A 57,671-nucleotide genomic window follows, 5' to 3' on the forward strand; every position below is an offset into this window, starting at 1 on the left:
CTGAATAATATTCATATTCCGTAATCCTTCCTCAAACCCCGGTTTAGCCTGCCTGGCCGGACATTCCGGCAGCAGTCTCATTTTTTTCTCTGCGAGCCAGCCAGGCAGACCACAGGTCCGGCCTTCTTTCCCGCGTTGTCTCTTCAGCCTTTTTCTGCCGCCAGGCAGCAATGGCAGCATGATTACCAGAAAGCAGAACATCCGGCACTTTACGCCCCTGCCACTCAGCAGGACGTGTATAATGCGGATACTCCAGCAGACCGTCGGAAAAACTTTCCTCAACCCCGCTCTGGTCGCTGCCCATCACACCAGGCAGCAAACGCACACATGCATCCAGAAAGACCTGAGCCGCTGCTTCCCCACCCGACAGAACATAATCCCCGACAGAGACCTGTTCCACATTGTGGGCTTCAAGCACCCGCTCATCCACACCTTCAAAGCGGCCACACATCAGAACAACACCCGGAGCACCGGCATAACGGACAACATCTTTCTGACGCAGAGGTGTTCCTCTGGGTGTCAGAAAAACCCGGGGAACATCCGCCGGGGCATCAACAGCCGAAAAAGCTGCATCAGCAACATCTGCCCGTATAACCATACCTGCACCACCACCAAACGGCGTATCATCCACCGCACGGTGCCGGCCAAGCCCACACTGACGCAAATCATATGTGCTGCATGACCAGGTTTTGTTCTCAAGCGCACGACCTGCAAGAGAGATACCCAGCACACCCGGAAACGCTTCAGGAAAAAGCGTCATAACCGTAGCCTGCCAGGTCATACCTGCTGCTCCGCTGACCGTCCCGAAACACCCTGCCCTTCTTCGCCTGAAACCTCAGCAGGACGAACAATACGAACTGTCCGCGCGGCAAGGTCAACCTCAGGCACACAGGCACGGGTGAAAGGGATAATCAGACCACCTTCAATCTCCAGGCTGGCACCACCACCGTAATCATGAACCATCAGGATACGCCCGAGAGAAGCTGTACCTTCCCAGGCCTCCATTCCGATCAGATCTGAATGATAGAACTCTTCCTCTTCAGTCTCGGGCAAAAGATCCCGGGAGACATACAGGCGCGTATTAACCAGAGCCTGCGCTGCTGTGCGATCAGATATCAGGTTGCCGCGTGCATCACGCAGCTCCGCAACACCATCAGCACCACGCCAGCGCAGAGACCATGACCGCCCCTGCTCGTCCTGAAGAGCCTCATACTCCTCCAGTGTTGCAGGGTCATCTGCATAGCTATGCACACGCACAAGGCCGCGCACACCATGAGCTTTCCCTATAACACCAATTAATATGAGGTCTGAACGCATAATCTGCTTTTCTCGTTTTCAGACTCAGGCTGCTGCTGCAGCTTTAGCAGCAGCTTCAGCGCGTGCCTGAGCTTTTTTCTTTGGCGCAGACTGTTTTGGCTGCTCAGCGTAAGCTGGTTTTGGTGCCAGACCAGCATGACCCAGGAAACGGGCAACACGGTCAGTTGGCTGGGCACCCTGTGACAGCCAGTGCGTGATGCGCTCGTTAATCAGACGTACGCGGTCAGCGTGCTCTGATGGCAGCATTGGGTTGTAAGCGCCAACTTTCTCGATAAAGCGACCATCGCGGGGTGAACGGCTGTCAGCTACTACAATGTGGTAGTAAGGACGTTTTTTTGCACCAGCGCGAGCAAGGCGAATTTTAAGACTCATTCAGACTTCTCCAGATCTATACAAATTCAGACAAAAACAAACTGATCAGCGAAAGGGGCGACCGCCACCACCAGGTGGACCATTCCCCATTCCTTTCGGCATGAGCGCAGATAAGCCCTGGCGCATAAGACCTTTCACGCCCAGCTTGCTAAAACGCTTCATCATATCGGACATCATTCCAAACTGCTTGAGCAGCTTATTGACATCCTGAACTGTCGTCCCTGACCCGGCAGCAATACGTTTTTTACGTGACGCCTTGATAATAGCAGGCGTTTTGCGCTCTTTTCTGGTCATGGAAGAAATAATTGCAAGGTGTTTATTAAGAATGCTCGTATCGAGCTCCTTATCACCCATTGCTTCTTTAACTTTGTTCATACCTGGCAGCATGCCCATGATGCCGGAAATGGAACCCATTTTGCTGATCTGACGAATTTGCGAGGCATAATCGTCAAGATCGAACTTACCGGCCATCATTTTTTTGGCCAGGCGTTCGCCCTCTTCATGATCGAGGGTATCAGCCGCTTTTTCTACCAGGCCGGCAATATCGCCAAGGCCAAGAATACGACCAGCAACACGCTCAGGATGGAACTCTTCCAGAGCATCAAGCTTCTCACCAGAGCCCGTCAGTTTAATCGGTGCGCCGGTAATTGCCTTCATCGACAGTGCTGCACCACCGCGTGCGTCACCATCCATTCGGGTCATGACCACACCGGTAACACCGACTGCCTCGTTAAAGGCTTTGGCTGTATTCACCGCATCCTGACCGGTCATGGCGTCAACAACCAGCAATGTTTCAGCCGGGTTTGTCACCGCGCGCACCTGACGCACTTCATCCATCAGCACTTCATCGATGGAGAGGCGACCAGCCGTATCAAGAATAACGACGTCAAACCCTTCGAGGCGTGCTGTTTCCATTGCGCGACGCGCAATATCAACAGGGCTCTGACCAGGGACAATTGACAATGACGGTACTGCCGCCTGCTTTGCCAGCTGTTCAAGCTGAAGCTGCGCGGCTGGCCGCTGGGTATCAAGCGAGGCCAGAAGAACTTTTTTACGCTCGCGGTTTTTAAGCCAGAGAGCAATTTTACCTGATGTCGTAGTTTTACCGGACCCCTGCAAACCTACCATCAGCACCGGAACCGGCGGGACAGCATTCAGGTTGAGGGGAACTGCACCGGCACCACCAAGTGCATCAATCAGGGCATCGTTAACGATTTTCGCAACAGCCTGACCGGGAGAAATGCTCTCAAGCACCTCGGCGCCGACTGCCCGCTCTTTTACTTTATTAACAAAGTCACGAACAACAGGAAGCGCCACGTCTGCATCCAGCATAGCCAGACGCACTTCGCGCATTGCCTCTATAACGTCCGCCTCAGACAGCGCACCACGTTTGGCGAGTCCGTCAAAAACTCCGGATAGCCTGCCTGAAAGAGCCTCGAACAATGGCCTGTTACTCCATGCAAAAATCCACCACTGCGCGAACACTCGCGGAGTGGTGGTCCTGTGATTTAACAGAGGGGTTAAGCCACCCCCCCGAACAAGTCAAGAAAAACTATATATTATTTTGTTACGTCAGGGTGACGCAGCTGGTGAAGCTGATCCATCAGAGCGCGCTCTTTCGTTTCGCGGTCTTTGATTTGTGTCAGCTGCTCAGGGGTCAGCACATCATGGATCTGCTCCATCACATCGAGATGCTGCATATCACGCTGCGCACGAATTGTTGCCAGCTGCTGCTGCAATGACGCAATTTTATCACGATCAAGCTTACCTGGCTGGCTCAGCAGGTCCTGGATCTGTGTATGAAGATCACGCTCAGCCTCACGGCTCTGGTCACCTTCCTCCTGGTTGTGTGCTTTTTTGAAAATAGCATCAATCTGCTTATGCTGTTTTTTCGTCAGATCAGCACCCATGAAAAAATCAGGACCCGGGCCAGGGCCCATGCCATGATGCATCATGGGAGGCGGGCATGCCTGAGCAGAGGCAGACTGCGCAGCCAGAGCAAAACCGGAAACAGCAAGAACTGCCAGAAAACCTTTTTTGAATGTCATGAAACCCAAAGCCTTTTCTTTAATATTCTGTCTGATTACAAAAACATACTTACATATCTATCAGAGCAGAACAAATATAAACATGAAGCCTGAACAGGTTATCCCATAGCATATACAATAGCGGCAACAGGAATAAGAGGCAGCGCAAGCCATGCGCCCATGGCGCATTTCGCAGAAAAACGAACGAAACGCTCATTTTTATTAAAAACCACCGTTAAAAACCTCCCTTTGCCAGTCACCTGATAAGAAGGGCAATTTTCTGCCCTGATTTCTTATGTAAGAAGCCGGAAAGGCAAATTCATGGCAGGTTTTTAAAAGTTTGCTTCATTTTTGACACAACAGACTTCTGAACCTCAGCACATCAGCAACATCACGAACTTTTGCTGCCATGCGGTCAGTAATTGCGATATCTGCTCCCCAGCGTTCCATCTGACTTTGCTCATCAAGCATCGCACACTTCACCAGAGCTTCTGCATCCTCGTCACTTTTTAATGCAGCCAGACCCAGAACAAGACTCCCCAGCACCGGCACAGCAACAGCAAGCACTGTAAGTTCAGCAGGCGTCATGCTCTCCAGAGCATCCCTTAAAGCTTTCACGGCTTCAGGGGGCTGCGTAATCGGCATAATCCCTTCCGTTACCTGAAGGCTGGCACCAAAAGTACGGGCACACCAGCTCAGCCACCTCCCCCACTGCTCCTCCTGGAGACGGGAAAGCTCCGACCAGTTATCTGCACGGTAGCACAGCAGGTCACTATGCGCGTAAGCCAGAAGAGCCTCTGTCATCCCCTCACGCTCAGCAGGCACACGCTCAGTCATAGTGCCACACAGGCCGGTCAGGGGCAGTTCATCAACGTGAAACAGCTCACCCGGCCCTTTCCCGGCCTGACGCCACTCCGCAGCCAGAGCCTCAGCCAGAGGCTGAGCGGACACATGCAGCAATGTCCGGCCCGGCAGCCTGAGAGGGCGACCGTCAAGATGGATCACCCAGCCGTTATCCTGAGGCACAACATCAACATCTTTCCAGAAACGTTTTTTCATTCCGGACTGTGTATTTTGCTGATTGTTACTCAATGGAACAGCCCCAGACCACGCAGCATGTTCATTACTTTTCCGCCTTTTTCTTTCGCTGGCGGAGCTGGTTCCGGCCCAGCTTCACCTTCCCGTGCGGAAGACAGCAAGGCAGGACAGCTATCATCCTCTCCGTCATTTTTACCAATCGTCAGCCCATAACGGCCGCTGCTGTTTGGCTCCATTTTAATAACAGGATTGTATGATGAGCCGCTGACAAGCACATCAGATTCAGCCGAATTCCCGGCCAGCATCAGTGTGGGCGCAAGATGCAGGTCGAGATCTGTCGTGTTCAGGTTAACGGTGCCATGACCATGCAGTGACAGAAAACGACTTTGCAACCCAAGCAGGTCAATTGTCGCCACACCGTCAGCAAGCTGCATATGCGTACCAAAGCAACGTACAGAGACCTCCTGCTTCATCGGGATTTTATTCATCGTCAGAGAAGACAGGATCTTGCTCCCCACCTTGCCATCGACAACTGAAATTCCGACATGCCCGGCTGCTGTCTGACGCAAAGCAGACATATCACGCCCCCGCGCACTGACTGTGCCAACAACAAAAGCTTCACCCTTTAACCAGGACTGAACCCCCATCCATGCATCCACAACCTGCAAAGGCAGTACAACAGGGTGAGCACTCAGCTCAGCAGCCGGGATCTCCTGCGTGACATCATAAACAAAACGGGCTGACTGCTGCACGCCACTGCCTCTGGCCTGAATGGGGTCAGCAACAAGGCGGCCATTACTATTAACGACATGCGCAGAAAGCGCCTCCCAGCTTTGCCCCGCCCACGCAACGCGGGCAGCACTCACGTCAAGCTGTGCTGTCAGGTTGCGCACAATATTTGCAAAACTATGAACCTTCGTCAGCTCAAGTGTCTCATCCGTTTCAACATGACCTTTGACACTCAGCCCGTCAAAAACAGGCTGAGACGGCCCCGTTGCCAGATGCTTCAGCTGCCCCTGAATATCAAAGGCTGAATGCTGCCCGCCCAGTTCGCCTGTAAAATGAACACCTGCATCAGAATCAGTAAGTGTCAGACTGACAGGCATACTGCTCTCAGCAGGGGCATGAAGCCAGGTCATAATCTGCTCAGCCGTACCAACTGTTCCCTTCAGCCCCAGAGAAGTGCCCTCCGCTGTACCGGCAAGATCAAGGGCAACAGGAGAATCGCTCTGGGCCGCATCAAGAGTGAGGTGCTCCAGCACCACATCTTTTTTGTAAGGACGAAGGTCAAATGTACCGGTATGAATATGGAAATTCTGCAACTGAGGAATACCAGCCTTCCCGCCGATCATACCGTTAACAGAAATATTCTCTGCATGCGGCAAACCTGCACGCGGGAAGAAAGCCTGCACTGCCTGCAGCTGCCCCAGCGACCCGCCAAAACGCAGCGCATATTCACGTTGCTCAGGCTCCCCCGTCGTCAGGGTACCGTCAATATGCGCCAGACCTGCTGGCTGACCATCAACTGAAAAAGCGGCTTTTATCTGCACCGGCATCTGTGTGGCAGGATGCGGGAAAAGACGGCCGGTCTGGCCATCAACTGAGAGTTTCCCTTTGTTCTTCAGCGCATCTAAGTGAAAAGATGGCGCATCAGTATCGAGAGCACCAGCCTCAAATTTTTCAACAGGCAATTCACCTGACCGGTGTTTAAGCTCATCCTGCCATTGCAGGTCCCCCTGGGTCAGCTCCAGGTTTGCAATAACGATATCCCAGTTCACTCTGCCGCCGGATGCAGCCGGTGTCGCTTCTTCCGGTGTGTTCTGCTGAGGATTAAAATGCCAGTTAGACTGACCATCCTCGTCACGGTGCAGCATAATCTGCGGCTGCGAGATGCTGACATTGCTGAACACCACACGATGCTGAAACAACGGTAAAACGGAGAGCCGAACACGTACAGAAGCTGCGCTGAACATATCATGCGCATCACTTCCAGGATCTGAAAGATGCACCCCCTGCGCCTCAACCCAGGGAAATGGCAGCAGCCAGACATGCAGCTGATCAATAGTCAGGTGGCGGCCTGTTTTTTTCTCAACAGCACTGACAATGCGCGTACGCAGCCAGCCCGCATCCTGCGTTGCTGAGATAACACATCCGCCTCCGGCAAGGACAATCGCTGCACCAGCCAGCAGACCCAGTTTTGTTTTCAGCCGCATATTTTTCTCTCCTGTCTGTTCTTCTGCTCTCCCGTAGCGCGTGAGTTACCGGCTCCGGCGGGAGGGGCCGGGCGTTGAACCAGCAACAAAACCAAGGCTGCGAAATGTCTCCTGCATATGAGGAGGCAGAGCCGCACTCACCACGAGACGCCCACCGGCAGGATGCGGAATATCCAGCTCACGCGCATGCAAATGCAGCTGGTCAGCAAAACCATCAACGTGTGCTGCTTCACCCCCATATTTAGGATCACCCATAATAGGCGTGGTCAGCGATTCACAATGCACGCGCAGCTGATGCGTGCGCCCTGTCAGCGGTGACATCTCAAGCCATGAGAACTTACGGGCTGCGGCATCCACTACTTTATAAACTGTGCGGGCAAACTGCGCTTCTTTATCCTTACGGTCAGCAGCAACCATAATCGCATTAGGCCCCATACCCAGCCTGACCAGAGGCTGGTCGATCTCACCCTCCTGCGGGTCTGGCCGCCCGACAACAACAGCCCAGTATGTTTTTTTAATATCACGCCCGCGAAAGGCCGCAGCAAGTTTTGCGGCAATACCGGGCGAGCGGGCCAGCAGCAGGATTCCTGATGTATCACGGTCAATACGGTGCACCAGGCGCGGGCGCGGGTCATCCCCCTCACGCAGACCATCAAGCATCATATCAACATGCTTTGTAATACCTGGCCCGCCCTGGACTGCGAGGCCCGCAGGCTTATTGAGCACAATAACCTGCTGATCCTGATACAGCACCATGCCTTTAATTTCGCGCACCAGACGCTCATCAAGCGGCGGGCGCTCATCACGTACGGGCCGTGCAGCCGACGAGACCGGAATGGGAGGCACGCGCACAGCCTGCCCGGGCTGCAAACGCGTTGATGCCTCGGCACGTTTACCGTCAACCCTGATCTGCCCGGTACGGCACAGCTTTTGCAGCGCCCCCTGTGTCAGATGCGGGTAATGACGACGAAAATAGCGATCAAGGCGAATATCGGCCTCATCTTCGCTGACAGTAAGAATAACAACACTCATGAGACGATATTTACGACTGACGTCGTTCCCGCAAAGAGGCCCACGTTTCAAGCCGGTGCCGAACCTCGCGTTCGTACCCCTTACCTGTAGGCCGGTAGAAAATCTCGCGCTTCATACCATCCGGAAAATAATTCTGCCCGGAAAAACCTTCTTCGGTGTCATGATCATACTCATAACCCTTTCCGTAGCCGATATCTTTCATCAGACGGGTTGGCGCATTCAGAATATGCGCAGGCGGCATAAGACTGCCTGTTGCCCGGGCAGCACGACGCACCGCCTTATACGCTTTATAAACAGCATTAGACTTCGCTGCTGTTGCCAGGTGCACCACCAGCTGAGCCAGAGCAAGCTCCCCTTCGGGTGAACCAAGCCGTTCAAACGTCTCCCACGCCGCAATTGCCAGAGGCAGAGCATGAGGGTCTGCCATACCCACATCCTCAGCAGCAAAACGCGTAAGACGCCGGGCTATATAGCGCGGGTCTTCTCCCCCCTCAAGCATACGCGCAAACCAGTATAACGCAGCATCGGGGTCAGAGCCACGCATCGACTTATGCAGAGCAGAAATGAGATTATAATGCTCCTCTCTGTCACGGTCATAGAGCACAGCACGGCGCGCCAGCAGCTTTGACAGCCCCTGCGCATCAAAGGGCACATCTGGTTTTTTCAGACTAAAAAGCTGTTCTGCCATATTGAGCAGATAGCGACCGTCTCCATCAGCCATCGCCCGCAATGTCGCCCTGGCCTCTTTCGTGGCAGGCAGATCGCTCTGCATTTCTGCCTCAGCACGACACAGCAGAGCCTCCATAGCTGCATCATCAAGGCGATTCAGAACTACGACCTGACAGCGCGACAACAGGGCTGAATTCAGCGCAAATGAAGGGTTTTCAGTGGTTGCCCCAACCAGCACAACAGTACCATCTTCAACCACGGGCAGAAAACCGTCCTGCTGAGCACGGTTAAAACGATGTATTTCATCGACAAAGAGCAGCGTGCTCCGCCCGCCCTCAGCTATATGCCGGGCCTGCTCAAATGTTTTTTTAAGGTCAGCGACACCTGAAAAAACAGCAGAAAGCTGCATAAACCTGAAACCACCTGCCTGCGCCAGCAAACGCGCGATGGTTGTTTTACCAACACCTGGACCACCCCACAGAATAAGACTGGAGAGAGAGCCGCGCTCAAGCATACCCCGAAGAGAGCCATCAGCTCCCAGCAGATGATCCTGCCCGACCACATCTTCCAGCTTTTTTGGGCGCAGGCGATCGGCCAGCGGCTGCGCAGGAGCAGACCGGCCGGACGACCGCTCTACCCCGGCTGACACCGAAGGCCCGGCCTCAGGAGCTGCCTGACCAAATAAATCCTGCGGCATGGATGATGCGCTCTGCTCTGCCATATCCTCTTATCCTGCACCTGCCTGCCTGTACACGAGATGTGTATCAGACAAGAGCTGTGCCTTAACTATCATAAAAATTACTCTTCCGGCTGAGCCGGAAGTGTGAAGAGATCAGACGATACAGGCAGGTTTTTCTGCATATCTGATAATGTGACATGGGTTTCGTGCCCCTGTGCATCGAGCACACTCCATGAACTTAAAGAAACCGGCTTTTCATTAAATACCAGAGTGAGGCTGCCATCCTGCGGAGAAGAGGTGCGCACGACTGACACCTGGATCTGCCCTCCCTCTGCGTGGAAACCTGTCACCGTCACACCATCAGAGAAACTGATATGCCTGCCCAGCAATAACCCAAGGGGAGTACGCTCAACCGGGATCACTGTGGTCTGATCGAGCTGATTATCCCGAAAAACGATTTTATTGTCATTTGCCACCATCAGAATCGGAGAGGGCGGATCATACGCCAGGCGCATCTGTCCCGGACGCTTAACCCATATTGTGCCTGAAGATATTTTTCCCTCACCATCAACCTGCTGCATATGCGCCTTAAATGTTGAGGTGCTGTTCATCACGCTTTCTATACGCGCGAGCCAGGCCCGGTCTGCCGCTGTCAGCGGAGCAGCCTGCACCTCATCACCTGCGCTGCTACTTCTTACGGAAGAAGCCACCGGCGACTGCGCATATGCCACATCACCAGCTGCTCCGCAGCCGGCCAGCATCAGGAGGGACAATAAAAAGCGATAATGAACCTGTTTCATATGTATATGCTTCATCCCGGTTATGGTGCTGATCTTAGCCTGAGACATCAGTCTGTTATTTTACGCTGAAAGCGCCCCTGCAAGCAGTGCCAGCGCTACAGTAATACCAATTTCACGATTAAACCGAAACTGTGCAAGACACAGAACCGGATTATGCGGGCTTACGCTCCAGCCCTGACGTACCATAAGCGCCACAGGCAGCACAGCAAGCGGCCAGAATGCCGGGCCGGTGTGAGACAACACTCCAGCAACTGCAAGCAATACTGCGCTGATACCATAACATGTTACGATAAACCCGCGGGCTTTATTGACCCACAGGCGCGAGGTCGATTTTACACCAATACGCGCATCATCTTCCATATCCTGGAAGCCATAAATTGTATCAAAGCCAAGCTGCCAGAAGATTGTCGCCGCATAAAGAGCCGCCTGCGCCCAGGACAATTGCCCGGCGGCGGCGGCGTATCCCATTGGCGCACCAAATCCAAAGGTAAAGCCCATAACGAGCTGAGGCCACCAGGTAAAACGTTTAGCCAGCGGATAGAGTGCGACCAGTATAAGAGAGGAAGCACCAAGAAGCCATGAAAGGCGATTCAGCTGAAGTAAAACACCAAGACCTGCCAGCAGTAACAGTACAAGAAACACTGCTGCCTGCTTCATGCTCAGCGCACCTGAAGCCAGCGGCCGCCCTGCTGTGCGCGTAACCTTACGGTCGATATCGCGGTCCCACATATCATTTACGACACAGCCTGCAGCCCGCATAACCAGACTGCCAATGCCAAACAATATGATGAGACGCACACGCTCACCCAACCCGACATGCTGCGGCAGAAGAATACCCCACACACCGGGCAAAAACAAAAGCCAGGTTCCAACAGGGCGGTCAAGCCGTGCCAGCAAAGCATAAGGGCGCAGTGACGGCGGCAGATACGCTATCCACCCTGTCGTTTTAATATCGGTATGGGAAGACCCTGCTGAAACAGACACGAAACGCTTTAATCCTCAGGCTGGTTTTTAAAGGATGAAAGAGGTATGCCACAAATATCACCAGAGCACGAAGCCCTTATACTCAACAAAGCCTCCTTCAGTGTCCACTTTGCATCCGTTCAGGAAGCCATGAACAGCTATATTCACCTCCCCCGCCTCTATCTGACACCCTCACCCCAGCAGCCCGCCGGAGCAGGCGCACAGTTTTTGCTCGACCCGGCACAAGCCCGCTACCTTGGTACGGTTTTACGTAAGAAAAGCGGAGATTCCCTGCGGGTTTTTAATGCAGAAGCCGGCGAGTGGCGCGCCGTTATCAGCACACTGAACAAAGACAAAGGGGGCTTTGTGCTCGAAGAGCAAATGCACCCCCCGCACACTCAACCAGAACGCACTCTTGTTTTTGCCTTGCTTAAACGTGATGCAACCGATCTGGTCATCCGTATGGGAACCGAGCTGGGGGTAACGCATTTTCAGCCAGTTATTACCGAACGCACCAACACCCACCGTGCCAATACAGACCGGCTGAATTCTATTGCCCGCGAGGCTGCAGAACAATGCGAGCGCCTTGACCTGCCTCTGGTTGCTGAACCCTGCCCGCTGACCTCTCTCCTTGCCTCGTGGCCTTCTGATAAAAATCTGTTCGCAGCCATTGAGCGCACCGAAGATCGTGCACCTGGCGCCTCTTTACAGCTTACAGCTGCCCGCGCAGGTGATGGCCTTCTCATCGGGCCGGAAGGCGGACTAAGCGATGCAGAATGTCAGATGCTGCTTGGTCGCACTTTTGTTACGCCTGTCTCTCTTGGTAAGCTTGTGTTAAGAGCTGATACAGCTGTGGTATCTGGCCTGACACTTATGAGCACCCTCTTGCGCTCAGCGCAGGATCAGTCACTATAGTCTTTTTACCCGTTTGCGCACTTTCATAAGTTTACCTAACAAACAGTGAGCCCTTATGCCTGTTGACCAAGATAATACTGTGCCCGCCCGCTCTGTTTCACAGCTGGCTGAAGTTCTGGCCAAAGGCTGCAAGCCGCGCGACCTCTGGCGCATTGGTACAGAGCATGAGAAATTTGGCTTTGTTCGCCCTGAAGCTGTAAGCGGTGATGCTGCCCCGCAGGCAGGCAGAGTAGCTTACAGCAGCCCGCCTTATACCCCCGCAGGCATTGAAGATATGCTTACCGGCGTGCAGGCCAGTGAACCTGACAACTGGAAGCCTGTTCTCGATGCCGGAAAAATTATTGGCCTGACAGGGCAGAATGCCGCCAGAGGCTCTGCCATATCGCTTGAGCCGGCCGGCCAGTTCGAACTGTCTGGTGCACCGCTGGAAACACTGCATCAGACAGCGCAGGAACTCAGTGAACATTATGAAACTGTACGCCCGCTGGCGCGCAGGCTGGGTCTTGGCTTCTCCCCTCTGGGCTTTCACCCGACAGCGTCACGGGCTGACCTGCCGTGGATGCCCAAATCACGCTACAACATCATGAAAAACTACATGCCCAAAGTCGGAACAATGGGCCTGGATATGATGCAGCGCACCTGCACTGTGCAGGTTAACCTTGATTTTGGCTCTGAGCAGGACATGGTGCGCAAAATGCAGGTTGCCATGGCGTTACAGCCGGTTGCAACCGCTCTGTTTGCGAACTCACCGTTTGTCGAGGGCAAAGCTACAAAATTCCTCTCCAACCGTGCGAGAGCATGGACTGACACTGATAATGCCCGTGCCGGCATGCCAGCCTGTGTCTTTTCAGACAATTTCAGCTTTGAAAGCTACGTTGAGTGGGCGCTTGACGTGCCAATGTATTTCATTATGCGTGATGGCAAAATGCGTGATGTGTCAGGCCGCTCTTTCCGTGCATGGATGAACGGAGACCGCCAGGATGGTCTGGAGGATGTCACCCCGACCCTCAGTGACTTTGAAGACCACCTGACAACAGCTTTCCCTGATGTCCGTCTTAAACAGTTCCTGGAAATGCGTGGTGCAGATGCCGGTTCACAGGAAATGATGCTCGCTCAGTCTGCCCTGTGGGTTGGCCTGCTCTATGATGACGCAGCCCTTGAATCAGCCTATGAGCTGGTCAAAATGCGCCCATGGGAGGATTACGTGAAGATGAGAGCTCTTGTGCCTGCACAGGCTCTCGACACGCCGTGGGGTGAAGGAACTGTACGTGACCTGGCTGCACAGATGATTGCCATTGCAATGGATGGCCTCCAGGCCAGAGGCAACGTGGATGAAGAAAGCGGCGTCGATGAATGGGTTTATCTCTCACCACTGACCTCTCTGGTCGCCGGGGCACCCACACAGGCTGAACGCTGGCTTGAGCGTTACTACGGAGCCTGGATGGGTGATGTCAGCCGCATCTTCCTCGAAAGTGAAATCTGACTACCTTTTTTTTGTTAAAAGACGACTTGCACTTAACGCTGCGGCCAGAAGCGCGACACAGGCCGCAGCAAGCAGACAGGCATGAGTGCCATTGCTTAAAAACTGTGCAAAAAATGCGGCAACACCCATAGCACCAAATGTCTGCCCGGCCTGCCGCGCAACCTGCACCATACCACTTGCACCACCAGCCCGGCCACCGGGGGCTGCAACCATCATGGCACGGTTATTGGGCGGCTGAAAAAAACCAAACCCGTAACCAGCTATAAATATACGCCACACAATATCCCACACAGCAGGGTGTTCAGGCAGCATCCACAGGCAGAAAAAACCAAATGAGGTCATGCTCAGCCCGATGGATGACAACAACCCTGCAGACACCGTATCTGTCACCCGCCGGATAAAGGGGGCAGCACAAATAATGCCAATCGGCCAGGGGGTAATTAAAAGCCCTGTTGCGGATGGAGAAAAGCCAAGCCTGTCATGCAGCATAAAAGGCATTGAAACGATAAAAAAGTTAGAGGCCACAAAACCACAAAAACCTGTAAGAAACGCTACGGTAAACTCAGGCTTCTTTAACAGATCAACCGGAAAAATCGGATGAAGCACATCAGCTTCATGGATCACCAGCAGCACCCCGGCAAGAATACCAGCAGCAAGCAAACCGCAGGAGAGAAGAATGTTCTCCTGATGCGCCAGACCGTCGCCCCCCATCACAATGGCGCCAAAAAAGACAACACATAAAAAGCTGCCCGTAAGGTCAGGGTTTTTACCACTGCGTGGCACATCAGGCAGAGCAATAAACGCCATTATAAGTGCTGCAATGCCAAGCGGGAGATTAATCCAGAACAGCCATGGCCATGACGCTACGCTCAGAATAGCCGCAGCAGCCGTTGGCCCCAGGGCAACCCCTACCGCTACAACCACACCATTCAGCGCAATGCCCCGCCCTATTTCAGCGTGGGGGTAAATAAAGCGAATGAGAGCAATATTTACGCTCATGATACAGGCACCGCCAATGCCCTGCACAGCACGGGACACAGCCAGCACAGGCAATGATGTTGCCGTAGCACACAACACGGACGAGGCCATAAATATGACAATACCGACCTGACACAGACGGGCAAACCCCACCCTGCTTCCCAGTGCTGCCAGAGGCAGAAGAGAAACCAGGCTGGAGAGCTGATAAGCATTAACCACCCAGATAGCTGATGAAGCTGAGGATTTCAGATCTGTTGCAATATTGGGCAAAGCCACATTGGCAATTGCATAATCAAGAAGGGATAAAAGAACCGAGAGTGACACAGCAAGCACGGCGAGCGTACGCGCCGACCCATAAAGTCCCTGCCTCTCTTCACCTGATGACACCAGCTGAGGTCTTTGCACAGTTTCAACCATAGTGTGAACAAACCTCTTTATGTTTTAACACTCTCTATACGCTGTTATGCTATGTGCCACTCTTCACGACCTGGCGAAAGACCAGACTAGAATACTCCTGTTTAACCGGGCACACCTTCTGCTTCCCAAAAAGAGGAAACTATTTTAACTGCTCTTTCTTCTCTCTGATGATCTCCACTCTTGACAGAGCGGCTATATACCCATCCAACATGCCTGCTATGACACCTTTACTCGCTACCGGCCTCACCTCATCCGCCATTGTTGCTCTGATCGTGCTCATCGGCTGGGTGCGCCTTAACCCATTTATTACACTCTTTGTCGTTTCCATCGGTCTGGCAATGATAACAGGCATGCCTGCTCCTGCCGCTATCTCGTCATTCGAGGCGGGCATGGGCCATGTCCTCGGGCATGTCGCCGGCGTCATTGCAATGGGAACTATGCTTGGTAAAATTCTGGCTGAAACCGGTGGTGCTGATCAGATCGCTCTGACTATCTCGCGCATTGCCGGTAAAAAACGCCTGAGCTGGGCCATGATGGTTATAGGCCTGCTTGTGGGCCTGCCTGTTTTCTTCGAAGTCGGCTTTGTGTTGCTTATTCCGCTGGCTATGATCCTGAGCCGGCGCAATGATATTGCCCTGACACGGCTCGCCTTTCCTATGGCTGCAGCTTTATCTGTGACCCATGCGATGGTGCCGCCTCATCCTGCAACGCTGCTTGCCTGCACAGCCTACCATGCCAATACCGCACGCACCCTCTTCTGGGGGATCGTTATCGGCACACCCATCGCAGCTATTGCCGGCCCCGTTTATACCCGCCTGATTGTCCCCTGCCTCGGGCATGTGGAGCCAAGCCCTCTCGAAGATCAGTTTACTCATGCACGGGAGAGCAAGAAGCTACCTTCTTTCCTGCTCTCCAGCTTCACCCTTCTTGCTCCGGTGGCACTCATGCTGGGCGGAGCCATGGCAGATTTCATCTGGTCACAAGGTTCCTGGATTTATGATCTGCTTCATTTCCTTGGGAATATGGACATCGCCCTGCTGGTCGCGACCCTTCTGTCATTCTGGCTTCTGGGCAGTGTGTGCGGTTTTTCACGCGAGACTATTCTTCGCTTCTCTAACGAGTGCCTTGCTCCGACTGCGACCATCATGCTGCTGATTGGCGCAGGTGGTGGCTTTGGGCGCGAACTGATCGACAGCGGGCTTTCACACGCTATTACCGACATGGCTCTTAACGTGCATGTACCCCTGATTGTTCTGGCGTGGCTCCTGGCTTTACTCGTCCGCGTTGCCACCGGCTCTGCCACAGTTGCCACCACAACGGCATCGGGCATTGTCGGACCAATACTGGCGACAAGTCATTCGGTCTCGCCTGAGCTGCTGGTGATCGTCACCGGTGCGGGCTCGGTTGGACTTAGCCTGATGAATGATGCGGGTTTCTGGCAGATGAAAGAATATCTGGGGATGAACCTCAAACAGACACTCAAAAGCTGGACTGCGATTGAGAGCCTTATTGCTGTTCTGGGGTTAATGATCTGCTGGCCACTTTCGTGGTTTATTCACTAAGAGCAGAACTCTGGCCGCACCAGGCGGCCAGACAGACGTCGCTTTAAAATTAACGACGCTTCTGATCAGCGTATGGGTTTTTGGTCCCACGCAGCTGAAGACGCACTGGCACACCTGGCAGATCAAACGTCTCACGCAGGCCATTAACCAGATAACGTTTATAGTCATCGGGAAGCAGTTCAGCACGGGTGCCGAACAAAATAAACGTAGGCGGGCGAGACTTTGCCTGCGTCATATAACGCAGCTTAAGACGACGACCATCAACCAGTGGTGGTGCATGACGCTCAAGCATCCCCTCAAGCCAGCGATTCAGTGCACCGGTTGAAATACGGGCATTCCATACCGTACAGGTCTCACGTACGACAGGAAGCAATCTGCCCACACCCGCCCCCGTCAAAGCCGAGAACGTCACAACAGGTATACCACGCATCTGTGTCAGAGAGATGCTCAGACGGTCAAGAATGGCCTTGCGGGTCTCATTCCGGTCTTCAACAGCGTCCCACTTGTTCAGTGCCAGAACACAGGCACGCCCTTCGCGTTCAATCAGGCGGGCAATCTGCAGGTCCTGCTCGTGCACTCCAAGGGTTGCATCGAGAACCAGAACAACAACCTCTGCCATTTTCAAAGCTTCAATCGAAGCTGATGTTGACATCTTCTCGAGCGATTCATCAATACGGGCTTTACGACGCAAACCTGCCGTATCGACAATTTCAAACTCTTCGCCGTTATCATGGAGCAGAGCCGAAATAGAGTCACGAGTCAGGCCTGGCTCAGGTCCGGTAATCATCCGCTCTTCGCCCAGCAGGCAGTTCATCAGTGTCGATTTACCTGCATTGGGACGGCCAACAATAGCAATACGCACAGGACCGGGAGGCCGTTCTGGCAGAACGTATTCCTCACCCTCTTCCGGCTGAACCTCAGGAATAATTTCCGGCTCGAACTCCGGTTCTTCTTCTGGTGGCTCTTCAGGCAGATGATCAACAATTTCGAACATCAGGTCAGAGAGACCTTCACCATGCTCTGCGGAAACAGGAACAGGTTCGCCAAGTCCCAGAGCATACGATTCCATAACTGAAGCCGCGCCGGAACGCCCCTCAGCTTTATTAGCTACCAGCAAAACGGGCAGGTTCTGACGACGCACCCAGCGGGCAAAATGCTGGTCAGCAGGTGTAACCCCTGCACGGGCGTCAATGCAGAACAAAATCAGCGCAGCCTGTGCCACAGCCTCTTCAGAGGAAGTGCGCATACGCCCGAACAGCGTTTCAGGAGCGGCCTCTTCAAGACCTGCCGTATCAATCAGGCGGACTTTACGTCCGCGGATAACAGCCAGCCCTTCCTTACGGTCACGCGTGACACCGGGGGTATCAGCAACCAGAGCCTGCCTGCGCCCTACCAGACGATTAAAAAGCGTTGATTTACCAACATTCGGGCGACCCGCGATAACAACAACGGGTAAATCTGCGGTCGGTAAGGGTGCTACCGGGCGCATAGGTTTACGACGATCAGCCATAAGAACGCAGCTTTCCGTCATTTGTAATAATCAGCATTTGCTCATCAACAACAATCGGAGGCACATAAGAGACATCTTTCGATGCCTCTACTTCTATGAGCGCTCCGTTTACAGGGTTAACTCTGACAAAACCATTTTCAACCAGAGTACTCATACAAATCAGCTGACCACCGGCCATAACCGGACCAATCCAGCTGATAATATCTTTACTAACTTCAACACGACGAAAACGCCGCAGCTGCGTAATCCAGCGCACATGCCCTGACAAACGGTCAATACAAATCAGCTGCTCATCAAGCGAGAGAACATACAGCCAGTCACCAACACACAGAATGCTGTTCTGACTGGCAATAGCGGATTCCCACAATCTGCGGCCTGTACGAATATCAACCGCAACCAGAACCTGCGCCATGCTGACAGCATAAACCACGCTATCAACAATAACGGGCAACCCTCGGACACAGGAGAGGTTAAGCGTACTGGCCTGACTGTTTACGTCGCCGAGCATATCACTCCAGACAACCTCACCGGTCTCAGCACGAAAAGCTATCAGCTCACCGCCACCAAAACCCGCAATAACAATGCCATTGGCATAAGCCGGGGCTGGCTGACCAAAGACCGTTGTCTCGACCTCTGACGCAGCATAGGTCCATATCTGCCCGCCGTTTTTCGCATCAAGTGCGTAAAACGTTTCATCAAGTGCGCCACAAAATAAACGACCATCAACCAGGGTTGGTGCAGAACGCCCGGGGGCTGACAGGGCCGCACGCCACAGTGGTTTTCCGGTTGTAGCGTTTATCGCTATAGCCTGGCCGATGCCACACACGGCATAAACCGTATCGCCGTCAACAGCGAGACCACCGCCAATGTTGCTGGATTTGGAACGTGAACCAGGATTAAACGTCCAGATATGTGTCATACGCGGCCAGGCGTAAGCACGAATAAAGCCCTGGGCATCCATAAAGAACAGACGGCCACCTTTTATCACAGGCGGGGACTGAATAATGCCTCGTCCAAACGAACCAAGAGCAGCCCATGCAAGCAGGTCAGGCTCTGAGATACCGGCACCGACATCTTTAGCCCAGCGCTCATTCAGACCATGCCACACATAATTATCACTGACATGAGAAGGCTGACGCCCGACCATCTGCCAGTCGTGCACCGTAACAGCGGGCGGCAAAGAAATCGGGTTATGATCTTCCCGGTCAACAGCAAGCTTTACACCTGAAGATAAAACATCGGTTCTGTGCCCGACCAGAATAGGCTTCTCGTTATCTTCAAACATGCTGCATCCGGCCAGAAACGGCAAAGAGGTCGCAGCTGTCAGCAACGACCTCCGGTTTATCTGACCTCTGGACCGACGAGCGGTGTCTTTTTTACGCATAAAATCCCTCACCCTGCCGGAGCCTCAATTACCTCAAGCATTGCCTGAGCCCGGCTCCTGACACCTGATGGTATAGCCTGATCTTCTGCCAGAGCCGCAAATTTTTTTCGCGCCGCGTCTACTTTCCCTTCTCTCAGGTCAAGGATAGCAAGCGATTCACTGGCAAGAGCAGACCACGGCTTATCTTTACCTGACAAAAGAGAAAGACGAGAGCGCAGCATAGCCGGATCCCCGTCATCCACCTGGCGCTGACACCACAGCAGGCTGGCCAGGCTACGCAAAAGCGGGTCTGCCCGCTCGTCATTCTGTACAAGATCCCAGGTCGTCAAAGCAGCTTTTATGTCTCCCTGAGCTGCCTGAACCCCACCTTCCTGCAGGCGGGCAAGGGTTTTTATCCCTTCCGGACTTGTCGTCGCAAGCTTACGCAAACTAATCAGACCTGCCTGCGCTGTCTCTGGCAGAGCAACCGGACCGGCTGAAGACGGAGAAATATGATCAGTCTGCCTCAGAGCGGAAAGGTAAATACCAGTTTTTAAGAGCAAATCAGCGTTTTTACCTGACACACGCCAGGACCATGCAACGCCTGCGGCAACGGCAAAAACCGCAACGACTATACCAGCGCCGGCATAACGGCGCGCGATCTTACGCACACGTTCAGCTTTTAAGTCGTCCTCTACTTCTCTGAAAACATCCTGTGCCACGTTTTAAGCCTGATCCCGTTATGCTGATATACCATGAGTTGAGCGGTTCACGTTTCTGCCCTACATCTGCACGACATACAAGATGTCAGAGCAAAAACACTCTCAGCTACTGTGTATTACTGACACAGCAGCTTCTGATTGAAAAGAAAGTGCTACTTCACTCATGTAACATGATAAAAATTTAATTGCTGCTGAATTTTTTACTGCCAGCTTTCAGGACGGTGGATATCTGAGCAAAATGTCCGGCAATACGCTTTTGCACAAGCTGGCTGCCCTCATGCACATGAGTAATACGCTCACGTGCTTCATTGCTGATCGCATTTTCCTCTTTACTGGCAGCTTTAACAACACAGCTGTGATAGATTTTTGCCGCCTTCTGATATTCTGTCGCCTTATCTACACTGGCATTATACCTGGCAACTGTAGACACATCGAGCGCAGGCATAGCCGGCTCTGCACCACATGAGGCAGGAGCAGCCCACTCTGCGGCCTGGGCTGCCGGCATAACAGATAAAGCGCAGGCTGCAGTCACTGAAAACAGCCACAGATTCGTCTTCATAACTCTTTGTTCTTTCTTCATTCCTCAGGGCGATACCCGCCTCTGTGATGTTAAACATACATTAAAAATCACAGATTGCTCAGCCTTCTCTTACAACAGTCTGTTCTGTTTATAATCCTGGCTTGGAAAAGTGCTGACCTGCGTATAAGCACAGCTATATGCGTATTCTTTTTATCACAGCAACGCGACTGGGTGATGCCGTACTTTCTACCGGCCTGCTTTCTCACCTTCTGACTATCTGGTCAGATGCACAGTTTACGGTAGCCTGCGGACCTGTGGCAGCCGGACTGTTTGAGCACATGCCGCGCCTGCAGCACCTCCATATCATGACAAAACGCCGTTATGACCTGCACTGGTTTGATTTATGGAAGGCCTGTGCGGGTCATAAATGGGACATAACGGTAGACCTGCGGGGGTCAGCTGTTACTTTTTTACTTCGCTCAGGCAAGCGTTACATTATGCGCGGAGGACGGCGCCCCGGCCTGCGCACCGAACATCTGGCGCAGGTGCTCCACCTTTCGCCCCCCCCCTCACCTGTTATCTGGACCAGCGAAGCAGACAGGCATTACGTAAATACTTTTCTGCCTGCTCACACGCCATTAATTGCACTCGGCCCGACAGCAAACTGGAGTGGAAAAATCTGGCCGGCTGAAAACTACCTCCCTTTGTGGAAGGCACTCTCAGAACGCTACCCGCAGGCCCGGCCTGTTGTTTTGTATGGCCCCGGCCCACAGGAACAGGCACTTGCACAGCCTCTGCTGGATACACTCCCTGGTGTCATTGACGCTGGCGGAAAATTTTCTCTTTCACAAACTGCCGCTATCCTCATGCGCTGCAGGCTGTATATCGGCAATGATTCGGGGCTGATGCATCTTTCCGCAGCAGCCGGAACGCCGACACTGGGGTTATTTGGCCCGTCCCGCGTTTCTGAATATGCCCCTTCGGGCCAGCATACCGCCTGGGTTGTCGCTGATGGCCCTGAAGGGCATGCTCCTATTACCGGCCTTTGCGTAAGCACTGTAACCGAAGCTGCTCTGACCATGATGGACTCTTTGCCCTTATGACCTCTCCCACAGCACATAACGGTCCCCCGGCCTCTTCTCTCCGCGTTGCACACGTCATGGCGGGGGCAGTCTCTGGCGGCGCAGAGTTATTTTTCGAACGGCTGTCTGTCGCGCAGGCGCAGGCGGGGCTTTCGGTTCTGCCCGTTATCAGGCGCGATGAAGCACGGGCGACGCGCATGACGGCCGGCAATCTGCCACCGGTGCAGCTGGGTTTTGGCGGGCTGACTGACTTTAACACACGCCCGCAACTACGCAGACATCTGACAGCCTTTAAACCGCGTGTGACTGTTGCCTGGATGAACCGTGCAGCAAGATTAACGCCTGTCGGAGACTGGATTCTTGCCGGCCGCCTGGGAGGTTTTTATAATCTTTCTTACTATAAATCCTGCGATCACCTGATCGGCAACACACATGGTCTCGTCACATGGATGAAAGAACAGGGCTGGCCGGCAGATCGTGTACACTACCTTCCTAATTTTGCAGACGATCTGACGAACGTCCCTGCAACACGCCCGGCAGGCCTGCCTGATAATGTTCCGTTTTTTCTGGCTCTTGGCAGATTACATACGAACAAAGCCTTTGATGTACTCATCAGAGCTATGCGGCACCTGCCGCATATTCATGGTGTTATCTGTGGAGAAGGCCCCGAGCGCCAGGCTCTTGAAGATCTGGCCCGTAAAGAAGGCGTTGCAGACCGCCTGCTTATGCCCGGCTGGGCCACACAGCCTGGCGGGCTGATCAGGGCCAGCTCTGTTCTGGTCTGCCCGTCACGCCATGAACCTTTAGGCAATGTCGTTATCGAAGGCTTTTCAGCTGCCAGGCCTGTTGTGGCCGCGGCATCACAGGGACCGTCAGAACTGATACGTCATGGCGAAAACGGGCTGCTCGCCCCGGTGGAGGACGACCGTGCTCTGGCTGAGCAGATCGCCCGCGCTATGGAGGACAAAATCCTCGCAGAGCGGGTAGCTCTTGCCGGACGTGAAGATTACGATAACATTTTCTCCACCGGGCCTGTTCTGTCTGCCTGGTCTGATTTTCTGAGCACAGCGGAAAAAGCCTGATGTGTGGTATCGCCGGCATTGCCTATAAACCTGACGCAACTCCGGTTGCGCAGGACACCCTCAATGCTATGGCTGCTGCCCTGCACCATCGCGGGCCAGACGGCGCCCACTTTGCCCGTATGCCACGCATTGACCTTATTCATACCCGCCTGTCGATTATTGACCTCAAAGGCGGCGACCAGCCTCTGACCACAGGCACCGGCACACTGGTTGCCAACGGCGAAATCTATAATGACCTGCATATCCGCCAGGCTTTTGGCAAAGATCGGTTTAAAACCGGCAGTGACTGCGAATCGCCCCTGGTCATGTGGGAACAGACCGGCGCTGATTATACTGCCTGCCTGAGGGGCATGTACGCCATTGCGCTCTATGACAGTTCACGCGACCTGCTGTTACTCTCGCGCGATCCGTTTGGTATTAAACCCCTTTACATCACAGAAGGTGAGTTTGGCGTTGCCTTTGCCTCAGAACCCGAAGTGTTATTACAGGCAGGGTTTGTCGCACGGGCTGAACGCACAGACGCTCTCCACGAACTGCTGCAGCTTCAGTTCACAACCGGACGGAATACATTATTCGAGCGTATTCAGCGGGTTATGCCTGGCGAGACACTGCACATTCAAAGCGGGCGCATCATTAAACGACAAACGCAGCCTGCTCTGCCCAGGGCCTCTTCCCTGACGCCCTTCACATCTGAAACAGAAGCACTGGCAGCGCTCGACCAGGCCCTGATGGATAGCATTGCTGCTCATGAGCGTTCAGATGTACCTTTTGGCCTGTTCCTTTCCGGCGGCATTGATAGTGCCAGCCTGTTAACTGGTATGAGGCGCCTGAATACTTCAGAAAAATTACGTACATGGACAGCAACCTTCTCTGGCAGCACTGCCGCTGATGAATCTGACATCGCCCGTGAACTGGCACAGGCAGCACAGGCAGAACATGAAACAGTCAGCATCACAGAAGCCATGGTATGGCAGCACCTGCCAGCCATAGTTGCCTGCATGGATGACCCCGCGGCTGATTACGCTATTATTCCCACCTGGTTTCTGGCCCGCAAAGCAGCTGAAGAGGTACGCGTTGTCCTCTCCGGGGAAGGTGGCGATGAACTGTTTTGTGGCTACGGGCGTTATCGTTCAGCCACGCGCCCATGGTGGAGAGGCAAACGCCCGATGTGGCGCAAAGGTATGTTTGACGGACTTGATGTCTTACGTGCATCTCCTGCAGGCTGGCGCGATGGAATCAGCCTGACCGAAGGCATGATACCTGCACCACCATCTCCTCTTTCAGCTGTGCAGAGCGTTGATGTTGCTGAATGGCTGCCTAACGACCTGCTGCTGAAGCTTGACCGCTGCCTGATGGCTCATGGTCTTGAAGGACGAACTCCCTTCCTCGACCCGGTTATTGCTGCCTGCGCCTGGCGACTGCCTGACACACTCCGTGTGAATAAAAACAAAGGAAAATGGCTGCTGCGCCGCTGGCTTGAACAGCACTGCCCGGCAGCCCGCCCTTTTGCTCCCAAACAGGGCTTTACAGTTCCTGTCGGCCACTGGATTGCACAACAGGGACAAAGGCTCGGTGACCTCGTTGCCAGGCAGGACAGCATTCAGGCCATTGCACATCCTGACCGTGTGCGGGCTTTGTTTAAAGAAGCCTCAGGCCGAAAAGCAGCCCCCGCAGCATGGACCCTGCTTTTTTACGCCCTGTGGCACCGCACCCACATACGTGCCCTGCCCTCCCAGGGTGATGTTTTTGAAACACTAAGTGCCTAAGTTAACACAACATATCCATCAGGGAGAGAGCAGTATGTCATCCGCTACACCCTCACACCTCGTACGACTAACAGGCCGGACGGTTATTAAAGTCTCAGGCCCTGACCGCATTAAGCTTTTGCAGGGACTGATAACAGCCGACCTCACAACACTCTCCCCCGAAACGCCGGCTTTATGGTCAGCTATTCTCACCCCGCAGGGCCGCTGGCAGGCTGATTTTTTTGTTATTCAGGACCCGGACGACACATGCCTGCTACTCGACTGCGCTGCAACACAGGCTGAAGACCTTAAAAAGCAGCTTTCACGCTTTAAACTCCGCTCGGATGTACAGCTTGAGCTGACAGGCCTGACAGTCTGTGCCGCATGGGGCAGCAGGCCCGCCGCAGACATTGCCGAAAATGCTATTATATTCGCTGATCCACGCAGAGCTGAGGCCGGATGGCGGCTGATTGATACCCCGCCTGAAACAGCTGAAACAGCAACAGAAAGCGATTATAACCTGCACCGCCTGGCACTCGGCCTGCCAGATGGCGTGCAGGACTGCGAACAGGGGCGCACCCTTGCAGCTGAAGCCAATATGGACCTGCTGGGTGCTTTGTCCTGGACCAAAGGCTGCTATATGGGCCAGGAAGTAACCGCCCGCATGCATTACCGCACATTGCTCAAACGTCGCCTGGTGCCTGTTGCCGCAACGCATCCCCTGCCTGCACCTGGCACGCCTGTTTTTGCAGGTGAGGCAGAAGTTGGTACCATGCGCTCATCACAGGATCATATCGGCCTGGCTCTTCTTAAAGTTTCAGCTCTTGAACACCCCCTCACCTGCGATGGTATCACGCTGACACCCCGCCCGACGGAATGGCTTAAACCCGCTATTGACGCCCTCTCTTCTTCGGAAAACTCACAACCATGACCCGCAAAGCACCTGACGCACAGACTCTCAGCCTGATGCTTGATAATGTTAAATTTGATAGTAATGGCCTTATTGCCGCCATTGCACAGCAACACGACACCGGCGAAATTCTGATGCTCGCCTGGATGAATCACGAGGCTCTTGAAGAAACTCTGCAAACTGGCCGCGTATGTTACTATTCACGCAGCCGCCAGAATCTCTGGCGTAAAGGCGAAACTTCAGGCCAGACCCAGCAACTGATTGAAGCGCGCCTTGACTGCGATGGCGATGCTGTTCTGCTGCTTGTCGACCAGACTGGTGTTGCGTGCCACACAGGCCGTAAAAGCTGCTTTTACCGCTCGTTCACAGAGGATGGCCTGAAAGAAATCAGCAAGCCTGAAATCGACCCCGGTCAGCTCTATGCCAGACCACATAAACATTAAAACTAACGCTTTATCCTGACACTCAGCGCGGTATAATTTTACCGCGCCTGACCAGCAGGGTCAGCACCTCCTGGGCGGCGGCGTCAGCCGGCAGGCACCCCTCCGGCCCTTTCAGGCTATTGATAACCTCTTTAAAAGCTGCTTTTTGCCTCAGAGCAACTTCGGGCTTATCAAAAAGACGCTGTACAGCGCGAGCCAGAGTGTGCGGGTTACATTTCTCCTGTAACAGCTCAGGCACAATTTCCCGTTTAGCGAGCAGATTGACCATAGCCACATAAGGCACACGAATAAGCCTGCGCGCCATCATAGCCGTAAGCGGGTTAACCCGATAAGTAACTGCCATTGGCACGCCTGCCATTGCCAGCTCAAGTGTTGATGTACCTGATTTTGTTAAAGCGGCGCCGGCAGCTGCAAAGGCATCATGTTTATCTTCAATATCCGTCACAATAACCGGCTTTACCGGCCATTGTACTGTTTGATGCAGGACTGTAGCAGCCACGACAGGAGAAACCGGAATAACCGGCACCACATCTGGCATCATACGCTGTAAAAGGGTCAGCATTTTACCCAAAACTGGCAACAGGCGGGGCACTTCAGAGCGACGGCTGCCGGGCATCAGCACCAGTACGCGGGCACTCTCTGAAAGCCGGTATTTCCGACGAAAACGCTCAGCATCTCCCTGACAGGCAGAAGACTGAATAACCGGGTGGCCGACAAAACGAGCCACTAAGCCATGCTGCCTGAAAAAATCCTCCTCGAAAGGCAGAAGGCACAGAAGTTCATCCCACAAGCCTGGGAATTTTTTCACCCGCTTTTGTCGCCAGGCCCATACCTGCGGAGCAACATAATGCACACGCAAACAGGCCTGCCCTGCAATACGCCTTAACAGACGCAGCGCAAAACCAGGGCTGTCGATAGTAATAACGAGATCGGGTTTCTGGCGCGCAACATCTTCAACAGCCTGATCAAGACGAGCAGAAAGGGCACGAACACGCGGCAGAATTTCAACCAGGCCCATCACTGCCAGGTCACGCATAGGGAAAAGACTTTGAAGCCCCTCCTCCTCCATGCGTGTGCCACCTATTCCGACAAAACGTACAGCCGGCGCATAAGCCCGCAGGGCAGACATCAGACGGGCGCCAAGCACATCTCCACTGGCTTCACCGGCCAGTATCCAGACAAGAAAGGGGGTGTCACTGCGTATCATAGCCATACTCCCCCAATAGAACACTCCTCCTATCCGGCGCAATCACCATCAGAAGAGCGCAGCACTCTGAAACTGACACCAGTTGCAAGAGCGATAAATACAAAGGCTATAAGGCCATCAAGTCTGCTTTCAGGAAAAAGCGGGATGACAAGGAACAAAAAACCCATCAGCAGAGCTGAAATACTGGCCAGCAAGCCTGTCGCCCTTAGTGCCTGAGCACGTGAAAGCCGCAGACAGGACAAAGACACCATAAAATAAACGAACAAAATTAATGTACCTGAAGCCCCAAGCAGAATCGCATAGACATGTGAAGGAGACCAGACAGCGGACAACACTATCAGCACTTCAAACACTGTACTCAGGGCAACGGCCCGTAATGGCACCCCATAACGTGAGGAATAAGCCAGCCTTGCCGGGGCACAGCCCAGGTCTGAGAGCTCGCGCAACACGCGTGACACAACGTATTTCGAGGAGTTAAGGCAGGAGATCACCGCCACAAGCGTCATGATAATGACCGCAGAACCAGCGAACGGGAATGCCAGATAATCCATCACCAGCAAAAATGGCGAATGGCCCGAATGTACGTCAGTCCAGGGTCTGAGACACAAAATAACCAGTACTGACCCCAGATAGAACAGTAAAACCAGAAACGGAACACGCAGAACTGTACGCCGGATATTTTTCTCAGGCTCATCACTTTCAGCAGAGGCAACAAAAGCTATTTCACAACCGGTAAAAGTCTGCACGATCATTGGCACAACAACCGGGACAGCCCACAGGCCAAAAGGAAAAAAACCGCCATGCCCCATAAGATTTGCGTGAACCAGATTTACGGAATCAGGTGTTTTTGCAAACCAGTAAACGCCAAGGCCGACAAATAATGTCAGGCTCAGTAATTTGAGCACTGACAAAATTACCTCACTTTTCCCATAGGCCCGCACAGGCATGGCATTAAGTAAAAGTGCGAGAACAATCAGAGCAGCAGACCCGGCAAAAGCCGGGATAGCAAACAGGTCATTGAGGATAAGCCCCCCGGCAACAGCCTGCGCCCCTCCGGTTACGACCCACAGAAAAGCGTAGCTCCAGCCGGCAACAAACCCGCTTCGTTGCCCAAGAACACCCGAAATATGTGAAATAAACGATCCCTGCCCTTTTTGATAACGGGCCAGACGCCCGAGCAAAATCATCACAACCCAGACAAGCGCACCAGCCAGCAGATAAGAGGCAAGCACAGCAGGCCCGGCGGCAGAGATTGTCGCAGAAGTACCAATAAAAAGACCAGCGCCAATAATGCCGCCAACAGAGATCATAGAAACGTGCCAGTCAGCCAGTTTCTTCTGTGTTACATCTGAAGAAACCGGGCTTTTACGCACGACAGTCACTGTCACAAAACGGGTTTATCTGCCGGACCAAAAGGCTTGTCTCCCAGAATGGTAATGCGATGCATAATACGGCGACTGGGCCGGTAATCATCCGTCGCATAATGTTGTGTGATGCGGTTATCCCAGAATGCGACATCACCCGCACGCCAGGACCAGCGCATATGAAATTCAGGACGTGCCATATGACGAAATAAAAACGCCAGTAATGCTGCACTTTCCTCAGCATCAATATCACAGATTTCTGTCGTGAAACCCTCATTAACAAAAATGGCTTTTTGTCCGGTTTCAGGATGCACACGAATAACCGGATGTTCAACAGGCAAATGGCTGTTGCGAATTTCAGCCCAGCGACGGCGTTCCTCCTCCGTTCGTCCAAAACGTGACAAAGGAAAGGACCGTGTAAAATCGTGCAATGCGGTCAGATTGTCCAGATGGACTTTCATAGGCTCTGACAAAGCATCATAGGCGGCTGTGCCACTGGCCCATAGCGTATCTCCGCCTATTTCAGGCAGGTGGCGGGCGACCAGGATGGCCCCCATAGGCGGTGTCTCAGAAAATGTGACGTCTGTATGCCACAAGGCATTATCTTTCAGATCATTCTGAGCAGTATCAAGCACAATGGCCTCAGGCACATCAGGCACCGTAGGATAAACAGGATGCCGGTGCAGCGAGCCAAATGCCAGACCAAGGTCACGATGCTGGCGCGGTGTAATTTCCTGATCACGAAAAAACAGCACCTGATGCTGAAGCAAAAGACCACGAAGAGAGGCGATATCAGAGACAGAGAGCGGCTTATGCAGCTCCACGCCCTTAACGACAGCACCAATATGAGATGACAGGCGTTTGACCTGCCATTTCTGAGCTGCCTTGTCTGTAAAGTTATTCTGATAAACTGCTAACGCCATCATACTCATCCTTCACGCTGCACATTATGAGCACACAGAATGTTTCCACGATTTTTGTAGCATATTACAGAAAACACATAAAAAACAACGAAATTAATTCGTTTATTTTTAATATACGTTTTATTTTGTGTGATATTTATGTTTCACTGCCTTATTTATTTATTAATCAAACTTACGATGATCATGTTTATATCTAAAAATTCAGGGCGTCTTATGCTAACCGCAGTGGAATTCGCCCTTATGTTTTACCCAAAGGTTTTCGCATGAAAATTTTCTCCTCAGTCAGATGGCTGCCGGTATGCGGCATATTTTTCCTGGCCGAGACACATGCTGCGACCTTACATACAGGCAACACATCTCACCCCGCTCATACCGCAGCACCCAAAAAGAAAAAAAAGGGAGCCGCCCCGGTCGCTCAGTCTGAAGAACTGGCTGTAAGCGGCCGACATATTCTGCGCTCTTCACAAGTAACGCTCAGACACCAGATTCTTGAGCAGCAGGTACCCGGCACCAACCCCCTTAAAACTCTGGCGCAAATGCCCGGTGTGCAGTTTCAGTCTGACGATCCGCAAGGTCTCGACACTTACTCTAACCAGCTCTACATGCATGGCTTCCAGCAAACGGCTATTGGTATGACCCTTGATGGTATGCCGCTGGGTGAACCTACTTTTCGTAACTATAATGGTCTGAACCCTATCCAGGCCATTTCATCTGAAAATGTTGAACGCCTTGATGTCACCCAGAGCGCCGGGGCTGAATCATCCGCCAGCACCAACAATCTGGGGGGCACGATCAACTATGTCTCCTCATCACCGCGGGACAAAATGGGTGGGCAGATTAACCAGACCTTTGGCAGTAATGCGCTATACCACTCTTTTTTCCGTTTTGATTCTGGCAGACTGAACGACAGCGGCACAAAATTTTATGCCTCTTATATGCGTAACCAGACAGATAAATGGAAAGGCGGCGGTGACCAGTTTATGCAACAGGTCAACGCCAAGCTGGTACAACCCATTGGCAGGCAAAGCCAGGTGTCAGCCTTTTTTGACTGGGACCAGCTACAAATGGTCAACTACCAGGATTATACGCCCAACTGGCTGAAAAATAACGGCTATTATATTGATAATTTTTATGGGCTGCCTAACGCCTGGCAGAATGCCTATAACGCTTCGGAAGGAAAATTTCCGGCATCATATAAAAATATTAACGACCCGAAAGATGCCTCTTATTATGACAGCACAGCGACATCAGGGGATTACTTTGGCGGGGTAACAGCTGACCTGCTGCTGACAAATAAACTACGCTGGAAAACCACATTTTACGGCCATGAGGAAACCGGGCACGGCACCTATGCCAACCCTTATGCCTGCTCAAACCCCACAGCCAGCCCCTGCCCGGTTGAAGACGATAAAGTACGCCTTAATGGCGGGCGTATTTTTGAACAGGTGCGCAAACCCTATATCGAGCGTTATGGCATTCTTTCATCATTTAATTATTCTATAGGACATCATGCCATTTCAGCTGGCGTATGGTATGAAAACAACCATTACTCAAGCTTTGCCTATGCGTATCAGCAGCCTTTGCCTGGTGAGGGCTCTCCCCTGAACCCGTTTGGCAGCTTTAAAGGCGTACCCAGACGTACCCTCTGGGGGCAGCAGTATAATACCAATACATTCACGGCCTTTGTGCAGGATACCTGGCACCCTGTACCGTCACTTGCTCTGCATTTTGGCTTTAAATCTATGCAAAATGTCACACGGGTTGGCGATGCACAAAACTGGAGCCTGATGTACCCCACTCTCACCAGCAGCCAGAGCCTGACAACAGCTTATGCTTTTCTGCCACATATCAGTGCTGACTGGATTTTCCTGAGAAAACACCAGATTTTCTTTGATATTTCTAAAAATGCCCACGCCTATTCTCAGTCAGGCTATAACTCCAGCAACGCGCCAATGGCCGTCTCACAGGCAGCCTATAACGCAACAAAGGACTCTCTACGTCCGGAAACTGCATGGACCTTTGCCGCGGGCTATCGCTATACCGACAAAATTGTTCAGGCCAGTCTGTATCTTTACCGGACAAACTTTAACAACCGCCTGCAACAAATTCTTTCAAACACAGGCAGTGGTGCCCTGCTCTCAAACACAACGGCCACAGTGCAGAACGTAGGCGGTGTCACCATGAATGGTGTTGATGCCGGCATTACAGTTATGCTGGCTCCGCGCCTGGCACTGTTTAACAGCGTAAGCTACAATCATTCAGTCTATGATCAGAACATTTCAAGCGGTGGCAAAACCTATAATACAAAAAACCATCAGGTCGTTGCCTACCCTAAATTTATGTATAAATCGCGCCTCTCTTATGAGTATCACAGCATTGAAGCCTATGTTGATGCGCAATATTACAGCCGCCGCAGCTTTGACTATGTTGGTGACTTCAAAATGGCTCCCTACTGGATGAGCGATCTTGGTCTGTCTTATACCCTTCATGACATAGGCCTTAGCTCAAAACGTGCGCTTAATGTGCATAAGATCGTGTTCTCTTTTAACATCTATAACCTGTCAGGCACGAAATATGCCTCAACAATGGGGCAAAACGGTTTCACGATGGATAACTCAAACAACAGCGCTTTTAACAATCAGTCCATTCTGCTTGGTGCTCCGCGCCAGTTCTTTGGCTCCATCCGCGCTGAGTTCTGAGCCGCGCTATACCCTCACACACCACAGGCTAACATGCTGAGGGTATTCAGCTCTTACATTCCTGGCTCTGTCACGATAAACTGTTCGCTCACCCTTTTTTAATAAACAGAACAGTATCGTCTTTGAGACAGAAAGGTTTTGTGTGACCGTTAACCAGTACATCCGGGAATGGACAGACAGTCCTGTCAAAAACATTCTTGCCGGCATGGTGGGAACCTTCGCTCTTATTCCTGAAGTTATCGCTTTCTCCTACGCTGCAGGTGTTGCCCCTGAGGTCGGCCTTTTTGCCTCCTTTGTCATCAGCATTGCCATTGCCATAACAGGCGGCCGGCCCGGTATGATTTCGGGCGCGGCAGGTTCAGTTGCTCTGGTCGCAGCCGGCCTGGTGCATAGCCACGGCTTTCAGTATCTGCTACTTGCCACCGCCCTGGCTGGCCTTATTCAAATTCTTTTTGGCGCGCTAAAACTACAGAGCATGATGCGTTTTGTTTCGCGCGATGTTGAGAAAGGATTTGTCAACGCGCTGGCTATTCTGATTTTTTCAGCCCAGCTGCCACAAATGATCCATGTCAGCTGGCAGACCTATGCTCTGATCGCGCTGGGGCTGGCGATCGTCTATCTTCTGCCGAGAATAACAACTACCATCCCATCCCCTCTTATCTGCATCCTGGCACTCACAACAGTAACAATGGTCTGGCCGATGCCGGTTCATGTCGTTGCAGACCTGGGTGCCTTACCAAAAGGTCTGCCTGCCTTTACTCTGCCTGCTGTGCCCTGGTCGTTAGAAACTTTGGAAATAGTGCTGCCATATTCTGTGGCAATGGCCATGGTGGGTATTCTTGAATCTTTGCTGACCGCCACTGTTGTTGACGAAATGACAGACACTCACAGCAATAAACGAATGGAATGCACCGGGCTTGGGATTTCAAATATTCTCGCAGGCCTTTTTGGCGGCATGGCTGGCTGCGGTATGATTGGTCAGACTGTTGGCAACCTGCGCTATGGTGGCAAAGGCAGACTTTCAACCTTTACGGCTGGTGCTTTTCTGCTTCTTCTGCTGGTAGTTTTTCACGATTTCGTTGCAAAAGTGCCCGTGGCTGCACTGGTTGCCATTATGATCATGGTTTCTGTCAGCACGTTTTCATGGTCATCTCTTAACGAGCTTATACGCCACCCCCGCCTCTCCTCAACTGTTATGCTGGTTACTGTGGGGGTTGTTATTCTCACGCACGACCTTGCAGCCGGCGTTGCCTGTGGCGTGTTGCTGAATGGTTTGTTTTTCTCATTTCAGGTGATGAAGCTTTTACATGTCACCAGCCAAACCAGTGCCGATGCACAAACCATAACATACTATGTTGCGGGACAAATCTTCTTTGCTTCAACTGACATTCTTAACGATGCCATAGATTTTCAGGCACCGGAAAGCACAATTGTGCTCGACTTAAGTCAGGCAAGAATATGGGATATAAGTGCGGCGGATACAGTGGAGAAAATTGCAGCCCGCCTGCGAGGCAGAGGAAAAACGGTCACATTTATCAATGTTGACCAGAGCTCTGCAGCTCTTCTGAGAAAAATCGCGTAACCAACACTAAAAACTACTTTCCCCGCTTTATAACAGCGGGGAAAGCATAAAAACTTACTTTTTCACCGGTGCTGCTGCAGCAAGCGCAGCTGCTCCCGGAGGAGGAGGTGCTGCCGTAATAAATACATTATCAGAGATGAAAATAATGCCATTCAGGATATCTGAAATCGCATCCAGAGCTTCCTTGCTCTGCTTCGCTTCAGCGAAAACTTCAGCGCGGTGCAGACTGGCAAGAGTATCGTTCAGAGGTGCCAGAGCAATCATCAGGTCACTGTCCTGACCGACCACCTGAAATACCTGTGCTGCCTGATCCGTCTGACCAGCTTTCAGCTTATCGTTAGCTGATTTAACAGCCTGCTGTTTTTCAGGCACCAGCGTATCATCAACAACAAACTGACCACCAACGGGGATCCAGGTTACTGTGCCGGTCGTGCTTTTATGTGCAGGTGCAGCCACATGACCTGAAGCGGCCGTCAGCTGTTTTTCATCTGCAAGAAATTTTTTCTCTGACAGACCCGCAGCCTGCAGGTTTTTCTGAGCATCAGCCAGAAGAGGAAGAGCTTCGCTGGTTTTTCCCTGGTTCAGCAGAGCCTGAATCTGGAAAACGTCAGTAAGAGTTTTCTGCCCCTCGCCGGAGAGGCGTTTAAGAGCGCGCCCGGCTTTATAATTTTCCCAGTCGTTATGCAGTGTATCGGCATGGACTACCGGTGTCATCAGAGCAAAACCAGCAAGACCAGCAAGCAAAAATTTCATTCGCATCGTAATACTTTCTGTCAGGATGTCTAATCAAAAGAAACATATCATCTGCAATGAGCAGCATGGACCCCCTCACCTGCAAATGCAAGCCTGCCGCTCATCTCTTTTGTCGTCATATTTGTTGTATCACAGGCTGTTATTTTCTTACATTCAGGCACGGCGCGGGGTGCGACCTTTCCTGATCAGACGAAAAGACAGGAAAATACAAACCAGAGCAGCATACACAAAAGGCTGCACATGCCACGTTTTAAACGCGATCATATAATGGATACTGGCCAGGATAGCCGCACCATACACCAGACGATGCAAAGGCCGCCACCAGCGCCCCAGTGCCTTTATTGTTTTACGGGTTGACGTCAGCGCCAGGGGTAACAAAATTAAAAAAGTCAGCAAACCAAAAATCAGAAAAGGGCGTGTTGTGACATCACGCCACAAAACATGCGTATCAACATGTCTGATCACAACCACATAAAAGAAAATATGTAGCGCAGCATAAGTAAACGCCAGCAGGCCCAGCGGCCGGCGCCAGAGCATAAGGTCAACTCCCGCAAAGCGCTTGAGCGGCGTAATGGCGAGGGAGAGCAGTAAAAAACGTATCGCATAACGACCAAAATCATGCAGGCAGTAGTGTGCAGGGTCAGGCCCCAGATTGCCCATAACACCGGCTGTAAGGTCAAACACGAACGGAGCCAGAAAAAACAGATAAAGCAGCACCTGCCTTTTAACGGGAGTAAACCCGTTTTTTTGTCGCGAAGAGACTGACCGCCCTGACATCACCTAAAAATCCTTATTCAGATCCATGCCTTTATAAAGCCCGCTTACCTGCTCTGCATATCCGTTAAAAAGCTGAGTGGGTTTACGTGCTGTATAAAACAAACTCCCCTGCCCAATAATCTGCTCACTTGCCTGGCTCCAGCGCGGGTGATCAACAGCAGGGTTCACGTTGGCATAAAATCCATATTCATTCGGGGCCATGACGTTCCAGCTTGCAGGTGGCTGTCTATCGGTGAGCGTAATGCGCGTAATCGACTTGATGCCTTTAAAACCATATTTCCATGGCACCACCAGCCTGACAGGCGCGCCGTTTTGTGCTGGCATCGTCTGCCCATACACACCAGTTGCCAGAATAGTTAACGGATGCATTGCTTCATCAAGCCGCAGTCCCTCAGTATACGGCCATGTCAGAGAAAATGCCCCGCCTCTCTGCCCCGGCATCTGCTCAGGCCTGACGACAGAGGTAAACGCAACGTAACGGGCTTCGCTTTTAGGTGAGACTGCACGCAACAGCGCACCAAGCTCAAACCCGTTCCACGGAATAACCATCGACCAGGCTTCAACACAGCGCATACGATACAGGCGGTCCTGCTGCCCGAACTGACGGATCAGTTCATCAATATCCCACACCTTCGGGTGGTCAACCAGCCCGTCAACCTGCACACGCCAGGGCCTTGAAACAAAATCACCTGATAAAGCTTCAGGATCAGATTTATCCGTCCCGAATTCGTAAAAATTATTATAATGCGTAATATCATTCAGCGATGTCGGTTTATCAGGCGCAGGCCAGCCCCGCCCGTCAATCTGCCCTGCCTCTGCTGCCAGAGCAGAATAAGGCGACACACCGGCTGCTACCACGCCCATAGCTGCTGAGGCTATCATTTTTCTGCGAGAAAGAAACAAATGACGCGGTGTGATCTCTGAAGGGGCTGGTCGTGGATAGCGATAGACTGTCATAGTTCATTATCCCTGCTGGATAGTCGCCCGGTCGTCAGTTATGGGCATACCGGCGCATATTACCATAATGCTCGTGAAGACATATAAAGATAAGGAACACAGCGCATGGCACACTCTCAGACTATTGGGTTCATTGGCTTTGGTGCAATGGCCTGCCGTATGGCTGCTCACCTTAAGCAGGCCGGATATGGCATTATTGCCTACACGCCCTCTGGCAAAGGGGGCGATGGCTCAGTCTCATTTTTACCTGCTCCGGCAGACGTCGCCCGTAACGCTGACATCGTTTTAGTGTGCGTACCTGACGATGAGGCTCTTGCCGCCTCTATGTATGGAGAAAACGGGGCACTCAGCGGTATTAAAAAAGGGGCATTACTGCTTAACACGAGTTCTGTCTCTCCCGAAGCGACAACCAGATTGTACGAATCTGGCCAGGCGAGTGGCGCGGTTGTCATAGACTGCCCGGTTTCAGGCAGCACACCCGAGGCTGATAAAGGCGCACTTGTTGTTCTTGCCGGTGGCACAGACGAAGAACTGGCTCGTGCGAAACCAGTTTTTGACATCATTGGTAAAATTACGATCCATGCCGGCCCCGCCGGCAGTGGTGCGCGCCTCAAACTCGTCATTAACGCCATTATGGGTGCAGGCCTTGCTGCCGTTGCAGAGGGTATTGCTTATGGGCTGGCAGCAGGCCTTGACCGGTCGATGCTGTTTGACGCGCTTGATAATGTGGCCGTTATTTCGCCACACCACAAACGCAAAATCCTCGCAGCCAAAAATGGTGACTTCTCACCTCAGTTCCCTGCCCGCCTGATGCAGAAGGATATGCGCCTGTTTGTGGATGCCGCTGCACGCGAGGCTGTGCCTGTGCCAACACTGGCAGCTGTTACGCAACAGCTCTCACTGACAAAACGCGCTTCGCCTGATTCAGACTATTCTGCTCTGATCGGCATTATGGAGCATATGACGGCCAATGATGCCTGAACGGCATTAATAATCCTGCTGGTCAGGTTTTGTTGCCTGACCAGCGTGTTTTCAGGCCGGCTGCAATAACGGCGCATTTATCCCCAAGGCCTCTGGGGCGGCCGGCCTGAGTACTATCACGCTGCAGGTCACGACGCGACAGCACGGCTGGCAATGCAGCCTTTGCCGCAAGCGACCCCCTCGCAATTTTCTGCTCTGCCTCAGCCAGAAACACGAGGCCTGCCTGCCTGAGCCCATCAGCCTCACCAGGAAAAAGATAACGCCCGCCCGCCTTTTGCAGCACCGGCCAGTGGCGCAGCATTGCCCCTGCACCATAAGCTGCACCACATGCGGCAAGACCGTCGAGCGTCTCTGCATCTGTAATGCCCAGCGCCTCACCCACCGCGCGCTGAAGACCACCACTGCCTTTGAGCATCATCGCAGCCCAGGATGACGGATCCCCTTCTGCCGACAGTTCACTTTCCCTTGCCTCCAGAAGATCCGTAACTGTTTCGGTGCGAAATTTTTTTGCCTGCAGGGCACTGAGCAACAGCGTAGCCAGTTCGTGCTCAGGCGGACGGGTGCCCTCAAGCACGTCGCGCCACCACTGCAACCTGATATAGGCCGCCATCGGGCCTGCAATCGTAGCTGAACGACCAGGCACAAGGGCTCTGGTTATTTCGTCATGAAACGCAAGGAGCAAAAAAATATTCTGCCGGGCAGGTTCCGGCAAAAAACTTGCACATAAGGCACGATCCGGGTCAGCTTTAAAAACGTATTTTTCAAAAGTCTGAACACCCTGCATAGATCGCACACCACGCTTTGTGACCGGTACAGGTCATTATGAAAAGATAATAAATAATATTCGACAACGCTGTGTGACATACGCTGAAACGAATGAAAATGCCGTATTTAGCATAAGCACAACTGTGTGAGGCAGGGTTCTGAGGGGCACACTAACCAGGACTGTCCCTTGACGTGTCAGCCTCAGCTTCATAGCTCTGTAGTCACGGCACTCCGCCGTCCTTCATTTTGACGGAGTATAAAATAATGGCTTTCGAACTGCCAGCTCTTCCTTATTCCCCAAATGCGCTTGCTGCTCGCGGCATGTGCCAGGAAACGCTTGAACTGCATCATGGCAAGCACCACCAGGCATATGTAACAGCTCTCAACAACTTTGTTGAAGCCAAGCCTGAACTTAAAGGCAAGTCTCTGGATGAAATCATCCTGGCTGTTAAAGGCGATGCCGCACAGGCTCCTGTATTTAACAATGCTGGTCAGCACTGGAACCACATCCTGTTCTGGCAGAACCTTTCTCCTGCCGGCGGCAAAGTACCTGCAAAACTGGCTGCTAAAATTGCCAGCGACTTTGGCAGCGACGAAGCTTTCCGTGAGCAGTTCAAACAGGCTGCTATTTCTCAGTTCGGTTCTGGCTGGGCATGGCTTGTTCTGGGTAAAGACGGCAAACTGGCTGTAACCAAAACAGCTAACGGCTCAAACCCTCTGGCCGAAGGCCACGGTAAAGTACTGCTGGGTCTCGACGTATGGGAGCACGCTTACTACCTCGACTTCCGCAATCGTCGTCCTGACTACATCACAAACTTCCTCGACAAACTTGCTAACTATGAGTTTGCTGAAGCACAGCTGAACGCTGCGTAAAATACAGAGGAGCTTCCTTTAAACGGGAGCTCCGCTGCACCTGCCTCCGTAAAGTCAATACTTCACCAGCCGTTCACCGGGCCTGTGCAGAACCGTTGTAAAACAGTTTTTCAAAAGGAACCCCTGGTACTGTGTCTGTTCTGCATTTTAAAAAACATACTGAAGATCGTCCTCTGGCCGGGCAGCCACGCCCTGACCGCCCCCTGCACTGGAAGCTTTATGGATGTGAAAGCCTCGCCACTGCGGTTCTGATCATCTGCGGTGTTGTCTCTAATACGCTCCTTCTCTCGACACATATTCCCCTTGGCCAGCATCTGGCCAGCCATGCCGTATTGCAAACAGCATTATGCGGACTGTGTTTTGGCCTTTCAGGTGGCATTGCAGCTTATACGCGCTTTGGCAAAGTCAGTGGTGCACACCTTAACCCTTCTGTTTCGCTCGCGTTTTACATGTATGGCCGCCTCACATGGATCGACACACTGGGTTATATTCTGGCGCAGCTTATCGGGGCCTGTTTGGGCATTGCGCTGCTTATGGGAGCCGGCGCGCTGTTTCCCTTCTGGGACAGAGCGATGGCAAGTGTTAGCTTTGCTGCTACAATGCCTAACCCTGATGTCTCGCTTTTATGGCCCTTTATGTCAGAATTTGGCACAACCTTTTTACTGGTCATTATGATCATCTGGCTTCTGGGGCACCCGGCTCTTAAATATTTCTCACCATGGGCTGCCGGTTTTTTCTTTTTATTTATGAACCCGGTTACCGCCTGGCTCTCTGGCAACAGTACGAACCTTGCCAGAAGTTTCGCGCCAGCTCTGGCCTCCGGGCAATGGCATCATTTCTGGATCTATCTGACCGCCCCTTTTATCGGTGCAATCTGCGCGATGCTGCTGATACGTATTGATCTGTTTGGCAAAATACATCTGGCAGAAGCACGCCTGGTCAATTTTGGGCATCACGGCCGGGTACCCAGATTTTCAGACCCTGAGCATAAATCTCCGCCACCTGTTACCCAGCCCCCGGGTTAAGATACAGTGCTTTTCACATTACGGCTGAACAGTTAAAAAAATCACTGAGAATATGATCTGACGCATAAGGCACCTGACAGAAGGGAAGTTTATCTGCTCCCCTCAGGTGCCGCTTTTATATCGTGCTGACCTGAAAAATTTCACCAGAAAAAAATAGTGCGCTTATAGCTCACCAAACCAGTTTTTTCTCGCATAAATTGTTAGAAGCCGCTTCGTATGACAGCACCAGAAAACACCACTTATGTTAAGAAAATCCATGATGAGTGTCATCAGCTCTGGCAGTGACACTATACCACTCTGCAACATTCCCCTTTAAGAAACCCCTTATAAATTCATAAAAAATACACTCTGATTATCTGACATTACAAAGATTTTTATGACAAAATATAATCAGGCTTTCAATAAACAAACATTTTCAGTAGTGTAAGATTCTCCGCAACCAAACAATTACATCGTGCGGCTGATTATCTTCATGGCCTTTTCTGGAGCACTGATATGATTGCCGCCTCCTCTCAGGAAACGTTAAGAAAAAACCAATATCCACTCATGGAAGACAGAGGGATAGGCTTTATACTCGCATTCTGCGCAGGTCTGATGAATGCCTGGACTTTTTACCATGCACAGACCTTTGCTACCGTGCAGTCGGGTAACGTCGTGCAGGTTGGGTATCGCCTGGTACAGGGTGACTGGTCTGCCTTCTGGTTTGCCTTTGGCTCTGTTATTGCTTTTGGTCTCGGCTCCGCCTTCTGTGGTGTTGTCATGACGACACTTCTTTCAAAAGGGCGTAACTTCACAATCATTGTACTATGGTGTGAGTGCCTGGGGCTGGCACTGATCAGCGCCACAGCTTTTTATGGTATTGTTCGCCCTGAAGTGCTGGCACTGGCTATCAGCTTTGTTGCCGGTATGCAGGGCAATGCTTTTCATAAAGATCATGGCATGCTCTACGGCAACGTCGCAGTTACCTTTGTTGTGCAGATGGCCTTTAATTTTCTGGCACAAAGTTTTTTCAAAAAAGACGGCATCAACGGTGAATCCAACCTGATGTGGTCAGGCATTTTCTTTTTTGTTTTATTAGGATTTGCCTCCGGAGGTGCTTTAGGTTTCTACATCGATAAAATAGTTAAAGATAATGCTTCTTTAATTATCGCAACGTTTTCTCTTCTTTTAGTTGCTCTCATAGCAAAAAATCGTCGGAAAACTTCAGATCCAACGTCAGGGGCCACGTTCGTATAAATAATCAGGCCTCTTTTTCCTGTCATTTCTCACCTGAAAACAGGTCTGTAACCCCGTTACAGGTCACATCGTAAAGGATTATCTTCATGACAGAACTCAAACAACCAGTCAGAGGTTCTAAAGGCGCTGATATTGCAGGCCCGCGCAACCCGGAAGTTGAACTTCAGAACCCGGATATTTTCCTGCCACCTGCGACCGATAACGGAGGCCTGCCCAACCTGAAATTCCCCTTCGCGATGGCACATAACCGCCTTGAAGATGGCGGATGGGCACGTGAAGTCACATGCCGTGAAATGGGTGCTCTTAAAGAGCTGGCTATCGTCAACATGCGCCTCCCCCCCGGCGTTGTACGCGAAATGCACTGGCATAAAGAAGCTGAGTGGGCTTATGTGCTGAAAGGTAAAGTGCGTTTTTACCTGATTGATGACCAGCGTCAGACACTGATTGAAGATCTTGAACCCGGAGATCTGTGGTTTGCACCGGCTGGCTTCCCTCACGCTATTCAGGGGCTGGAAGAAGGCACAGAGTTCGTTCTTGTTTTCAATGATGGCAATTTCTCCGAAAACCAGACACTGCTTGTTACCGAGCTGTTTGCTCACATTCCCCGCGAGGTACTGGCGAAAAACTTTGGCCTGCCAGAAGCCGCATTTAACAATATTCCTGCCAGCGAAAAATATATTTTTCGTCAGCCTGTTCCCCCGCCGCTTGAGCAGGTGCGTAAAGAACTGGGCGCCGTAACCTATACTGATAAATATGTTTTCCGTGCCTCTCAGGTGCCACCGACTGCCTATCCGGGTGGCGCAACACAGGTTGTCGACTCACGCAATTTCGATGTTACCAGCCTCGCTGCACTTTTCATTGATCTCGATCCTGGCGCTCTGCGCGAGGTTCACTGGCACCCCGATGCTGACGAGCTGCAATATTATATCAGTGGCAAAGCGCGCATGACGGTATTTGATGCGGTTAATAATGCCCGGACCTTTGACTTCGTCCCTGGTGATGTCGGGTATGTGCCAAGAACATTAGCGCATTATATTGAAAATATTGGCGATGAGCCTCTGCGCGTCATCAATGTCTTTCACACTGATAAATATAAAGATATTTCGCTCAATAACTGGCTGGCTCTGACCCCGCCTCACCTGGTTAAGGGGCATCTTAACGTTGATGATAACTTCATTAAAAACCTCAGGCAAACGCGCCAGCCCGTTGTTAAAAAATAATATTTTTTAACGCATTAATACTGCCATCCTCCAGCCTATATAGCAGGGTGGCAGTATTAAATAATTTCACTCAACACATTAATATCAATCAGTTTCATATTTTTTAACATAAATGCCTAAAATATTAACATTTTGTTCTTACAGCTCTTGATTGTTGAAATGAGGGTGCCAATCTCTGAGCATGGGTGAAGCATTCATCCCCTCACTGCCTTACCGGGGTGAGAAACGGCCTTTAGTTGCCTGAGATAAGAGGGACAAGAGGAATATTATGGATATTGCAAAATTTACTGAACGGTCAAAAGGCTTTTTACAGGCTGCACAGACCATTGCTCTGCGTGATTTTAACCAGCAGCTGACTCCTGAGCATCTGCTCAAAGCAATGCTTGACGACGACGAAGGGGCAGCTTCTGCCCTTATCCGCGCTGCTGGCGGCAACCCTGAACAGATTAAAGCCTCGAACACCGAAGCCCTGGCAAAATTGCCTCGTGTAGAAGGTGGTGGGGCTGGTCAGCCACAGGCCACGCCTGACCTGATTCGCCTCCTTGATGACGCTGAACAGGCTGCTGCAAAAGCAGGTGACTCCTTCGTTGCCCAGGACCGGCTCCTTGTCAGCATTGCCGCATCGAATACAGCCGCAGGCAGGGCTTTGCAAAAACACGGCGCCTCTGCCTCTGCGCTTGAAAGTGCCGTCGCGGCAATCCGCAAAGGGCGCACCGTAACCAGCGAAAATGCTGAAGCCGGCTTTGATGCGCTTAAAAAATACGCACGTGACGTCACTGCTGTTGCACAGGCAGGCAAACTCGACCCGGTTATTGGTCGTGATGAAGAAATTCGTCGCGCCATTCAGGTTCTGGCCCGCCGCAGCAAAAACAATCCGGTTCTGATCGGTGAGCCAGGCGTTGGTAAAACAGCTATTGTAGAAGGGCTTGCCCAGCGTATCGTCAATGGTGACGTGCCTGAAGCCCTTAAAAACAAAAAGCTGCTTTCGCTTGATCTCGGCGCTCTGGTTGCCGGCGCAAAATTTCGTGGTGAATTTGAAGAGCGCCTTAAAGCTGTACTGAAAGAAATTGAAAGTGCCGAAGGCGAGGTTATCCTCTTCATCGACGAAATGCATACTCTCGTTGGCGCCGGGCGGACCGATGGCGCAATGGATGCCTCGAACCTGATCAAACCTGAGCTGGCTCGTGGCACGCTGCATTGTATCGGCGCGACAACACTGGATGAATATCGCAAATATATTGAGAAAGATGCAGCACTTGCCCGCCGCTTCCAGCCGGTTTTTGTGGGCGAGCCATCAGTGGCTGATACCATCTCTATTCTGCGTGGTATTAAAGAGAAATACGAACTCCATCACGGTGTAAGGATAACCGATGGGGCTATTGTTTCTGCCGCAACGCTGTCAAACCGCTATATTACTGACCGTTTTCTGCCAGATAAAGCAATCGACCTGATTGATGAAGCTGCCAGCCGTCTGCGGATGCAGATTGACAGCAAACCTGAGAAACTTGACGAACTCGACCGTCGTATCATCCAGCTCAAAATTGAGCGGGAAGCTTTGCGTAAAGAGGATGATACAGCCAGCAAAGAGCGTCTTGAAGCTGTTGAACTGGAGCTGACTGAACTTGAAGAGCAGTCAGATGCCATGAGCGCCACCTGGCATGCAGAAAAAGAACGTGTTCAGGCTGTGCAGAAGCTGCAGGAGCAGCTTGACCAGGCACGCTCTGACGTTGAGGTCGCACAGCGCACAGGCAACCTCGGCAAAGCTTCTGAGCTGATGTATGGTGTCATCCCTGACCTTCAGGCAAAAATTGCCACAGCCCAGCAGGAAGAAGCCGAAAGCAGCAAAAGCGATCTCGTCTCGCAGGCTGTTACTGACCAGAGCGTGGCGGCTGTTGTCTCGCGCTGGACTGGCGTGCCTGTCGACCGCATGCTTGAAGGTGAACGTGCCAAATTGCTGCGTATGGAAGATGAACTGCGCCGTTCTGTTATCGGTCAGGAAGCCGCTCTCAAAGCTGTTTCTGATGCCGTACGGCGTGCTCGTGCAGGCCTGCAGGACCCTAATCGCCCTATCGGTTCGTTTTTGTTCCTTGGGCCAACCGGTGTAGGCAAAACCGAGCTTTCAAAAGCTCTGGCACGCTTCCTCTTTGATGATGAAAAAGCTCTGCTTCGCATTGATATGAGCGAATTCATGGAAAAGCATGCTGTCTCACGTCTGGTCGGTGCCCCTCCGGGATATATCGGCTATGAGGAAGGTGGTGTGCTGACAGAAGCTGTGCGCCGCAGACCTTACCAGGTTATTCTGTTCGACGAAGTTGAAAAAGCTCATCAGGATGTCTTTAACATTCTGCTGCAGGTGCTTGACGACGGCCGCCTGACAGATGGTCAGGGACGCACAGTTGATTTCCGCAATACAATTATCATTCTGACAAGCAATCTCGGGTCTGAACTGCTGGCAAACCAGCCAGATGGTGAATCAACTGACCTTGTTCATGCCAGCGTGATGAAGATTGTACGCGATCACTTCCGCCCTGAGTTCCTCAACCGTCTGGATGAGATTATTCTGTTCTCACGTCTGCAAAAAGCAGACATGGCTCAGATCGTTGATATCCAGATTGCACGCCTGCAAAAGCTGCTTGATGACCGCAAAATAACGCTGTCTCTTGATAATCTGGCTCATGCCTGGCTGGCTAACGAAGGGTATGACCCGGTCTATGGTGCACGTCCGCTTAAACGGGTTGTGCAGCGCAGCCTGCAAAACCCTCTGGCTGAGCTTTTACTTCAGGGTAGCATTCATGACGGGCAGACTATTCCTGTCTCAGCGAATGGTGACAGCCTGCTGATAAACCATGAGAGTGCGACAAAGATTGACGCATAATCCGGCGGCTTTGATATAAGTCTGCGACGGGGGAGTGAAAGCTCCCCCGTTTTTTTATATAAATCAGCCAGCAAAAGGAGAATAAACAATGACTGAACCGGCATGGCTTCTCTGGGCGCGTGATATTCAGGCTATTTCTCAGACAGGCCTCACTTATGCCAAAGACCCGTTTGACCGCGAGCGATATGAAACCTTACGTAAGCTTGCCGCACATATCATGGCCACAGGCTGTGATGACTCTGAAGTAAAGATCGCCTCTCTTTTTGCAGGTCAGCAGGGTTATGCCACGCCTAAACTCGAAGTGCGGGCGGGTATTTTTGATGAGCAGGGGCGTATACTGATGGTACGCGAAATTCTCGATAAAAACCGCTGGACTATTCCCGGAGGCTGGGCCGACACAAACTACACACCTGCTCAGAATGCCGCAAAAGAGGTCTTTGAAGAAACAGGTTATGAGGTCAGAATAACCAGACTGGTTATGGCACTCGACCGCAGTACGCAGCAGCATATGCCACCTGAGCCCTTCAGTGTTACCAAACTTTTTTTTCTGGGAGAAATTACCGGAGGCCAGCCTGCAACCAGCATAGAAACCAGTGAAATACGCTTTTTTGCACAAAACGAAATTCCGGCAAATTTGTCTGAAGGACGTGTCCTGCCAGGACAGATTAATAAACTCTTCCGCTTTCATACCTGCCCGGATCTGCCGGCAGAATTTGACTAAACCAGTTTTTCCTGAGCCAGCCGTTTTTCAATCATTCTGATAATAACAAGAAGTGTAAAATTAACCGGTACAGCAATACCATACTCACCGGCTTTTCTCACAATATAGCCATTAATAAACTCAATTTCGGTCGCCCGCCCTTTCATAACATCCTGTGCAGCTGAAGATTTCTGCGTGGGCATATGCTGTATAATCTGGTGGAGCCTCTGCGTCATATCCGCAGGGAGTGTCACTCCGCAGGCCTGGGCAACAACACGGCATTCTTCCAGAACCATCTGAATTACAGCACCCGCACCATCTGTTTCCCCAAAAGCCGCATAAGGCATCAGGGTAATGGCCGAAAGGGCATTATATACGCAGTTTACTGTCAGCTTTTCCCATAATACTGATGGTATATCCTGCGATATCTCAGCCTTCAGGGGGGCTGCACGGTTTAAGGCCGCAGCTGCCAGCCTGCTCCCCTTGCCGCTTCCCAGCATAATATGATGACCACCACGGTGCACAACGTGGCCAGGTTCAACCCTGTCAACAGCAATATAAAGTGCAGAGGGTAAAACCTCGCAGCCAGTCAGCTCACTCAGCTGCGCTGCAGTATCGACACCATTCTGCATACTCAGAATAACAGTATCCTTGCCGAGCAGGCTCAGCACCAGCGGTGCAGCAGCTGCATTATCTCCGACCTTAACACTGACCAGACCAGATCGGCTACAGGAAGGCACTGACTGTCAGAAACCGCTTTAAGCCGGATAGTGTGTTTTTTACCACCCTCTTCCAGCAAGATACCACGAGCCTGAATAAGAGCAGCCTGTGCAGGTCGGGTGACCAGCGTCACATCATAGCCTGCCCGCGCCAGGAGGGCACCGCTATAACATCCTACCGCCCCGGCACCGACAACAGCTATTCTCACTTTTGACGATCCGGCTACGGCACTTCAGCCAGAATGTGACGAAACTGCATTTCAAAACGTGCGCGATCCTGTGGCTGTAAACGTACGGTCAGTGTCATACGTTCCTCACCATCTTCACGTTCTGTGACCTCTCCATGCTGATACAACCAGGCAGAGGCAGCACCTTCAGCCAGAGGGATCTCATAACGCACGAGGATCATAGCCGTTGTGATATGCCTGTCGATCAGAGCCATCAGCTGTGGCAGGCCATCACCCGTTATGGCTGAAATCGCAACCGTCTCTTCTGTTTCAGGAAAAGCCTCGGGCCCACCCATAAGGTCGGCTTTGTTCATCACCTCGATAGTACGATTGCTCCAGTCGGGCTCTATCATCCCACTCTGGGCCATACCATTAAGTACGCCATAAACGTCTTTTTTCTGAGCAGAGCTGTCCGGATGGGCGATATCACGTACGTGCAAAATAATATCAGCTTCAGACACTTCTTCCAGCGTTGCGCGAAAGGCAGCTATCAGCTCGGTCGGAAGATCGCTAATGAAGCCCACCGTGTCAGACAGGATAACACGCCGGCCAGACGGCAGGGTAATCGCCCGCATCGTCGGGTCGAGCGTTGCAAACAACTGGTCCTGAGCATAAACAGCGGCGCCGGTCAGGGCATTAAACAATGTCGATTTACCGGCGTTCGTATATCCGACAAGAGCCACAACAGGAAATGGCACTCTCTTGCGGGCCTGCCGGTGCAGCCCCCGGGTGCGGCGTACCTGCTCGAGTTCTTTTTTTAGCCTGACGATCCGGTCACCGATCATACGACGATCAGCTTCAACCTGTGTCTCACCAGGGCCACCGAGAAAGCCAAACCCACCACGCTGACGTTCAAGGTGAGTCCATAACCTGACAAGACGTGAGCGCTGGTATTCAAGGTGCGCCAGCTCGACCTGAAGCGTCCCCTCCTTTGTTGCAGCCCTCGCACCAAAAATATCAAGAATCAGACCAGTACGGTCAATAACTTTACAGCCACATTCACGCTCAAGGTTACGCTGCTGCCCTGGTGTGAGACGGGCATCAATAACCACAACATCAATACGGTCAGCCTTAACTGCCTCTTTCAGAGATTCAACCTGACCAACACCCAGGAGAGTCGCTGCTCTGCGGGTGCGCAGCAGTAAAACTGCCTGCCTTACAATAACCAGGTTAATAGAAGCAGCTAACCCCACAGCCTCATCGAGACGTGCTTCAGCGGCTCTGACGTCCTGCTCCTGAGTGGCACGCAGCCAGGGCAGAATAACAGCGCCGCGTACGGCTGCGGGTTTTGTTTCAGAGGAAGTCGTCACGCAAAAACATTTCTTTATCAGAGGATACGGGTTCTTCTGCCGTTTCAAAAACATTCACCGGCACAGAGGGCATAACTGTGCTGATCGCATGTTTATAGATCAGCTGTGTCTGATCATCACGCTTCAGAAGAACTGTTGTTTCGTCAAACCATGTAATATTACCCTGAAGTTTGACACCATTCACCAGAAAGATTGTCACAGAGGCGCGTGAACGCCTTATCTGACTTAAAAAAGCATCCTGCACATTGCAGCCAGTTTCTTTTTCCATTTTCAGAGGCCCTGTTCTCTTTTTTTATTATAACCCTGGAAACATTTTCTTTATCATGACAGCTCTCATGCTGATCCACGATCTTCTGATGTTACACCAAGTTGTTTCAGTTTGCGATGTAAAGCACTACGCTCCATCCCAACAAAAATCGCTGTACGACTAATATTTCCCCCAAAACGAAGTAACTGCGCCTGCAGGTACTGTGTCTCGAACATATCACGCGCCTCACGTAACGGCAGGCTCATGACATCTGCTGAGGCATCGAATTTTAGCAAAGCCGGCGCCCCCTCCCCCACCGTTGAGGGAAGCATTTCTGCACGGATAGGCTCTGTCGTATTTCCCGGCAGCATGATCAGCACACGCTCCATCAGATTGCGCAGCTCACGAATATTGCCCGGCCACTCATAAGCCTGCAAAGCAGCTACAGCATCGGCAGAAAGCTCACGCTGAGGCAGCCCTGCAAGCTCTGCAGCCCTGTGCAGAAAAAGCATCGCCAGACCAGGAATATCATCCCGTCGCTCACGCAGGGCCGGCATGCGCAAAGGCACAACAGCCAGACGATAATACAGGTCCTCACGAAAACGCCCGGCTGTAATGCCGGCCTGGAGGTCACGGTTCGTCGTAGCGAGAACACGAATATCAACTTTCACCCGGGTGGAACCGCCAACCCGTTCAAAAGTCTGATCCTGCAAGGCTCTGACAATTTTACCCTGTGTTTCGAGCGGCATATCTGCCACCTCGTCAAGCAGCAGAGTACCGCCATGTGCGCGCTCAAGGACACCGATACGCCGACCGGTACCATCGGCTGCGCCTTCTATGCCAAACAGCTCGCCCTCAAAACGTTCGGGCGCCATAGTCGCGCAGTTAAGCACAATAAACGGACCATCAGCACGCCGGGAACGGGCGTGGATCATACGCGCGGCAACCTCTTTGCCCGCACCTGGGGCGCCCGTAATCAACACTCTGGAGCCTGTAGGCGCAACACGCTCAATCTGACTTCTGATAGCCGCGATCAGAACGCTGTTGCCAAATAACTCAGCTTCCTGCCCTGCACGCAAACGAAGCTCTTCATTCTCTTTGGTAAGACGTGCAGCCTCGATAGCCCGCCGGACAACAACCAGAAGACGATCAGCCTGAAAAGGTTTTTCTATAAAATCGTAAGCACCATGCTGAAGAGCTGCAACGGCTGTCTCAATGGTGCCATGACCAGAAATCATAATAACCGGCACTGAAGAATCTTCGGCCTGTAAGAGACTGAGAATGCCCAGCCCGTCGAGTTTTGACCCCTGCAACCACACATCCAGAATAACCAGAGCTGGCCTGCGGCTACGAAAAGCCTGAATGGCAGCATCAGAATTACCTGCGACCCGGGTTGTGTACCCTTCATCTTCAAGAATCCCCTCCACCAGCATTCTGATATCGGGTTCGTCATCAACAATCAGGATTTCATGAGCCATAAGAATCTTTCACCGGTAAAATCAGAGTAGCCACAGTTCCTCTTCCCTCTGCTCGGTCCTGAAGGTGTATAAGACCTCCATGATCTTCCATAATTTTCTTGACTATTGCCAGCCCCAGCCCTGTCCCTTTGGCCTTATGAGTTACATAAGGTTCAGTCAGACGGTCCCTGTCGCCGGAGGGAAGTCCCGCACCATTATCTATCACTAAAATCTCAACCGTTTCTGCTTTCATTTCGATAGCAATACATATCTCACCTGCTCCACCTTCGTCTTCTTCATTATTATCAACATCGCCTTGTTTTGGCGTCATGGCAATGGCATCTGCCGCATTCTGTAAAAGGTTAATCAAAGCCTGGCTGATCAGACGGCGGTCACAGCGCACAACCGGCCCCCGCTCAGGCAAAGTGACATTGTAGGTGATTTCTACATGTGCATTACGCTGAAGAATCAAAACCTCACGGATAATACGCGACAAATCCTCATCACGCATGGCTGGCTGCGGCATACGTGCAAATGCCGAGAACTCATCCACCATCCGCCCGATATCACCGACCTGACGCACTATAGTGTCAGCACATTGCGCAAATGTCTCCGGGTCAGATGTAATTTCTTTCAGAAAACGACGCTTAAGTCGTTCAGCTGCGAGCTGAATAGGAGTCAGGGGATTCTTGATTTCATGGGCGATACGCCTTGCGACATCCGCCCAGGCGGCTTTACGTTGTGCCTGCTGAAGCGCTGTAATGTCATCAAACGTAATAACGTAACCCTCTGCCACCTGATCACGCATCTCGGCGCCAACCCGTACAAGTAATGTACGCCTTTTAGCGGGCGGCCCGATTTGCAGCTCACGTGTAATAACATTTTCTGTCGTGCTGCCCACTTCTGATAAAATCTCAGAAAATTCAGGCACACGGAGCGAAAGCGGCTCTCCGATCGCATTCATCATATCTGTTTCAAGCAACAGGCTGGCCGCACGGTTAGGCAGCTCAATACGCTGTTCAACATCAAGGCCGATCACCCCGGCTGACACACCGGACAAAACGGCTTCAGTAAAGCGGCGTCGCTCATTAATCTGACCATAAGCTACCATAAGTTCAGCACGCTGACTGGCCAGCTGCTCTGTCATGCGGTTAAACGCACGTGAAAGGCTGCTGACCTCATCATCACGGTCTGCCTCAGGCACATGTACGGCAAGATCTCCTTCACTGATCCTTCTCGCGGCAAGAATCAGTAAACTCAGTGGCCGGGCAATCTGATTCGCCAGAGCCAGGCCGATCAGGGCCGCAGCAGCCAGGACAAGTAATGCAACGAGGGCAAAAATCAGAATAAATGTCAGCTGAATTTTGGCTTTATTGGCATTAAGACGTCTGTAGTCAGCCAGCACCCCTTCTGTCCGGTGCATATGCTCAAGAATACTCGGATCCACCAGGCGGGTAATAACAAGCATCAGAGCGGGTGTCTGCGAAAGTTCAACCACAGCTCTGACTGTTCGCTGGTCAGGTGAATCGAGAATAGCCACATCACTGGTCCGCGCCATCGCTGTCGCAGCTGGCGGAGGAAGGTCTTTCTGGTATCCTGTGCGGCTCATCAGCCCGCCTGCCGCCACAACCTTATTCGTAATCGGGTCATAAACCAGTGCTTCAGTCAAACCACGAATTGTGGCCTGACTATCAAGCATCTCACTCAGTTCGCTGCTATTTTGCAAAAGGTTCATACCATTTGCAGTCAGCTCATTTTGTGCGCTGGTAATATAGTTTGCCAGAGAAAATGCATCGGTGCGGATATTGGCATTATGTTCTTTAAGGTAGCCCCGCGAGACTTCGAGTGCCTCATTCAGTGCTGTATTTACACGGTCGGAAAACCAGATCTGAATACCAAAATGAAAAAATAAAGTTGCAAAAATCCCGACAACCAGTGTTGGTGCAACAGCAACAATACCAAATAACGTTACAAGCCTGACATGCAGGCGCGCTCCTGCCAGCCCTTTGCGATGTTCCATCAGCATGGGGCCGGCACGCATCAGTAAAGCCGCCAGTAGCAGACATAAAACAAAAGCGTTGAGAATAACGACAAGCGGCTCAATGACCATATAGTGCCCAAGGGACATGCCCGCAGACAGCACCACAAATGTCGCAAGCCCCAGGACAAGAGCCAGAGCTGCAAGCGTCAGAGCAACGCTTTTCCGTTCAAGAGAGCGCAAAAGCCATATGAGGCGCGTTTTAAGCAGCCATTCATGACAATGAGAGAGCCACTGTTTCATCAGAGAGTATCAGCCCGGAAACCGGATAACAGGGATTTCAAGCTCTCGTATTTTTTTACGCAGTGTATTGCGGTTAAGCCCCAGCATTGTAGCAGCCTTTATCTGATTACCGCGCGTTTCGGCTAATGTCAGCTGAATAAGAGGTTTCTCTACCTCTGAAATAACCCGCGCATATAAGTCATTCACAGGCACTCCCTCCCGTTCAGCTTTCAGATAATGCAGGATATAACCTGAAATGACATCTGAAAATGACCCATTATCATCAGATGCATTTATTTCGTCCCCCGTATTATTCAGCGTTTCTGAAAGTGCTGCTTCAACAATATCGCGGGTAATCATATCATCCGGGTAAAGTGTCAGAATACGGCGGACAACATTTTCAAGCTCACGCACGTTACCAGGCCAGTGTAACCCCTGCAAACACGCAAGCGCCTGCGTATCGAGTTCAGACGACTGGTTTTCTGACTGATAACGGGCAAAGAAATACGCCACAAGCGATGCTATATCTTCAGCCCGTTCACGCAACGGCGGCAAATAAACAGGAACGACATTAAGCCTGTAATATAAATCCTCACGAAACAGGCCGCTTCGCACAGCCTGACGCAGATCATAACGCGTAGCTGTAATAACCTGAGTATATCCCGCGGCATGGGATAAACCCGCTGCCGATGCGGCTTCCTGCTCATGCAAAAACTGTAAAAGACCAAGCTGAAACTCTGAAGGAATTTCACTGACTTCATCAACAAATAAGGTGCCGCCCGTTGCCTGTTTCAGGCAGTCACGCCAGTCGCCATCCTCACTTTTGCAGAGCTCTGAGCTTCCGGCTAAAGATAAGACTGTTTTATTAACCGTGACAAACGGCTTATCTCTGCGCGCACTGTTATCATGCATCAGGCGTGCCAGAAGTGCCTTACCTGTGCCGCTTTCACCCGTGATAACAACAGGCAGACCTGACATTTTAAGCCGGCTTATCATCTGACGCACATTTTTGATGGCTGCAGATTCTCCAACCAGTCTCTGTTCGGGCAGATTATCGCCAGAAGACACATCACCCGCTGATAATGCCGGAGATAAAAGTGCCGACCTGACTGCCTTAAGCATATGCTCAAGATCAAAAGGCTTAACAAGATAATCAGCTACACCACATTGTGCCATCTGCACGGCTGTCATTGCCGACTGGCTTGAGCCTATAGCAATAAGCGGCAGATCAGGGCGAGCGGCCCTGATACGCTTCAGAAGCGTCAGATCACTCGCGTCAGGCAAAGTCACATCAGCGATAACAAGATCACCCTCTCCGTCCTCTGCCCACTGCAGAACAAGAGTTGCATCAGAGGAAAACTGCACCTGATATCCGGCCCGACCCAGAGCCTGCCCCAGAACGGTACGAACTGAGCTGTTATCATCTGCAATAAGAATGGTGGGAAGAGAAGGCATAAAAGTTCAGACACTCAGTATTTTATATTTTCATCGTCACGATAGCAAAAAAAACTACTTTTGCGACTCTGAAGCTGCAGGCAGGTAGATTTTAATTTTTGTGAAGTTATGACGACTTTCTACGTCTATCATGCCCCCGTGATCATCTGTGACCTTACTGGCATAGGCCAGATGTAAGCCGTAATCACCCGCCTCTTTATCTGAAAATGGTTCAAATAAATGGTTGCGCGTTGTCTCGCAAACGCCGGCTCCCGTATCACACACACTCACCACCAGGGGCAAATGCCGCCAGCGCGACGTGCCGGGCAAAATACGTCCGACCCCGGGCTCATAGCGTGTCTCGAAAATAATTTTTCCGGCACCCTTATTGCGCCTGACAGACTCAGCAGCATTTTTTAAAAGATTCAGAAACATCCGTTCAAACTGATCACGACTTCCCCAGACATAAGGCAAAGACGGGTCATAATGCTCTGAGATTATAATTTCAGCCGCAAAATCTTTCACTGCCAGCTGTCGCACATGTTCAAGAATACGATGTACATTAACAAGCCGGTATTCAGATGATGTTTCAGTAAATGCCGACAAACGCTCGACAAGAGCGTCAATCCGGTCAACATCATCGCAAATCAGCTTTGTCAGCTTCACATCTGTTGCAGCAACATTTTCTGACAAAAGCTGGGCTGCTCCTCTAATCCCGGAAAGAGGATTACGTACCTCCTGCACCAGCACATCTGCCAGACCCGAAATACTACGGGCGGCCGAGCGCAAAAGCGTTTGCTGATCGAGATTCCTCACCATCGGAGACGTATGAAACGTCAGCACTACCGCCCCCTCACGGTCGGGCACATCCGAAGCAAATACTGTAACGCCTTCATAATGAAAACGGTGAGAATGAAAGGTCAGGTCATACTCTGTAATTCTGCAATGCTCTCTGCGTAACGCTGCAACGAGTTCTAACAGAGGATGATCCTGCCCTGTCAGCTCCTGCAGCGTCCGCTGACAAAGCTGACGACGCGAGGTTGCAAAAAACTCTTCTGCTGCTGCGTTAGCAAACGTTATCTCGTTCTCTGCTCCCACCTCAAGCAAAGGAACGGGCATAACATCAAGAAGATAGGCAGCTTCAGCAGGCGTTCTGATCTGGTCTCCGGCCATTCCCGTTCACACAGCCTGCATCATGCTTATGCAGCACATGTGGTTACCTCTGCATGACGTGAGCTTCTCGGCTCCCGGACAGCATTAGTGTCAATCATATGATCATAAAATTCAGTAATCATACGAATAGCTTCAGGTGCATTATCCACACGGTTAAATGCTGCTCTGAACCCGGCAGAGTGTCGCAGACCTGCAGAATACCAGGAGACATGTTTGCGCGCGAGCCTGAGCCCGGGACGCTCACCAAAATGCTCAAGCATCATATTGTAATGCTGAAGGACAATAGCTTTTTCCGCCGGCAATGTCGGGTCCGCAACCTCCTGCCCGTAACGCAGAGAGTGCGCCACCTGCGCCAGGAACCACGGGCGGCCATAACAGCCACGACCGATCATCACACCATCTGCGCCTGACTGAGCCATAGCTTCGCGGGCATCATCAGATGTCAGAATATCACCATTAACAATAACCGGGAGTGTAACAGCCTCTTTAACTTTACGCACAAAAGCCCAGTCTGCGGTCCCATTGTAAAACTGCTGACGTGTGCGGCCATGCACGGTCAGCATTCTGATACCTGCTTCCTGAGCGATACGACCCAGAACGGGAGCATTGAGACTCTGATGATCCCAGCCCATACGCATCTTCAGGGTTACGGGCACATTAACAGCTTTAACTGTTGCCTCAAGCAGACGCGCCGCCCCTGCCTCATCACGCATCAGCGCTGAGCCAGCCATCTGCCCGACAGCAACCTTTTTTACCGGGCAGCCAAAGTTAATATCAATCAGATCAGCGCCACGGCCTACAGCAATACGAGCGGCCTCGGCCATAGCAACGGGGTCACACCCGGCAAGCTGCACAGCATTAGGACCGCCTGATTCAACAACCTCTGCCATACGCAGTGTATTGTCATTCTCACGCACCATTGCCCACGAGGCAATCATTTCAGAAACAACCAGCCCTGCCCCAAGCTGACGGGCCAGCTTACGAAACGGCAGATCTGTCACACCAGACATAGGCGCCAGAATAACCGGCGTCTCAATAAGGACACCACCAAGATCAATAGGACGTAACATCGGACTGCTGCCTTGCAAACTTAGTCTACCACCGGCCTCAGGGGCCAGCCTAACACATCTTATTCGGGAATAAGAACAGAAACCGCCGCGGTGCAGGCAATACCTTCTTCACGACCGGTAAAACCCAGACGTTCAGATGTGGTTGCCTTAACTGATATGCGGCTGACTTCAACCTCAAGGAGTTCTGCCAGCCTGGCCCTCATAGCCTCAGCATGCGGGCCAATTTTCGGGCGCTCACAAATGAGTGTCAGGTCAACATTGACCAGCCTGCCGCCACGATCGCGGATACGCTGCCCTGCATGAATTAAAAAGCGTGCACTGTCAGCATCTTTCCACTCATTCTGCGAAGGTGGGAAATGACGACCAATATCACCCTCAGCCAGGGCACCATAAATAGCATCACACAAAGCATGAATGCCCACATCAGCATCTGAATGGCCAGCAAGACCTTTCGTATGTGGCACAGTAATACCACACAGGATAAGAGGCCGACCCTCTTCAAAAGCATGCACATCGTAACCCATGCCCACACGCGGCAGAAGGGTCTGGCCTACCAGTCGTTCAAGACGCATGAGATCATCCTTATATGTCAGCTTGATATTATCTTCATCACCGCGCACCAGAGCAACCTTCAGGCCGGCATCTTCAAGCAGCCTGGCATCATCGGTAGCATCTGTTCCGGCTGCGGCACGGTGCAGATCGAGAAACGTTTCGAAATGAAAGCCCTGCGGGGTCTGAGCACGAAATAAATGCTCCCGCGGCACGGTGTCTGCAATCAGACCGCCATGCTCGCGCTTCAGCGTGTCGGCAACAGGCACGGCAGGTATTGCACCGGGTTTATCAGCCAGCGCCTGCACAACAGTATGAATAAGTGTCTCTGTAACGTAAGGACGGGCCCCGTCATGAACCAGCACGACATCAGGACGCTGCTCTGCCGGGAGAGCGGCAAGAGCCTCAAGACCAGCACGAACGCTGGCCTGCCGGGTTGCGCCACCATCAACAGGAGGGAGAACATCAAGCTCGTCGAGCACTTCGCTCAGCCGGGCTTTGTCACCCACAGGCAGAAGGCAGTGCACATGAGGCAACAATGCCCTGGCGGCATGCCAGATGACCGGAGCACCGGCCAGCTGAACATACTGCTTAGGCGTTTCGGACCCGCCTGAAGCGGTATAGCGGCTGCCGGAACCGGCAGCGAGGAGAATAGCAGCAATACGCATGATGGCGAGGAATGCGGCCTGAAATGTTCCACGTCAAGAAAGAAAATAACATACCGCACCCCCGCCAGGCCTCTGCCCCTCAGAGAGCGAGGGTCATAGCCAGAGATAAAACTGCAGCATCTTTGTAGCGTGTGGAGCCACCGAGATGATTCACATACTGAAAATCAGGCTGCAGGTTAAACCCGGTCAGGACATGGAAAGTATAAAACGCTTCATAAATCGTCTCATGCCCCTGGATGCCGTAGGGAGCGCCAAAATTCCAGCCAGGCAGCGCCTGACCGGCTGCAGCTGCTGCCTCCTGAGCGCGGATAGCTGAGCGGCTGAATGAGGCCCACTGCACATTAATACCCCAGCTATCAAGCGGCCTGTGCCAGTACCAGCCAGTATCAAGAATAGCACCGACAAGATGATTATTAATCTGAGAGGTTTTACCACTGGCCCAGTTATAATAACCAGCCAGAACCAGACCATTCGAATCACCCTTGCCATGACGCAGCAGCATCTGGTCAGCCATAACCCAGATTGATTCCTGACGACCATGAAAGTTCTGCGTCGGGGCGCCGAGGTTAGTACCTTTTGTATAACCTTCATAAAGGCGCTCATAGCGGGAGGTATCATACATACCGCCAACCTTGTAATGGCCGATCAGATGATTACGGCCAAACTCAGGAATCCAGCCCACTTCATATTCGGTGCTGACCTGTGAAATCCCACTCTGTGCCCATGACCAGCCGGAAATGCCACCGTTATAGCTATGAGGAGAAACCGCAAAAGCGCC

At 52.0% G+C, this 57,671-nt stretch carries 52 protein-coding genes (2 of these 52 cut by a window edge); 17 read left to right on the forward strand and 35 right to left on the reverse strand.

The features are described 5' to 3' along the window. The 12 genes from rplS to ubiA all read right to left on the reverse strand — a co-directional run. Window positions 1–15 carry the 5' portion of a 50S ribosomal protein L19 gene (rplS, locus tag GOB58_RS03180; RefSeq protein ID WP_086554947.1) on the reverse strand. 372 nt of this gene lie to the left of the window's left edge, so the window shows 15 of its 387 coding nt (coding positions 1–15); the start codon lies at window positions 13–15; its stop codon lies beyond the left edge, outside the window. Window positions 16–43: 28 nt separating this feature from the next. Continuing rightward, on the reverse strand, window positions 44–781 hold the full coding sequence (gene trmD / locus GOB58_RS03185; protein WP_086554946.1) for a tRNA (guanosine(37)-N1)-methyltransferase TrmD: 738 nt from the start codon (window positions 779–781) through the stop codon (window positions 44–46). Continuing rightward, window positions 778–1,317, reverse strand: a complete 540-nt coding sequence (gene rimM, locus GOB58_RS03190) for a ribosome maturation factor RimM (protein WP_086635540.1) — start codon at window positions 1,315–1,317, stop codon at window positions 778–780. Before rimM ends, trmD begins: the two co-directional genes overlap by 4 nt. Before the next feature lie 24 nt (window positions 1,318–1,341). After that, window positions 1,342–1,689, reverse strand: coding sequence for a 30S ribosomal protein S16 (gene rpsP, locus GOB58_RS03195; RefSeq protein ID WP_086554944.1), 348 nt, complete (start codon window positions 1,687–1,689; stop codon window positions 1,342–1,344). A gap of 45 nt (window positions 1,690–1,734) precedes the next feature. Next, the gene (gene ffh, locus GOB58_RS03200) at window positions 1,735–3,132 is read right to left on the reverse strand and encodes a signal recognition particle protein (RefSeq protein WP_086555041.1); all 1,398 of its coding nucleotides are present in this window, start codon (window positions 3,130–3,132) and stop codon (window positions 1,735–1,737) included. Window positions 3,133–3,248: 116 nt separating this feature from the next. Next, window positions 3,249–3,737 (reverse strand): Spy/CpxP family protein refolding chaperone, encoded by a 489-nt coding sequence (locus GOB58_RS03205; RefSeq protein WP_086635541.1) that lies wholly within the window; start codon window positions 3,735–3,737, stop codon window positions 3,249–3,251. Between the two features lie 324 nt (window positions 3,738–4,061). Further along, window positions 4,062–4,775 carry an ATP12 family chaperone protein gene (locus GOB58_RS03210; protein WP_086554942.1) on the reverse strand — a complete coding sequence of 238 codons (714 nt, stop codon included), beginning with the start codon at window positions 4,773–4,775 and terminating at the stop codon, window positions 4,062–4,064. A 29-nt stretch (window positions 4,776–4,804) separates the two neighbouring features. Next, on the reverse strand, window positions 4,805–6,967 hold the full coding sequence (locus GOB58_RS03215; protein WP_173559333.1) for an AsmA family protein: 2,163 nt from the start codon (window positions 6,965–6,967) through the stop codon (window positions 4,805–4,807). Window positions 6,968–7,012: 45 nt separating this feature from the next. Next, window positions 7,013–7,999, reverse strand: a complete 987-nt coding sequence (locus GOB58_RS03220) for an RluA family pseudouridine synthase (RefSeq protein WP_086554940.1) — start codon at window positions 7,997–7,999, stop codon at window positions 7,013–7,015. A gap of 10 nt (window positions 8,000–8,009) precedes the next feature. Next, window positions 8,010–9,389 (reverse strand): replication-associated recombination protein A, encoded by a 1,380-nt coding sequence (locus GOB58_RS03225; protein ID WP_173559334.1) that lies wholly within the window; start codon window positions 9,387–9,389, stop codon window positions 8,010–8,012. Between the two features lie 77 nt (window positions 9,390–9,466). Continuing rightward, a complete protein-coding gene (locus GOB58_RS03230) occupies window positions 9,467–10,147 on the reverse strand; it encodes a LolA family protein (RefSeq protein ID WP_233133401.1) in 681 nt (226 codons plus the stop codon). Window positions 10,148–10,207: 60 nt separating this feature from the next. Further along, the gene (gene ubiA, locus GOB58_RS03235; protein ID WP_173559335.1) at window positions 10,208–11,131 is read right to left on the reverse strand and encodes a 4-hydroxybenzoate octaprenyltransferase; all 924 of its coding nucleotides are present in this window, start codon (window positions 11,129–11,131) and stop codon (window positions 10,208–10,210) included. Between the two features lie 129 nt (window positions 11,132–11,260). On the opposite strand from ubiA, the gene GOB58_RS03240 reads away from it, so the two are divergent. Then, window positions 11,261–12,025 carry a 16S rRNA (uracil(1498)-N(3))-methyltransferase gene (locus GOB58_RS03240; RefSeq protein ID WP_173559514.1) on the forward strand — a complete coding sequence of 255 codons (765 nt, stop codon included), beginning with the start codon at window positions 11,261–11,263 and terminating at the stop codon, window positions 12,023–12,025. Window positions 12,026–12,080: 55 nt separating this feature from the next. Beyond that, window positions 12,081–13,508: a glutamate--cysteine ligase gene (locus GOB58_RS03245; protein WP_173559336.1), complete on the forward strand. Its 1,428-nt coding sequence runs from the start codon at window positions 12,081–12,083 to the stop codon at window positions 13,506–13,508. On the opposite strand, the gene GOB58_RS03250 is transcribed toward GOB58_RS03245, so the two are convergent. Beyond that, window positions 13,509–14,903, reverse strand: coding sequence for an MFS transporter (locus GOB58_RS03250; RefSeq protein ID WP_086554936.1), 1,395 nt, complete (start codon window positions 14,901–14,903; stop codon window positions 13,509–13,511). A gap of 218 nt (window positions 14,904–15,121) precedes the next feature. Here GOB58_RS03250 and GOB58_RS03255 point away from each other — a divergent pair, with 218 nt between their 5' ends. Beyond that, window positions 15,122–16,465 (forward strand): GntT/GntP/DsdX family permease, encoded by a 1,344-nt coding sequence (locus tag GOB58_RS03255; RefSeq protein WP_173559337.1) that lies wholly within the window; start codon window positions 15,122–15,124, stop codon window positions 16,463–16,465. A 49-nt stretch (window positions 16,466–16,514) separates the two neighbouring features. Here the strand turns inward: GOB58_RS03255 and der are convergent, their stop codons facing one another. From der to GOB58_RS03275, 4 genes are all read right to left on the reverse strand, one after another. Beyond that, window positions 16,515–17,954, reverse strand: a complete 1,440-nt coding sequence (gene der / locus GOB58_RS03260) for a ribosome biogenesis GTPase Der (RefSeq protein ID WP_173559515.1) — start codon at window positions 17,952–17,954, stop codon at window positions 16,515–16,517. 13 nt (window positions 17,955–17,967) lie between these two features. Beyond that, window positions 17,968–19,359, reverse strand: a complete 1,392-nt coding sequence (locus GOB58_RS03265) for a PQQ-like beta-propeller repeat protein (protein ID WP_086554934.1) — start codon at window positions 19,357–19,359, stop codon at window positions 17,968–17,970. A gap of 8 nt (window positions 19,360–19,367) precedes the next feature. Further along, the gene (locus tag GOB58_RS03270) at window positions 19,368–20,060 is read right to left on the reverse strand and encodes a hypothetical protein (protein ID WP_086554933.1); all 693 of its coding nucleotides are present in this window, start codon (window positions 20,058–20,060) and stop codon (window positions 19,368–19,370) included. Window positions 20,061–20,241: 181 nt separating this feature from the next. Further along, window positions 20,242–20,619 carry a hypothetical protein gene (locus tag GOB58_RS03275; protein WP_173559338.1) on the reverse strand — a complete coding sequence of 126 codons (378 nt, stop codon included), beginning with the start codon at window positions 20,617–20,619 and terminating at the stop codon, window positions 20,242–20,244. Window positions 20,620–20,777: 158 nt separating this feature from the next. On the opposite strand from GOB58_RS03275, the gene GOB58_RS03280 reads away from it, so the two are divergent. Genes GOB58_RS03280 through hisI form a run of 5 tightly spaced genes read left to right on the forward strand, consistent with a single transcriptional unit; the run spans window position 20,778 to window position 25,842 of the window. After that, on the forward strand, window positions 20,778–21,683 hold the full coding sequence (locus GOB58_RS03280) for a glycosyltransferase family 9 protein (RefSeq protein WP_173559339.1): 906 nt from the start codon (window positions 20,778–20,780) through the stop codon (window positions 21,681–21,683). Continuing rightward, window positions 21,680–22,744, forward strand: a complete 1,065-nt coding sequence (locus GOB58_RS03285; RefSeq protein ID WP_242005212.1) for a glycosyltransferase — start codon at window positions 21,680–21,682, stop codon at window positions 22,742–22,744. The genes GOB58_RS03280 and GOB58_RS03285 overlap by 4 nt, the downstream gene beginning before the upstream one ends. Continuing rightward, a complete protein-coding gene (gene asnB / locus GOB58_RS03290; protein ID WP_173559340.1) occupies window positions 22,744–24,510 on the forward strand; it encodes an asparagine synthase (glutamine-hydrolyzing) in 1,767 nt (588 codons plus the stop codon). The genes GOB58_RS03285 and asnB overlap by 1 nt, the downstream gene beginning before the upstream one ends. Window positions 24,511–24,544: 34 nt before the next feature. Next, window positions 24,545–25,420, forward strand: coding sequence for a CAF17-like 4Fe-4S cluster assembly/insertion protein YgfZ (ygfZ, locus tag GOB58_RS03295; RefSeq protein WP_173559341.1), 876 nt, complete (start codon window positions 24,545–24,547; stop codon window positions 25,418–25,420). After that, a complete protein-coding gene (hisI, locus tag GOB58_RS03300) occupies window positions 25,417–25,842 on the forward strand; it encodes a phosphoribosyl-AMP cyclohydrolase (RefSeq protein WP_086635552.1) in 426 nt (141 codons plus the stop codon). The genes ygfZ and hisI overlap by 4 nt, the downstream gene beginning before the upstream one ends. Window positions 25,843–25,864: 22 nt before the next feature. Here hisI and lpxB read toward each other — a convergent pair whose 3' ends face one another. Genes lpxB through tauD form a run of 3 tightly spaced genes read right to left on the reverse strand, consistent with a single transcriptional unit; the run spans window position 25,865 to window position 29,339 of the window. Further along, window positions 25,865–27,049 carry a lipid-A-disaccharide synthase gene (gene lpxB / locus GOB58_RS03305; RefSeq protein ID WP_173559342.1) on the reverse strand — a complete coding sequence of 395 codons (1,185 nt, stop codon included), beginning with the start codon at window positions 27,047–27,049 and terminating at the stop codon, window positions 25,865–25,867. Between the two features lie 29 nt (window positions 27,050–27,078). Beyond that, complete coding sequence (locus GOB58_RS03310; RefSeq protein ID WP_265792302.1) at window positions 27,079–28,437, reverse strand: amino acid permease; 1,359 nt, start codon at window positions 28,435–28,437, stop codon at window positions 27,079–27,081. Then, entirely contained in the window at window positions 28,434–29,339 is a 906-nt protein-coding gene (gene tauD, locus GOB58_RS03315; RefSeq protein WP_407651720.1) for a taurine dioxygenase, read from the reverse strand. Before tauD ends, GOB58_RS03310 begins: the two co-directional genes overlap by 4 nt. Before the next feature lie 260 nt (window positions 29,340–29,599). Between tauD and GOB58_RS03320 the strand changes: the two genes are divergently transcribed. Together GOB58_RS03320 and GOB58_RS03325 are read left to right on the forward strand one after the other, a co-directional pair. Then, window positions 29,600–32,035: a TonB-dependent receptor gene (locus GOB58_RS03320; protein WP_173559344.1), complete on the forward strand. Its 2,436-nt coding sequence runs from the start codon at window positions 29,600–29,602 to the stop codon at window positions 32,033–32,035. Window positions 32,036–32,177: 142 nt separating this feature from the next. Then, entirely contained in the window at window positions 32,178–33,617 is a 1,440-nt protein-coding gene (locus tag GOB58_RS03325) for a SulP family inorganic anion transporter (RefSeq protein ID WP_173559345.1), read from the forward strand. 54 nt (window positions 33,618–33,671) lie between these two features. On the opposite strand, the gene GOB58_RS03330 is transcribed toward GOB58_RS03325, so the two are convergent. The 3 genes from GOB58_RS03330 to msrP all read right to left on the reverse strand — a co-directional run bounded on the left by GOB58_RS03330 (window position 33,672) and on the right by msrP (window position 36,104). Further along, window positions 33,672–34,376, reverse strand: a complete 705-nt coding sequence (locus GOB58_RS03330; RefSeq protein ID WP_173559346.1) for a YfdX family protein — start codon at window positions 34,374–34,376, stop codon at window positions 33,672–33,674. Between the two features lie 147 nt (window positions 34,377–34,523). Further along, complete coding sequence (locus GOB58_RS03335) at window positions 34,524–35,147, reverse strand: protein-methionine-sulfoxide reductase heme-binding subunit MsrQ (protein WP_086554922.1); 624 nt, start codon at window positions 35,145–35,147, stop codon at window positions 34,524–34,526. A 3-nt stretch (window positions 35,148–35,150) separates the two neighbouring features. Further along, on the reverse strand, window positions 35,151–36,104 hold the full coding sequence (gene msrP / locus GOB58_RS03340) for a protein-methionine-sulfoxide reductase catalytic subunit MsrP (RefSeq protein WP_173559347.1): 954 nt from the start codon (window positions 36,102–36,104) through the stop codon (window positions 35,151–35,153). 105 nt (window positions 36,105–36,209) lie between these two features. On the opposite strand from msrP, the gene GOB58_RS03345 reads away from it, so the two are divergent. After that, window positions 36,210–37,085 (forward strand): NAD(P)-dependent oxidoreductase, encoded by an 876-nt coding sequence (locus tag GOB58_RS03345; RefSeq protein ID WP_086554920.1) that lies wholly within the window; start codon window positions 36,210–36,212, stop codon window positions 37,083–37,085. A 22-nt stretch (window positions 37,086–37,107) separates the two neighbouring features. On the opposite strand, the gene GOB58_RS03350 is transcribed toward GOB58_RS03345, so the two are convergent. After that, entirely contained in the window at window positions 37,108–37,869 is a 762-nt protein-coding gene (locus GOB58_RS03350) for a squalene/phytoene synthase family protein (protein ID WP_173559348.1), read from the reverse strand. A gap of 245 nt (window positions 37,870–38,114) precedes the next feature. Between GOB58_RS03350 and GOB58_RS03355 the strand changes: the two genes are divergently transcribed. The 6 genes from GOB58_RS03355 (at window position 38,115) to GOB58_RS03380 (ending at window position 45,800) form a co-directional block, all read left to right on the forward strand. After that, a complete protein-coding gene (locus GOB58_RS03355; protein ID WP_086554918.1) occupies window positions 38,115–38,723 on the forward strand; it encodes a superoxide dismutase in 609 nt (202 codons plus the stop codon). 131 nt (window positions 38,724–38,854) lie between these two features. Beyond that, on the forward strand, window positions 38,855–39,748 hold the full coding sequence (locus GOB58_RS03360; RefSeq protein WP_086554917.1) for an MIP/aquaporin family protein: 894 nt from the start codon (window positions 38,855–38,857) through the stop codon (window positions 39,746–39,748). Between the two features lie 495 nt (window positions 39,749–40,243). Beyond that, the gene (locus GOB58_RS03365) at window positions 40,244–40,984 is read left to right on the forward strand and encodes a YoaK family protein (protein ID WP_086635559.1); all 741 of its coding nucleotides are present in this window, start codon (window positions 40,244–40,246) and stop codon (window positions 40,982–40,984) included. Window positions 40,985–41,070: 86 nt separating this feature from the next. After that, window positions 41,071–42,204 (forward strand): cupin domain-containing protein, encoded by a 1,134-nt coding sequence (locus GOB58_RS03370; protein WP_086554915.1) that lies wholly within the window; start codon window positions 41,071–41,073, stop codon window positions 42,202–42,204. 268 nt (window positions 42,205–42,472) lie between these two features. Continuing rightward, on the forward strand, window positions 42,473–45,079 hold the full coding sequence (clpB, locus tag GOB58_RS03375) for an ATP-dependent chaperone ClpB (RefSeq protein WP_086554914.1): 2,607 nt from the start codon (window positions 42,473–42,475) through the stop codon (window positions 45,077–45,079). An 88-nt stretch (window positions 45,080–45,167) separates the two neighbouring features. Next, window positions 45,168–45,800: an NUDIX hydrolase gene (locus tag GOB58_RS03380; protein WP_173559349.1), complete on the forward strand. Its 633-nt coding sequence runs from the start codon at window positions 45,168–45,170 to the stop codon at window positions 45,798–45,800. On the opposite strand, the gene GOB58_RS03385 is transcribed toward GOB58_RS03380, so the two are convergent. The 11 genes from GOB58_RS03385 to GOB58_RS03435 all read right to left on the reverse strand — a co-directional run. Further along, window positions 45,797–46,519, reverse strand: coding sequence for a ketopantoate reductase family protein (locus tag GOB58_RS03385; RefSeq protein WP_173559350.1), 723 nt, complete (start codon window positions 46,517–46,519; stop codon window positions 45,797–45,799). The genes GOB58_RS03380 and GOB58_RS03385 overlap by 4 nt on opposite strands. Further along, window positions 46,444–46,707, reverse strand: a complete 264-nt coding sequence (locus GOB58_RS03390; RefSeq protein WP_173559351.1) for a ketopantoate reductase family protein — start codon at window positions 46,705–46,707, stop codon at window positions 46,444–46,446. Before GOB58_RS03390 ends, GOB58_RS03385 begins: the two co-directional genes overlap by 76 nt. A gap of 14 nt (window positions 46,708–46,721) precedes the next feature. After that, window positions 46,722–48,035: a GTPase HflX gene (hflX, locus tag GOB58_RS03395; RefSeq protein ID WP_233127709.1), complete on the reverse strand. Its 1,314-nt coding sequence runs from the start codon at window positions 48,033–48,035 to the stop codon at window positions 46,722–46,724. Beyond that, on the reverse strand, window positions 48,019–48,303 hold the full coding sequence (gene hfq / locus GOB58_RS03400; protein ID WP_086554910.1) for an RNA chaperone Hfq: 285 nt from the start codon (window positions 48,301–48,303) through the stop codon (window positions 48,019–48,021). Before hfq ends, hflX begins: the two co-directional genes overlap by 17 nt. 65 nt (window positions 48,304–48,368) lie before the next feature. Beyond that, window positions 48,369–49,760, reverse strand: a complete 1,392-nt coding sequence (gene ntrX / locus GOB58_RS03405) for a nitrogen assimilation response regulator NtrX (RefSeq protein ID WP_086554909.1) — start codon at window positions 49,758–49,760, stop codon at window positions 48,369–48,371. Continuing rightward, entirely contained in the window at window positions 49,750–52,020 is a 2,271-nt protein-coding gene (locus GOB58_RS03410) for a sensor histidine kinase NtrY-like (RefSeq protein WP_173559353.1), read from the reverse strand. The genes ntrX and GOB58_RS03410 overlap by 11 nt, the downstream gene beginning before the upstream one ends. Before the next feature lie 9 nt (window positions 52,021–52,029). Continuing rightward, window positions 52,030–53,454, reverse strand: coding sequence for a sigma-54-dependent transcriptional regulator (locus GOB58_RS03415; protein ID WP_173559354.1), 1,425 nt, complete (start codon window positions 53,452–53,454; stop codon window positions 52,030–52,032). A 54-nt stretch (window positions 53,455–53,508) separates the two neighbouring features. Beyond that, window positions 53,509–54,606 carry a two-component system sensor histidine kinase NtrB gene (locus GOB58_RS03420; RefSeq protein ID WP_173559355.1) on the reverse strand — a complete coding sequence of 366 codons (1,098 nt, stop codon included), beginning with the start codon at window positions 54,604–54,606 and terminating at the stop codon, window positions 53,509–53,511. 26 nt (window positions 54,607–54,632) lie between these two features. Then, window positions 54,633–55,676 (reverse strand): tRNA dihydrouridine synthase DusB, encoded by a 1,044-nt coding sequence (gene dusB / locus GOB58_RS03425; protein WP_173559356.1) that lies wholly within the window; start codon window positions 55,674–55,676, stop codon window positions 54,633–54,635. A 59-nt stretch (window positions 55,677–55,735) separates the two neighbouring features. Next, complete coding sequence (locus GOB58_RS03430; RefSeq protein ID WP_173559357.1) at window positions 55,736–56,893, reverse strand: bifunctional 2-C-methyl-D-erythritol 4-phosphate cytidylyltransferase/2-C-methyl-D-erythritol 2,4-cyclodiphosphate synthase; 1,158 nt, start codon at window positions 56,891–56,893, stop codon at window positions 55,736–55,738. Between the two features lie 79 nt (window positions 56,894–56,972). Next, window positions 56,973–57,671, reverse strand: the end of a protein-coding gene (locus GOB58_RS03435; protein ID WP_212337472.1) for a carbohydrate porin. It continues 840 nt past the right edge of the window; only the last 699 of its 1,539 coding nucleotides appear in the window; the start codon falls outside the window, past its right edge; the stop codon is at window positions 56,973–56,975.

The organism is Acetobacter thailandicus, assembly GCF_011516655.1.
Classification (GTDB): Bacteria; Pseudomonadota; Alphaproteobacteria; order Acetobacterales; family Acetobacteraceae; genus Acetobacter; species Acetobacter thailandicus.

What these genes read in the sequence shown, in the direction of transcription:
- trmD (WP_086554946.1), bottom strand. Translation starts at nt 781, where the DNA reads ATGACCTGGCAGGCTACGGTTATGACGCTTTTTCCTGAAGCGTTTCCG.
- rimM (WP_086635540.1), bottom strand. Translation starts at nt 1,317, where the DNA reads ATGCGTTCAGACCTCATATTAATTGGTGTTATAGGGAAAGCTCATGGT.
- rpsP (WP_086554944.1), bottom strand. Translation starts at nt 1,689, where the DNA reads ATGAGTCTTAAAATTCGCCTTGCTCGCGCTGGTGCAAAAAAACGTCCT.
- GOB58_RS03205 (WP_086635541.1), bottom strand. Translation starts at nt 3,737, where the DNA reads ATGACATTCAAAAAAGGTTTTCTGGCAGTTCTTGCTGTTTCCGGTTTT.
- GOB58_RS03210 (WP_086554942.1), bottom strand. Translation starts at nt 4,775, where the DNA reads ATGAAAAAACGTTTCTGGAAAGATGTTGATGTTGTGCCTCAGGATAAC.
- GOB58_RS03215 (WP_173559333.1), bottom strand. Translation starts at nt 6,967, where the DNA reads ATGCGGCTGAAAACAAAACTGGGTCTGCTGGCTGGTGCAGCGATTGTC.
- GOB58_RS03220 (WP_086554940.1), bottom strand. Translation starts at nt 7,999, where the DNA reads ATGAGTGTTGTTATTCTTACTGTCAGCGAAGATGAGGCCGATATTCGC.
- GOB58_RS03225 (WP_173559334.1), bottom strand. Translation starts at nt 9,389, where the DNA reads ATGGCAGAGCAGAGCGCATCATCCATGCCGCAGGATTTATTTGGTCAG.
- GOB58_RS03230 (WP_233133401.1), bottom strand. Translation starts at nt 10,147, where the DNA reads ATGAAACAGGTTCATTATCGCTTTTTATTGTCCCTCCTGATGCTGGCC.
- GOB58_RS03240 (WP_173559514.1), top strand. Translation starts at nt 11,261, where the DNA reads ATGAACAGCTATATTCACCTCCCCCGCCTCTATCTGACACCCTCACCC.
- GOB58_RS03245 (WP_173559336.1), top strand. Translation starts at nt 12,081, where the DNA reads ATGCCTGTTGACCAAGATAATACTGTGCCCGCCCGCTCTGTTTCACAG.
- GOB58_RS03250 (WP_086554936.1), bottom strand. Translation starts at nt 14,903, where the DNA reads ATGGTTGAAACTGTGCAAAGACCTCAGCTGGTGTCATCAGGTGAAGAG.
- GOB58_RS03255 (WP_173559337.1), top strand. Translation starts at nt 15,122, where the DNA reads ATGACACCTTTACTCGCTACCGGCCTCACCTCATCCGCCATTGTTGCT.
- der (WP_173559515.1), bottom strand. Translation starts at nt 17,954, where the DNA reads ATGCGCCCGGTAGCACCCTTACCGACCGCAGATTTACCCGTTGTTGTT.
- GOB58_RS03265 (WP_086554934.1), bottom strand. Translation starts at nt 19,359, where the DNA reads ATGCGTAAAAAAGACACCGCTCGTCGGTCCAGAGGTCAGATAAACCGG.
- GOB58_RS03275 (WP_173559338.1), bottom strand. Translation starts at nt 20,619, where the DNA reads ATGAAGACGAATCTGTGGCTGTTTTCAGTGACTGCAGCCTGCGCTTTA.
- GOB58_RS03280 (WP_173559339.1), top strand. Translation starts at nt 20,778, where the DNA reads ATGCGTATTCTTTTTATCACAGCAACGCGACTGGGTGATGCCGTACTT.
- GOB58_RS03285 (WP_242005212.1), top strand. Translation starts at nt 21,680, where the DNA reads ATGACCTCTCCCACAGCACATAACGGTCCCCCGGCCTCTTCTCTCCGC.
- asnB (WP_173559340.1), top strand. Translation starts at nt 22,744, where the DNA reads ATGTGTGGTATCGCCGGCATTGCCTATAAACCTGACGCAACTCCGGTT.
- ygfZ (WP_173559341.1), top strand. Translation starts at nt 24,545, where the DNA reads ATGTCATCCGCTACACCCTCACACCTCGTACGACTAACAGGCCGGACG.
- hisI (WP_086635552.1), top strand. Translation starts at nt 25,417, where the DNA reads ATGACCCGCAAAGCACCTGACGCACAGACTCTCAGCCTGATGCTTGAT.
- lpxB (WP_173559342.1), bottom strand. Translation starts at nt 27,049, where the DNA reads ATGATACGCAGTGACACCCCCTTTCTTGTCTGGATACTGGCCGGTGAA.
- tauD (WP_407651720.1), bottom strand. Translation starts at nt 29,339, where the DNA reads ATGATGGCGTTAGCAGTTTATCAGAATAACTTTACAGACAAGGCAGCT.
- GOB58_RS03320 (WP_173559344.1), top strand. Translation starts at nt 29,600, where the DNA reads ATGAAAATTTTCTCCTCAGTCAGATGGCTGCCGGTATGCGGCATATTT.
- GOB58_RS03330 (WP_173559346.1), bottom strand. Translation starts at nt 34,376, where the DNA reads ATGCGAATGAAATTTTTGCTTGCTGGTCTTGCTGGTTTTGCTCTGATG.
- GOB58_RS03335 (WP_086554922.1), bottom strand. Translation starts at nt 35,147, where the DNA reads ATGTCAGGGCGGTCAGTCTCTTCGCGACAAAAAAACGGGTTTACTCCC.
- msrP (WP_173559347.1), bottom strand. Translation starts at nt 36,104, where the DNA reads ATGACAGTCTATCGCTATCCACGACCAGCCCCTTCAGAGATCACACCG.
- GOB58_RS03345 (WP_086554920.1), top strand. Translation starts at nt 36,210, where the DNA reads ATGGCACACTCTCAGACTATTGGGTTCATTGGCTTTGGTGCAATGGCC.
- GOB58_RS03350 (WP_173559348.1), bottom strand. Translation starts at nt 37,869, where the DNA reads ATGCAGGGTGTTCAGACTTTTGAAAAATACGTTTTTAAAGCTGACCCG.
- GOB58_RS03355 (WP_086554918.1), top strand. Translation starts at nt 38,115, where the DNA reads ATGGCTTTCGAACTGCCAGCTCTTCCTTATTCCCCAAATGCGCTTGCT.
- GOB58_RS03365 (WP_086635559.1), top strand. Translation starts at nt 40,244, where the DNA reads ATGATTGCCGCCTCCTCTCAGGAAACGTTAAGAAAAAACCAATATCCA.
- GOB58_RS03370 (WP_086554915.1), top strand. Translation starts at nt 41,071, where the DNA reads ATGACAGAACTCAAACAACCAGTCAGAGGTTCTAAAGGCGCTGATATT.
- clpB (WP_086554914.1), top strand. Translation starts at nt 42,473, where the DNA reads ATGGATATTGCAAAATTTACTGAACGGTCAAAAGGCTTTTTACAGGCT.
- GOB58_RS03380 (WP_173559349.1), top strand. Translation starts at nt 45,168, where the DNA reads ATGACTGAACCGGCATGGCTTCTCTGGGCGCGTGATATTCAGGCTATT.
- hfq (WP_086554910.1), bottom strand. Translation starts at nt 48,303, where the DNA reads ATGGAAAAAGAAACTGGCTGCAATGTGCAGGATGCTTTTTTAAGTCAG.
- ntrX (WP_086554909.1), bottom strand. Translation starts at nt 49,760, where the DNA reads ATGGCTCATGAAATCCTGATTGTTGATGACGAACCCGATATCAGAATG.
- GOB58_RS03410 (WP_173559353.1), bottom strand. Translation starts at nt 52,020, where the DNA reads ATGAAACAGTGGCTCTCTCATTGTCATGAATGGCTGCTTAAAACGCGC.
- GOB58_RS03415 (WP_173559354.1), bottom strand. Translation starts at nt 53,454, where the DNA reads ATGCCTTCTCTTCCCACCATTCTTATTGCAGATGATAACAGCTCAGTT.
- GOB58_RS03420 (WP_173559355.1), bottom strand. Translation starts at nt 54,606, where the DNA reads ATGGCCGGAGACCAGATCAGAACGCCTGCTGAAGCTGCCTATCTTCTT.
- dusB (WP_173559356.1), bottom strand. Translation starts at nt 55,676, where the DNA reads ATGTTACGTCCTATTGATCTTGGTGGTGTCCTTATTGAGACGCCGGTT.
- GOB58_RS03430 (WP_173559357.1), bottom strand. Translation starts at nt 56,893, where the DNA reads ATGCGTATTGCTGCTATTCTCCTCGCTGCCGGTTCCGGCAGCCGCTAT.